Raw genomic sequence first — 57,671 nt, forward strand, 5'->3', positions numbered from 1 at the left:
ATTTCTTATATGAGAGAGAAGGATTTGTTTTTAAAGAGATGAAGACTTCTTTAAAACAAAAGTGAAGGAGTAAAGAGATTAGAGATTAGAGATTAGAGAGTAAAGAGAGTGAGAGATTAAATCAAGAGTGAAAGATTTAAACCTTAAGGTTTAGAGTTATGAGGTTGAATGCATAGGGTTTGATGATGCTTCCTTTTTAGGGAAGCATCATAGAGCCTTATTATCTTGATTATTTCCTTCAAGATAGTTTACTGTTTTTTTCATTAAGCGTCTCCTTTAAGTCTTAATAGACTATTCTCTCCCCCTAGAGAATAGTCGGGGCTCTATTGTTTATATGATGAGAAGAAAGCTTGAGATATCTTTTTATAATTCCTTATGCTACTATTACAAAGTTTTAATTGGAGAATATAATGTTTTATCGATTTATTTTTTTATTATTTCCATTAGTATTTTGGGCACAAAACTACCAAGATTTACTTAATGAAATTGTTTTATTAAATATGAAAAATCAAAATCTCTCCTCAACACAAGAAATACTTAAAGTTTCTCAAAAAAAGGAGAGGATCTATCAAGAAATTATTTCATCCATTGCAACACAAAAACCCCAAGATTCTTCTAATTTACAAAATGCTATTGAAAATCTTCAACTCTCTTTAAATGCTTCAACTCTCTCTCCTGAACTTTTGGCATATAACACCCTAAAACTCAATAGCCTTCTTAGCCAAAAAGCAATGCAAGATCTTGCTATTTCTATTTATACCAAAAACTCATTTTTCACAACAAAATCTCAAATCCAAAATCTTATTGAAAAAACCCTAAAACATCTTAAAAGCTATACACTCATTCCAACTAAAGGACTAGATCAAATCCAAAAACAAAAACTCCAAGAGCAAATGACAGTATTTGAAATTACAACAGAAAGCTATATTGAAATTTTAAATTTTCTAGCTCATAATGTAAAATCTCTCACCCCTCAAAGTATATGGAGCAATATTAATCTTCCCTCACTCTTAGAATGGATTGAGAAAATCTTACCCGATAATATTTCCTCACCCATACTTGCTAAAAGTATCGTATCTTTAAGTGTGTTTATTACTCTTTTCTTTTTTCGCCATATTATTGCCCATTTAATCATTAGGGTTTTAAGCTATTTTTCAAAATTCCTTAAAAATAAAGAAGTACAAGATAAGATTAAAAATGATATTTCTAAACCTATCTTATACTTTTTGATTATTAGTAGTTTTTCTATTTCTCTTGGAGTTCTTACATTCCCTAAACCTGTATCTCCCAATTTTGCAATGTGGGTAAATGCTTCTTATATCATCACTCTCTCTTGGTTTACAATTCTACTTTTCAAGGGTTATGGAATTGCGATTTTAGGAAGTATTGCTGAAAAAAACAATACCTTCAGACGCGAAGTGATTAATCTGCTTCTTAAAATTATTTATTTTCTGATTATTCTTGTTGCTATTCTTATATTGCTTAAAAACTTTGGATTTAATATCTCAGCTCTTATTGCTTCTCTTGGAATTGGGGGCTTAGCAGTAGCATTTGCAGTTAAGGATATGTTGGCAAACTTCTTTGCTTCTGTAGTCTTGCTCTTTGATAATTCCTTTAATCAGGGGGATTGGATTGTATGTGGGGATATTGAAGGAACAGTAGTTGAGATGGGGCTAAGACGCACTACAATTAGAACTTTTGATAATGCAATGCTCTTTGTGCCAAACTCGCTTCTAGCTAATAGCTCTGTAAGAAATTGGAATCGAAGAAAAAGAGGAAGAAGAATCAGGATGCAAATTGGCATAACCTATGATTCTACCCCTGAGCAAATCCGCTCTTGCATTAAAGATATAAAAACAATGCTCATTAACCACCCCATGATTGCAAAAGACAATGATGAACGCCCACCACTGAGTCATTATGAATTAGATTTAAAACAAAATATCGTTTCTCTTGATGATTTGCTTGGATACAAAAGCAATCTCTTTGTTGTGCTTGATGAGTTTGCAGATAGTTCAATCAATATTTTGGTATATTGCTTCTCAACAACCGTAGTTTGGGGAGAATGGTTGGATGTACGCCAAGATGTAATGCTTAAGATCATGGATATTCTCGCAACTCATAATCTCAGCTTTGCATTCCCAAGCCAAAGCCTCTATATTGAAGAGATACCTAAAGTGTCTCTTGCCCAATCTTAAGATAGCGTTCATAATAAAATTTTACAAATTCTTTTGTCTGTGTTTGAAGTGGGAGATAAATCCCCTCTTCTTTACTTAAAAATTGATATAAAAATTCTCCTGCCTCTCTCTTTTGCAAATAATGACTTGCCAATTGAATGTAAATCCTTCTCATCCACTCCCAATATTGCGCACTTTTATTCTCAAAAATTTCTAGCTTCCCTGCTTTAAAACACAATACTCCACACTCAAAGGCTCCACTCAGATGAAACAATGCTTCACAATAATAGGGTAAAACCTCAAGATTATCTCTATATGCAAGCAATCCTACACTGCGTTTAATATGCTCTCTTAATAACCCCTCACTCAAACTCTTTTCTTTACTCATAAAATAAGCGACAAGTCCTCCGCAAGTTGCTTTAAATTCTTCAATATTTTTAAACTCCCCCCTTTTATTCATTATCCTCTCACTGCTCTCATCAACCCATAGAATATGCCCATATTCATGACCATTTGTAGAAATATCATAAATACTCTTCCAGAGCTCTTCATTGCCCAAATCTGCATAATATTGACTAAGAAAATATTCAGGAAAGATCTCTTGTTCAAGACGTGTTTTTGGTTTAGATTTAAGTGAATACCAAATTCTTGAAGTATAGGCAAAAATCTTTTTATTCATCCCTTCATCATTAGGAATAACCTGTGCAGAGAAAAGCCCGTTATTAAGCGATCCATAAAAAGCCAAAGGTAAGCTATCAAAAAATTGCGTTTGCTCCAACCTCTGCAAGACTTCAAGTTTAAGAGTCTCTGATGCATTCAGTTGATCAGAGAGAGTTTGAAACATTTCTTTGACACGTATTTTGGTTTGTTTTTGTGATTGTTCTTGCGGATTCTTAAGACGAATATCCCACTCAGGGGCAACACTATGGCGGTAAATGTCCTCATAATATTCAAAAGGATGCACAACTTGCAAAGGTGCTTTAATCATAAGCCAAGCCAAATCTGTTTGTCTCCAAGATTGTATGAGATTTTCTTTTGCATTTAAAGAGGCGATAAGTTTTTTAAAATAATGAAGATACTGCTCTTTTTGAGGGTGAGAATGGGGAGAGAGAGCAAGAAGAAGATTTTGGAGAGCATGGGTAATTTTTTGGATTTGTGGAGCAAAGCAAAGTGCATAAGGTATGACCTCCACTTTACCTTGAGTGATTTGAGCAATGGAATAGCTTTTCTCTCCGCTCACCTCTCCTTGAGCTTTATCTGTGCTTGCCCTTAACATGTCCTGCTCTACTTGGGTAAATTTTTGTGCATTAATTCCCTCAATTAAGACATCATTCCACTCAATAAACCACTCATTAAACCCAAGTCCCACTTGATGCACCCCTTTAATCAGTTCATATTCAAACTCACTTAAAATCCCTTTTGCAAACGCTATCATTTTCTCAAACCTTCTAGCATACAATACACTCACATACTCAATCATTTCTCGCTTTTCTTTTCTTAGATCCCCTCTTCCTTCCTGCTTTAAAATCTGCAATATTGGGGCAACTCTGAGATTAATAATTCTCTCACAAAGTGCAAAATCTACCTTTGCATCTCTTTTCAATCCTAATTTCTCCCTCAAACCCCTCAACTCTTCCCTATCCTCACCCTTGATTGCCTCATAAAGCTCATTTAATTTATTTTGCTCTCTCAGAGCATATTCCCATAATCTTTGCATTATTCCTCCTTATAAGGTTTGCACTCTAATAAAAGTTTTTGGATAAATTGTCCTTCTTGCCCTATCCAATAAGCATAATCACATACCAAGACAAGCTTTTTTCTCATTCTTGAGATGGCAACATTAAGGGCATAAAGGGCTTGAATATTTTTGCTATCTGTTAAAAAATAAGAAAGGGTAACTGGAGAGAAAATAATCCCATCAAATTCTTGGCCTTGAGAACCGTGGATTGTAAAAACTTTATCATAAGGAAGCCCATTGCGTATAAGAAGCTTTCTTTGATTGACAAAGGGGGTAATCACGGCCCAATCATATCTTGAGTTATAAATTTGCTTCACTCCTGCCACTTCTGAAAGATTGATATTTTTCTCTTCTTGATGCTTAAGGGTATGGGTGGGTAAGTTTGCAACATCTAAAAAATATAATTCACTCTCTTGGGGCATTCCTTTAAGACCATTTTTATAGATATAGGCATCCAAAATCAAAGCAAGATTATTGCCATAGCGATGAGTTTGTTTGAGCACGGAGGCCTTGGTGTATTTAAAATCCATACAATCACTGAATAATCTATCTGTAAAAATATGTTCAAGATAAATTCCAGAATATCCCCATATTGCAAGTTCTTTATCTTTAAGTTTCTCACTCTCCTCAATCTCACAAACAGGTTGAAGCTGTTTGTGATCTCCAAGCAATGTCAAGGGGGCATTGCAAGCACACAAAGTGCATACTTTAGGCAGTGGGGCAAAGGCACACTCATCTAAGAAAATATGATCAAACTCCACCTCTAAACTTCCATAGCGAGAAATAAACCCATCTAAAGTCATTGCCAATACATTGGCATCTTTAATCCTCTCTTTGGGATTGAGATTAAAAAGATTGCTCTCTTTATTTGTTTTCTCACAAATCTCAGGATACTTCAAAGAAAATTCTAATGTTGGGATCCCTAGACGCAAAACACTCTCTCTTGCAATTGCATGTTCATCAAATTTTTGAATCAATGTTTTTATAGCTTGTTCAAGTGCATTATTGGTTGGAGCAATGAGTGCGATTTTTTTATCTGCATTAATGAGTTTTTCTATTGCCTCAAAAAGCACTCTTTGGGTTTTTCCACTTCCTGGAGCTCCCCAAATATACACAAGAGGATGAGAAAAGATTCTCTTAAGGGCTCTTTTTTGCTCTTCACTTAAATCTGAAAGCAAGGAATTAAATTTGGGTGAAATGGGGAGTTTGGAAGGTAGGGAGACAGTTTGAGAATTAAAAAATTGCTCAACATTCTTAACTAAAAATTTCAAATCACTCTTGAGCATAAAAGAATCTTTATAATACTCTGGAGTATTAAACTTAAGTGTTAGAGTGAGTAAAGCTTCATCATATGCAACAACTTCAATATCTCCACTATTTTCAATCTGATAATCTTTCCCATCAATTTCTAAGAAAATATTCTCTAGACTAAAAAGTTTTTGCTTAAGTGTAATGGTTAAAATGGGTGTTTTAAACTCTGAGTGAAAATGAGGAATCTTCTCCACTCCTTTATGATTTTGCAATAAATAATCATAAAATTTTTTTGCACAAGAGGCTAGGAGTAGCTCTACCAAAGCAGAAGTTTATACCCTATAGAAATTTGAGAACCGCTATAAACTTGATGTAAAGTAATATTTCCATCCTTTTGTGCAGGCACTGCAAGTGGAGAAATTGCCATTTTATAAGTGAGTTCAAAACGATGAATATTGCCTAAAACTACACTTGCCCCCACTCTCCAATATGCTCCATAAGTATCACTTTTAAGATCATAGCCTCTAAGAGTTTTATTTGAAACAAGGAATCTCATTCCATATTCAAACCCCCCAAAGATTCCCAGACTCATTGCATTTTCTTTATAAAAATCAATCAATAAATCAAGAGCCCCAAGCAATGAGAAAGCTCCCTCTATTTCTCCCCCAATATTTGCTCCCCCCATTCCAAACTCACCCAAAATCCTTCCCCCAACATATTCTTCGGCATCCCAAAACTGCTGAACTCCCCCACTTAAAGAAAGCATATAACTCTTTCCATCTGCTTTAATTGCTAATAGAGAGTTTCCCTGCTCTCTTTGAGTGATCTCAAAATTTGAAGATCCAAAATCTAATGCAGCCCCAAAAAAATATTTTGGATCATTTGCAAAAAGAAAAAATGGCGTAAAAAAAAATATTAGCTTTTTCAACACTCACTCCTTAGTTGCTAAAAACAATGTTGAGAGCTTAGCACTATAGCTTTTACTCCATACATTACTAAATCCTACTTTACTTAGCTCATCTTTAAGCTCTTGAGTGGAAGCAAAAGCTTCAATAGAATGAGGCAAATACTGATAAGCTTTAAGATTTTTAGAAATCAGTCCCCCAATAAGAGGCAGAATCTTTTGAGTATAAAACTTTGCACCTTTTTGCAAAAGAGTGGGTGAGGGGTTGTGAGTAAATTCTAAAATCAAAAGCACTCCTCCTTTTTTAAGAATGCGATGAAATTCTTTAAGTGCTTCTTGATAGCCACACACATTTCTTAATCCATAAGCAATGGATACAATATCTACACTCTCATTTTCTAGAGGGATCTCTTGGGCCTGGGCTTGAATAAAGCTTGCGTTATACACCTTTTTTTTAGCCACCTCAAGCATTGCAGATGAGGGGTCAATTCCTAAAAGCTCACAATCCTCTTGAAGATATTTTTGCCAATGAATTAACATATCGCCTGTCCCGCAAGCCAAATCTGCTACTTTTAACCCATTACTTTTACCCATTCGCTCAAGGGTTTTTATACATCCCTCTTTTCTCCATTTTACATCCACTCCAAAACTCAACACTCGATTAGCCAAGTCATAGCTTGGAGCAATATCATCAAACATTTCTACAATTTGTTTTTGTCTATCCATTTCTTGCCTCACATAGCCATGCATGAAGTGCATCAATTTGATATTGTGTTTGCTTAGTTGAAGTGCCTCCAAAAGAGTTTCTAGCATTCATTGAGGCTCTTAAGTCTAGCACACTCTTTACCCCCTCTTTAATTCTACTATCCACCTCTCTTATCTCACTCTCCTCTAGCTCACTAATGTCTACCCCCCTACTCTCTGCATAGGCTACAACTTTTCCAGTAATATGATGAGCTTCACGAAAGGGAATGGAGCATTTTTGCACTAAAAAGTCTGCTAAATCTGTTGCAGTGAGATGCCCAATTTTTGCCATTTTCTCCATTTTGTGAGGATGAATACTGAGAGTTTGGAGTGCTTTATTTAAAATTTCAAGACTCATCAACACAGTTTTAACACTATCAAAAACCCCCTCTTTATCTTCTTGGGTATCTTTATTGTAGGCAAGAGGCAAACCCTTCATCACCACTAAAAGTGAAATAAGATTCCCATAAACTCTCCCACTCTTTCCCCTTAAAAGCTCTGCAACATCAGGATTTTTTTTCTGGGGCATAATAGAGCTTCCCGTAGAATACTCATCACTAAAGCTAATATAGCCAAATTCATAACTGCTCCACAAAATCAGCTCTTCTGCCATTCGTGAAATATGCATCATAATCATAGAAATTTCATAAAGTAAATCAAGAGCAAAATCCCTCTCACTCACTGAATCCATAGCATTAAGTGTTGGAGCACTAAAACCTAATATTTCTGAGGTGAAATCTCTATCCGTAGGATAAGGCACACCCGCAAGCGCCCCACTTCCTAGTGGGCAAAAATTATTTCGCTTATAGCTCTCTTTGAGGCGCTCATAATCTCTTTTAAGATTCATTACCCACGCCACAAGATGAAATCCAAGATTAATAGGCTGAGCGTGTTGGAGATGTGTCATTCCTGCTAAGAGTGTTTGAGTATTTTTTGAGGCAAGATCAAGAAGAGTGTCAATCAAATCTAAAAGCAAAAAACGGATTTGAATATTACTTTTTAAAGTATAAAGTTTAAAATCAAGAGCAACCTGATCATTTCGACTTCTGGCTGTATGAAGTTTTTTCCCTACTTCACCAATTTTTTCTATTAATGCCCCCTCAATACTCATATGAATATCCTCATCACTCAGTCGAAAAACAAATTCCCCTCTTGCAATCTCTTCTGCAATCTGTTCTAGGCCCTTAATAATGCTTTCATACTCTTGAGAATCTAAAATGCCACAAGAGCAAAGCATTTGAGCATGAGCCTTTGAGCCTTGTATATCTTGTTCCCAAAGCTCTTTATCAAACATAATGGATGCATTAAATTCATCTAAAAGCGCATTGCTATCCTTGCTGAATCTCCCTGCCCAAAGCTTTGCCATTTACTTCACCCATAAATTTGGCTGAAGCACTACTAAAATCAAGATCAAAATCAAGATCAATGTTGGCACTTCATTAAACACTCTAAAGAATTTTCCACTTCGCTTACAAGTGCCTCTCTCAAAGCTCTTCATATAATGACCGCACAAAAGGTGATATCCCACAAGGAGAATAATTAATGTTAGCTTAAGATGAAGCCAAGCAGCAATTTTCATATATTCCCCGCCCCCAAGCACAATAATTAGACCCACACCACTGCCTAAAGTCACAATCATTGCAGGCCAACCAATAAAGTAATACAACTTATTCTCTTGGATTTTAACAACCTCTACAAAGCCTTGATTAGCAATATGTTCTGCATGATAAACAAATAATCTAGGGATATAAAACAACATTGCCATCCAAGAAACAAATGCCAAAATATGCAAAACCTTAAGCCACTCATACACTGCCATTCTCTACCTCCAAAAAACAAAATTTTAACACAGGAAAATTGCTTCATTTGCACAAAGATTCTCAAACTCTTCTTTACTTGCAAGATTTGAAGATAGGGTGATTTTCACCCCTTGCATTAAAAACTCTTTCTCAATTACCTCAACTTCAGAGCTTTGAGCCAAATAAATAATTTGATTAAGCAAAGAGTAGGAAACCTCAATTTTCCATTGAAGTTTTTTTTCATAAGGAATAAGAAGGTTTTGGGTTTTTGCATTTTTAATCGCACTTTGCACAGCCTGAGTATATGCTCTCACTAAACCCCCTACACCTAAAAGCGTTCCTCCAAAATATCGCACAGTAATCACCCCCACATTGACTAAATTTTCCCCTCTGAGCACATTGAGTGTAGGCATGCCTGAACTTCCCTTAGGCTCTCCATCATCACTAAAACTCTCAACTAATTGCTCTTGTAAGATTCTACTAGCAGTCACAAAATGCACAGCTTTGGAATGCTGAGTTTTAAGAGAGGCAAGAGTAGAGACAAACTCAATATCTAACACAAGATAGCTTAAAAATTTTGAGCCTTTGATTTCATAAAATCCTTGACTACTCTGTTTTAATTGCAGTGTCTTTAAATTCACCACCTTCTCCAATAGGTGCATTTAAAGGTTCAAGATTAATCAATAATGTTTCTTTTTTGAGAATTAAATTTTCTTTATCTTCAATCACTTCAAACTCACCATCAAAATCTTCCATTAATTTTTGCTCAAACTTCATAGCCTCAGATGAAGCACACATTTTTCGCGTCATCCCTGAATTTCTCATCTCAATCACATTTTCTTTGTCTTTGACCCAAACATAATTTGCAAAAAATGTATTGCATCCTGTATTACCATAGACCTTTAGCTCACTCGTATCAAATCTTAGCGAGGGGATTTGCTCAAAATCCTTTGCTTGATATAGCTCTCCACCCAAATTAAAGGAAGCAATCCTCCAATTATGTTTAGCCAAATTGATCGAAGGTCCAAAATCAAACATATTGATAAAAAAACATCCTCCAAACATTAAAGGCAAAAGTAAGATTATAGAAGATAAGAAAAATCGTCTAAACATAATAACTTCCTAAACATACCAATCTCAAAAATCAAATAAACGAAATTTTTAGTGATATAAAAGTATAAAATTGCGAATAGGAATAATACAAAAGGATAGTTTATGGAATGCTTATTTGAGATTAAAAAAGCACAAAAAATTAAAAATAGAAAAATTATCTTAGGCTATGCCCCCCATTTAATTGATGAAAACTCTCTTGTTTTTTCTCCTCTTGGGGTTGCTTGTGATTATCAAATTAATTATGAGGTCGGAAGCGAAGAAGGGGTAGCCATGCTTCTAGCTCATACACTCTCTCCTGGAATCTTTAATAATCTTAAAGATTTTGATATGGGATACTTAAGTGCTGAGAGCAATGTGGGGGAAGAAGAGCTTGAAGAAGTCTTAAATTTTATTGCTAATGAGAGTTTTTGCGTTATTCTCACTCAAGATTTTCTTGCCCATCCTCTAGGATACAAGATTCTCAGCCTGCTTTCTACCTCATCTCTTCTAGCCCATTACCCTCTCTTCCTCCAAGATCAGCCTCTCTCTTATTGCCAACCCTTAGGAGAGAGCAATGGAATGATTGCAAGAATCACTCAAGCACAAAGTTGTGAACTTAGAGGTTCTAGCCAATTTGCCCTTTTCTCAAAGCTACAACATCTTGAGAAAATCACTCTTAAAGCTCAAGATTTGCAAACCCAAACTACTTTTATTCTTGATGAAAGCATGAAGGGTGTGATTGCACTTCTAAAAATTTCCACCCCCTATCCACACTATCCCTATCAAAAAATTCAAATCCTTAAATAAGGAATTAAATTTGCTAGTTTGGGGTGAAAAAGGATTTAAGGGTCAAACTTGCGTATTGTTTTTGGAATAATTTTTAGTGTTGTTTTATGCTTTGCTTTAGAGGTTAAAGTCAATTTTGGAAAAGAGAATAATCAAGATTTTTCAGTCTTAAACCTCAATGCAGAAGAGCCTTTTGAATGCCAAGAAAATTACAGTGTGTATGGAGATATTACCTCAATCACTTGTCAAGTCAATCAAACTCCTGTGAATAATTTTGTGCCTACAAATACGGTATTTTTCAATTTTGCTACAAAAATCAATAATCAGCATTTCTACTTTATCATTACCCCCAAATTCAAAGCCAAACTTTTCTCTACATTCATTGATCTTAAAACCCCAACTCCTATCCCCAAAGAGCGTCCAAAAAAATCTAAACATTGGCAAATTATTGGCTATGTCGATCGCATTCCTTTTCTCTCAGAAGAAAAAACAAGTGGTCTTAATTTTCCTATCAACATTCCTAGTGTGGAAAATCTCTATATTCACCAACTTGATATTAATCTAAGACCTCTAAAATATCAAGAAGGACTAGACTTTGATAAGCTCAAGGAAATCAGAATCCTCTTTACACAACAAAAATATGCTGATGTGCTTAGCGATTCAAACAAAGCACTCAAAGCCTTTCCCTCCAGTATCTTTAAAAAAGACTTTATGCTCTATAAAATCAAAGCTCTTACACACTTCCCTACAAAGGATAATCTCAACACAATTATTGCTCTAGCACTTGAGTGGATCAAGACCTATCCCTCTGATACAGCAATTCCTGAAGTTTTATATATTCTTGCAAATACTTATGCACAAATTTATCTTAATGATGAAGCCTATTATTACTATCAAAGGATTATCAATGAGTATAAAGATACTGACTGGATGGCATTAGCAAAAATGCAACTTGCAAAAAACTTTGCCTCTGAAGGGTTGTATAAAATCACGCCAAGCTATTTTATTGATGCATACAAAAGTGCAAAAAATAAGCAAACTGCAAATCAAATTGCAGTAGAGTGGGCAATTTTTAGTCTTGATCATAATGAAAAAGAAAAGGCTAAAGAACTTCTAGAATTCATCTTAAAGAGCAATCCCTCTTATCTCTTGGAAAATTCTGCGCAAAGCATTTCTGTTGCTAAAGCTCTTGCGAATTATGAACTTTACGCAAATGCAGCAGATATTGGATCTTATCTTATCGATCACCTCAGTCCTAAAGATGAGCAATTAGAAAATTTGATTGATCTTGTCGCACAGTGGTATCAAAAGGCAGGAATGCTCGATAAAGCAAGAGCCTACAATCTTGAGTTTCTTGCACGTTACCCCAATTCAAAAAAATATCAAAGTGTGGTCCTTAGAAATGATCGCTTACTGTTTGATCTTAATGGGGATGATAGCCCTGAGAATAGAATTAAAGCAATGGATGAAATTATCAAAAAATATCCCCATAGCAAAGAGGCCCAAACCGCTTATATGCTTAAAGCACAAGCACTCTTTGAACTTAAAAAATACCAAGATGTGCTTGATCTTAAAGAACATATTCAGGGATCGCCTCTCATTGCAAAAAGTAAAAATGCCATTATCTTAGATTTTCTTAAAGATGGGCAATGCAAAAAGATTCCACCCTATCTAGAAGGAAGTGATATTAATGTATTTGGGAGTGAAACAAAGCTAGAACTCTTTGATTGTCTCTACTCTATTTCCCACTATCAAGATGCAAAAACCCTGCTTGATAGTGTCTCTTTGGAAAATCAAGATGCACAACAAAAGCTTCCTTGGACTTATCGATTGACAAAAGTTTTATATGAATTAGGAGATTTTGCTCAATCAAGATTAGCAGGTGATGATACCTCAGCAATTGCTCATGCACTCAAGCTTAAAGAATATTATGATGTGGATTTTTATCTCTTTCATGATTTAGCCCAGCTCAAACTCTATGATAAGGCCCAAAAAGTTTCTGCCTTACTTAATGAAGATTTCAAAGATGATGCAAGAATGCTTAAAGTATGGAGAATACTTATGGATTGGGCAAAGGCTAAGGGAGATAATAATGCGACTGAGATATATGCAAAAGATATTTTAGCCCTTCAGGATAAGGTCAAAAACTATGATGATACCCCCTATGTCAATCTAGTTTTAATTGAAGTTCTCAATAAAATGGGAAGATTTACAGAAAGCAAAGAAGAGATTAAAACTTTACTTGAGGGCAAACTCACCCCTGCTGAACGCCAAAAGATTCTCTACATCCAAGGAACACTCCTTAAAGCGCTTGGAGAAGATGCTAAAAACTCATTTACTGAGTGTGCACAGATTAATATTCTCTCAAGTTGGAAAGATTTGTGTCAAAAGAGCTTGGATCTTGAAAAGTAGGTTCGCTCTCTACCACAATCTTCTCTCCCTCAAATTCAAATTCTATTCTTGATGCATGCAGTGCCAATCGCTCCATTCCAAAATACTCTTTTCTTTTCTGCATGCAGAGAGCAGTATCTAAAAACTCTCTACTATAAACATCATCACAACCATAGAGTGGATCTCCTAAAATAGGCATTCCTAAATATGCAAGATGGAGGCGGATTTGGTGTGTGCGTCCTGTAAGAGGATAGGCCTCAATCAAACTCACTCCATTGTTTATACAAAGAGGGCGGATTAAAGTTTGAGCGGATTTTCCCTTAGGAGAAATCATTGAGCGAATCTTTAAATCTATAAACTTTCCTTCTGCCTTAGGGGAGAGAATGGGCGCATCAATGAGTATTTCTTCTTTCAACTCTCCTTTAATTAGGGCTTGATAAGTCTTTTTAACTTCTCCTCTTTCAAATAACCCCTTAAGATTTCCCTCTTTTTTCTTATTAATACTGCACACCAAAATTCCACTTGTTAGAGCATCAAGTCGATGAGCAGGATTAGCCTCTCTGCCAAATTCACTCTTGAGCTCATCACACACACTTAGCCCTCCTTGAGTGTTTCTAGGATGGGTAAGAAGTTCTGGGGGTTTGTCATAAACAACAAAGCTAGGGGTGAGTAGGAGTTTTTTTAAAAAAAGTCGTTGAGGAACAAAATGCAATAATTCTACCTCTGCACAAATACACTCAGCCTTTGTAACTCCTCTTCCCCTTTGGCTAAGCCAACCCTTATCTAAAATCTTTTGCGCTTCTTTTTGAGAATATCCAAAGGTCCTCATCAGCCATAAAAAAGCCTTTTGTTCCTTTTGAACTAAGAAAGTTTGGGTAATGAATGGCATAAAGTATAATTTTGGATATGCAAAATGGGTTGTTGGGTGAATAAATCTTTTTTAAGATAGAAATTCACATTATAAATCACTTCCACCTCTTCAATGTCTTTAAAAAAAGCCACGGCCTTAATAGGTCGCCCAAAAGCCCTGCATTTAAGAGAGGTATGCTCTTTTTCTTTTCCAATTTTTTTACTCTCAATAATTTGAAGCTCTCTGATACTAAAAATAGGCTCAGGATTACCCTCTCCATAAGGTGCAAAAGATTCAATCACTCTTAACATCTCATTTCCCAATATCCCCTCTCCAATCTCTCCTAAAACCTCCTTATTTTCTTGCTCTTCTTCATAATAAGCTTTAAACATTGAGACAAAGTCTTGAATATACTCTGCTGAGATACAAATCCCCATAGCCTTACTGTGTCCTCCAAACTCACAAACACCTCTAGGGAGCTGTTCTACACTTTTAAGTAGATTGACCCCATTTGCACTGCGCGCACTGCCTTGATATTTTCCATTTTTTGCACTTAAGACAAAGGCAGGTTTTCCAAATTTTCCTGCCAATCTTCCTGCCAAAATCCCTAAGATCCCCTCATGCCAATCCTCTCCATAAGCAATCACACACTCCTGCGTTTCAATAGCTTGCTGAAGTGCAATTTGCTCAAGTGAAGCTTGGATTTGTTTGCGTTGAGCATTAAGCTTTTGGAGGGATTTATAATATTTTTGTGCTTCTTGCAAAGTCTCACTGAGTATAAATTTTAATGCTACATCGGCCTCTCCCATTCTTCCTGAAGCATTCAGAAGCGGGGAAATATAATAAGAAATACACTCTCCATCAATTTCCTTATAAACCTTTTTTAAAACTTGAAAACAAGGATAGGGGGAGGTTGGATATTTTTTAATTGCAAATTTAAGCAAGGAACGATTCATTTCAACCAAAGGCATCACATCAGAAACAATAGCAATCCCTACAAACTCAATTAAAGAGGATAGATCAAATTCCACTCCAAGCACTTGCTTAATCCCTGCACAAAAATACCAAGCAACCAAACATCCACAAATCTCCTCTTGCACAAAGCCACTCACTCTTGGATTAATGATGAGTGCATCAGGAAGTTGATCTTTGGGCATATGATGATCGGTGATAATGAGAGTTTGCCCCCGTTTTTTGCACTCCTCTGCCACCTCAAGTGCTGTAATTCCATTATCTACTGTAATGATTAAATCTGCTCTCTCCTCTTTAGCTAAAACCCCTTCACTGATACCATATCCATCACTAAAGCGATTAGGAATGACATAAGAGAAGTTTTTCACTCCAATGGCTTGAAAAAATCTCACCATTACAGCGGTGGAGAGGATTCCATCTGCATCATAATCCCCAACAATTAAAATCCTTTTATTTTCTAAAAGGGCATTTTTAACTAGCTCAGAACCTTCTTTGACATTTTTAAGGCAAAAGGGTGGGGGAAGAGATTTGAGATTTGCAATTTTTTGATTCTCAAATCTCAAAGAAAGAAGAGAGTGAATTTGGGATAAATCAAGCATCAGTGCTTTAAAGATTGCTTCACAAATTCTAAAATGACTGGGTTTGGACTTTGCAGACGTGAAGTAAATTCTGGATGAAACTGCACAGCCACAAACCAAGGATGATCTGCAAGCTCTAGAGTTTCTATAAGTCCGCAACTCTCTCCACTGATAATCAAACCCTTTTCTTCTAATTGATGGCGGTATTTTGGATTTGCTTCATAGCGATGGCGATGACGCTCTTTAATGCTCTTTGCATTGGCATAAGCTTTTTGGATACGTGTTCCTTCTTTAAGCACACTCTCATATTCTCCTAATCGCATTGTGCCTCCAAGGGGAGAGGTATGAGTGCGGATTTGTTTTTGCCCTTCTTGATCAATAAAGTCCTCAATCATATAAATAAAAGGATATTGCGTATTCGCATCAAATTCACTTGAAGTAGCCTCTTGAATGCCTAAAACATTGCGAGCAAACTCAATAATGCTCAGTTGCATTCCAAGACAAATCCCAAGAAAAGGGATTTTATTCTCTCTTGCATATTTAATTGCTGTGATTTTGCCCTCAATCCCTCTTTCTCCAAAACCACCAGGAATCAAAATTCCATCAAGATCTTCAAGTTCATTTAAATTATTCTCTTGGAGCTTTTCACTATCAATCCACTTGATATTTACCCTAGCATCAAGATTTGCTCCTGCATGCACAAGGGCCTCAGTGAGGGATTTATAAGATTCTTTAAGACTAAGATATTTTCCAACAAAACCAATATTCACACTCTGTTTTGGAGAGATGATTTTTTTGACAAGCAAATCCCACTCTTGCATATTGGGTTTAAAGGGAGGGAGGGAGAAGTTTCTAGCAATGGGGGTAAGAATATCTTCTTGTAAGAAGTTAAGAGGCACTTGATAAATACTTTTTGCATCTTGGGCCACAATCACACTATCATCAGCCACATCACAACTCAAGGCAATCTTTCTCTTAAGTTCTTTGCTTAAGGGTTTCTCACTTCGTGCAACAATGATTTGAGGATTAATCCCAATGCGTCGTAATTCTTGCACAGAGTGTTGAGTGGGCTTGGTTTTAAGCTCTTCAGCAGTTTTAATATAAGGCACTAAAGTGACATGAATGCTTAACACTTGCTCATTCCCTAGCTCGTGCTTCATCTCTCTGATTGCCTCAAGATAAGGCATTCCCTCCATATCCCCTACAGTTCCTCCAAGCTCTACGACTAAAAAATCACTCCCCTCTCCTACACAGCGGATTCTATGTTTGATTTCATCCACAATATGGGGCACGATTTGGATTGTTTTACCTAGATACTCCCCTCTTCGCTCTTTTTCAATCACAGAGAGATACACCTGCCCTGTTGTGAAATTATTCTTTTTTTCTAAACTTTTATTTAAAAATCTCTCATAATGTCCAATATCAAGATCTGTTTCTGCTCCATCTTGAGTCACAAAAACCTCTCCATGCTCAAGGGGACTCATTGTTCCTGGATCAAGATTGATATAAGGGTCAATTTTAAGAATAGAGACCTCAAATCCAGAATGTTTTAAAAGTGTAGCAATTGAAGAAGAGGTGATTCCCTTGCCCAGTGAGCTTAGCACCCCCCCTGTCACAAAGATATATTTTGTTTGCATACAAATCCTTAGAAATCAAAAAATACAAGTGTCAATTATAGCAAGTAAGGTGGGAGATAGTGAATGTTTCCACTTTATCTTATTGTTTATCCAAAGACTTTTTGATAACTATAGGCTAAATCCTGTATTTTGCTTGTTTTAAATCTCTGAAACTATATAAAATAACAATAGCAGAATGATTAAGCTTTCTGAAAAGAGTGTAGATTTGATTGAGGGAATTAGTGAGAAGGGGTTTGAATGAATAAGAATATTTAAAAAAATTTTAAAACTTTTGGAAAAAAGTAAGGAGCGGGCTTCGCTTATTGAAAAGAAATTTTGGGAAAAGAGATGAATAAGTAATTATTTAAGGTTTGGCAGTTCAATCTCTTCAGAGAGAAAATTGGCAAAGAGATCGGGGGGAGTTTTTTGGATTGATCAATACACTTTTTCTTTACCACTGAAACATTCATTTGAGAATCAAAAAATTAAGCTCCCACAACATAACTTAATCAAATTCTTTCTTAGAATAAATGAGGGGGTAACCTTTCTATATAAACAACCCCTTCTCTCCAAAATTTGATCTTCTCAAGCTCTAAAGGCTAGAACATCTCTTTTATATTCTCATTCACCCCACACACCCAAAATTTTAAAAATCATCTTTAAAAAATTACCCGTGATAATTTGGAGCTTCTTTAGTGATCACCACATCATGCACATGAGATTCTCTAAGTCCTGCAGAGGTGATTTCCACAAACTCTGCCTTCTGCCAAAGTGTGGGGATATCCGCACTCCCAAGATAGCCCATAGAGCTTCTTAGCCCACCTACAAGTTGATGGATTACATCTGCAATTTTTCCTCTATAAGGCACTCTTCCCTCAATCCCCTCAGGGACAAGTTTATCTTGTGCAGTCCCCTCTTGAAAATAGCGATCAGAGCTTCCTTTTGTCATCGCACCAATACTTCCCATTCCTCGATAACTCTTATATTGGCGTCCTTGGTAAAGAAGCAAATCCCCTGGACTCTCCTCTGTGCCTGCAAGTAAACTTCCCACCATTACACTTGATGCTCCTACAGCCAAAGCTTTGGCGATATCCCCTGAGTATTTAATCCCCCCATCAGCAATAATTGGCACTCCTGCTTTTTGTCCCACTTCTGCACATCCCGCTACAGCAGAGATTTGAGGCATCCCCACTCCTGCGACAATTCGAGTTGTGCAGATACTTCCTGGTCCTATCCCTACTTTGATTGCATCAGCTCCAGCATTAATAAGATCCTGTGTAGCTTCAGGTGTAACAACATTTCCTACAACCACATCAATATCCATATCACGCTTAATGGATTCTAAGGTTTTAATAATATTTTTACTATGACCATGCGCACTATCAAGCACAAGCACATCAGCTCCTGCCTCCCACAATGCCCTTGCCCGATCAAGCTGTCCCACCCCAATCGCTCCCCCTACTCTTAATCTTCCCAAATCATCAATATTTGCATTGGGATATTCAATCTTTTTTTGAATATCCTTAATAGTAATTAAACCTTTGAGCACATTGTCTTTATCTACAATGGGGAGCTTCTCAATTCTATGCTTGTGCATAATCTCTTTGGCCTCCTCAAGACTTGTGCCCTCTTTTGCCGTAATAAGAGGCGTTTTTGTCATCACATCACCAATTTTTTTACTCATATCCGTTTCAAATCTCATATCACGATTTGTAAGAATTCCAATTAAAATCCCATACTCATCCACTACAGGAACTCCTGAGATTTTGTAATTATCAGTGATTTTCTTTGCATCAAGTAAAGTAGCATCTGCTTTTAAAGATACAGGATCATTAATAATGCCACTTTCACTTTTTTTCACCTTGCGGATTTGTTCAACTTGAGAGGGAATGTCCATATTCTTATGCACAATCCCAATCCCTCCAAGTCTTGCCATAGCAATGGCTGTGCGATATTCTGTAACTGTGTCCATCGCCGCTGAAACAAAGGGAATATTAAGCGTGATTCTTTTGCTCAAATAAGTCTTAAGACTCACTTCCTTAGGCAATACTTCTGAATAAGCTGGGATCAGTAATACATCCTCAAATGTCAATGCTTTTTCTCTAATCTTCATTCTTTTTCCTTAAAAAATTTTTCCTAATTTCTTCTCTAGTCCATATCCTGCATCTAACACACTTTGCTCATCAAATTTCTTGCCAATAAATTGCATTCCAATGGACATTCCCTCTTCATTTACCCCAACTGGCAAAGAAAGTGCAGGAAGTCCAGCAAGATTAACAGAGATTGTATAAATATCGCTGAGATACATTTGTAGCGGTGAGCTTGTGCTGCCAAATTTTGGAGCTACACTTGGAGCAATTGGGCAAAAAATCACATCTGCATCTTCAAAAATCTCATCAAATTGCGCACAAATCATCTCTCTTACTTTTTGAGCTTTGAGATAATAAGCATCATAAAATCCACTACTAAGAACAAAACTTCCTAGCATAATCCTTCTTTTAACTTCCTCACCAAAACCCTCTGAACGCGTTTTAAGATAAAGCTCAGTAAGATTTGTAATTCCCTCAGGACGATTCCCATATCTCACTCCATCAAATCGTGCAAGATTTGAGCTCGCTTCAGCAGTGCAGATAATATAGTAGGCAGAAATATGATAACTTGTATCAAGCATTTGTTTCTCAATGATTGTATGCCCCATTGCTTGGAGTGTAGAGATGGTTTTTTCATAAGCATCTTGGATTTCTCTAGTTGCATCTTTAAGAAAGTCTCTCAAAACTGCAATTTTAAATTTTTTATCTGCATTAAGATTTGTATGAGTTTGAGTGGGTTGGATTGCCGCACTTGTAGAATCTCTCTTGTCATTTCCACTGATTGCATCAAAGAGAATTGAGGCATCTTCTACATTTTGTGTAATGGGTCCAATTTGATCTAAACTTGAGCTATATGCTACAAGTCCATATCGGCTCACACTTCCATAAGTAGGTTTCAACCCTACACAGCCACAAAATCCTGCTGGCTGACGAATAGATCCCCCTGTATCACTTCCCAAACTTGCAATTGCAAGCCCACCCACAACAGCAGCTGCTCCACCCCCACTACTTCCTCCAGGAACCCTTGAAGAATCTCTTGGATGAAGTGTTGGCCCATAAGCACTGCTTGCGGTTGTGCTTCCCATTGCAAACTCATCCATGTTGGCTCTTCCAAATCCACACATATTGTGATTATGGAGCCTATCAATTACTGTGGCATTATAAGGAGCAATATAACCTTTAAGAATCTTACTTGCACAAGTAATTTCCCAGCCCTTAACATTAATATTGTCTTTGATTAAAATTGGCACTCCCCCCTCTTTGCTTGTTTGCACATCGCCAATATAAGCATTAAGATTGCTTTGCTTTACTTTTTGTGTTATTTCTTTTTTGAGCTCTTTTAATGCACTTTCATCAAGGCTCAATGCTTCTTTTAATGTAACCATTTCTCCACTCCAAAAAAATTTTTAAATTATAAGAGAAATTAACTAAAAAACCTCTTAGTTTGCCCAAAAAGAAGCAAATAGAAAGGATTTTTTATTGTTATAGTGGATTTTCCCTCCCTTAGGAGGAAAAATAAAGGATTAGAATGTAGGTTTAGGAGTTTTATCTGAATTTACAGGAAGAATAGGATAGACAATTTGAGGTTTTGTTCCTGTAAGAGATTGAAGGAAGGTTTGAATTTTTTCTGCTTCTTCGTCACTGATATCAATTCCAAGCTGAATTGATCCCATTTCTTTGATTGCATCTTTAAGATCCCAGAATTGTCCATTATGGAAATATGGCATTGTCTCAGCAATATTTCTTAATGTTGGAACCTTGACAAGTCCATCCTTATCTCCTTTAAATCCACCAATATTTGCAAATTTATAAGGCTGTGCCACACCAAAGGGTTGCATTCCACCACCAAGATTTACTCCACTATGACAGCTTACACAACCTTTGTCTAAGAAAAGCTTAAATCCTTCTTGCTCTTTAGCATTTAATGCTTTAAGGTTTCCATTCATAAACTCATCATAGCGACTTGGGGTATTGAGTGTGCTTTCAAAAATTGCAATTGTATCTGTAATGAGCTTAAAATCAATCTTTACATCTTTTCCATAAGCCTTTTTAAATGCATCAACATACCCAGGAATTGAAGTGATTTTCTCTACTACAAGTGCTGGAGGCGCTGACATTTCAACATCGCTTTGAATTGGACCTTGAGCTTGTTCTCCTAAATTGTGTGCTCTACCATCCCAAAATTGAACATCATTAAAAAGAGAATTATATGTTGTTGGGGAATTAAGTGCACTTGGATTGGCTCGCCATCGATGACCAATTGCTGTTGGAACTAAATCTGCTCCACCAAGAGCAAGATTATGGCATGTATTACAAGAAATAAGATTTGAAGAAGAAATTCTAGGATCAAAATAAAGCATTTTTCCTAATTCAATCTGATCTTTTGTAAGGAGTTTTTCTGCTTTTACACCCATATCTTTAATTTTTGTAATTTGCAAAGATTTTAACTGTTTTCCTTGAGGCATTGCGCTCAAACCTGCATCCTTTGCTTCTTTAAGCAAATCATTTGAATTTATTCCTGCTAATGCTAGAGAAGCACTGAATGCGACCATTGACAAAACTTTCATATTTTTCTCCTTGTGTTTAAAAATTTTAATAGAAATTGTATCACAAAAATTTGCTTTTAATAATTTTTATTGACAAATCTTATATTACCCCCTTTTTTTCTCCATTATTTTGGAGGAAGAAGATCAGGAGTTAGAAGGGGACGTCTTCTTGAGGTATTTGCAGGTGCATAATTTTTAGTTAAATAATCCAAAATTACTTTTTCAGTCTCAGGATCAAATTGCCACAAACCTTGAGTTTCCTGCATCCATCTGATTGCAGTTATCCAATCTTGACGCGTTCCTGTTGTCATTGTAAACATTTTTGCAGAGTGGCAAACAGTGCAATTGTCTCGCACAGTTTCCCAACCCTCAGCAATTTTTATCCCTGTATCTGGGTCAATCTTCTCTGCCGCAAAACCTAAACTCACAAGAAGTAAGAGTGAAGCTAGCTTTTTCATTAATCACCTCGCTTAAACAACACGCACTGCAATTCTATGGCAAGAATTACTCAAATATCCACGTGGATTCCATCCTGGAAGCACCATAGGCTGAGAAACACCTTTGTCATCTACTGCTCTTGCCCATACTTCATAATATCCGCCTTCTGGAAATTTAACATTTGCACTCCATTCTTGCCATGCAAAACGATTGAGTGGTTTTTTAACACTTGCTTTCTGCCAAGTTGCTCCAAAATCAATACTCACCCACATTTCTTTAACACTTCTATCTCCTGCCCACGCCTTACCACGCACTTCAAGAGTCTTATTCAGAGGGCTTTTAGTTCCTGAGAGAGGATGAGTAATAATAGATTTAACCACCATTCCTTCAAGCACACACATATCTTTATCAGGAACTTGCTCTCCTGGTGCAACAGGTTTACAAGGCATGCGATAGCTTTGTCCATTCATTTTTTCACCATCGTGAACCTTATCTCTTATCACAATCTTCTTAAGCCATTTTCCAGAAACACTTGCGCTCCATCCACCAATCACAAGTCTAAGTGGGAATCCATTCATATAGGGAATAGGAGCTCCTTCATAATCCCAAGCAATTAAATTTTCCTCTTCAAGCGCTTTCTTAATAGGCACACCTCTTGAAATTGTTTCCTTGCTTGCATCCCCATCAAGTCGAGTATCAGATCCATAGTATCCAATATAAACCGCATCTTTTTTAATTCCACAATATTCAAGAACATCTTTTAGCCTTACACCTGTCCATCTTCCACAAGCCACAGCTCCAATTTTCCATTGATTTCCTTTAGTGGCTGGAACAATTTCTGCTCTTGAATTACCAGCACATTCAACAGTAAGGGCATAGGTATAGGTTTTAAATTTCTTTTTCAAATCCTCAATTGTAAATTTCGAGGATTTTTACAAGACTCTCCAGCAATCTCTAGTGTCCATTTTTTAGGATCTAAAGTATCCTCTTGAGGTGCATTCCCATTATTTCTTATAAAAAAATGTTGGGGTGCAGTAAAAGGTGCATCTAAAAATTGCAATGGAGTTTCTGCAGTAATGGGTTTATCATTAAGATAAGTTAGTCCGTCTTTACCAGCAACGCTAAAAGGAGTATCACTATTTGCAAAAAGTGCTGGTATGATACCTGCTGGCATATTTTTTGCAAAAGGAATATTTGACCCAATAATTGATGCCATTGCTAGAAGTGAAGATTTTCGTAAAAACCCCCTTCTCCCATCACTTTCTCGTCCGAAAACCTCAAGATCTGCTTTTATGGGGTCTTGTGCATATGTTTCATGAATTCCTTTTTGGAGTTCTTTTGCATCTTTTTTCATATTTTTCTCCTTGATTTTTCAAAATTAAAAGGTGATCAAAAGTATATTTTGGTAAAAAAATACTTTAATGAATGAAATTTTATTCTAAAAATTATTTATCTTATGTTTATTTAATTTTTGATGTGAAGTAGAATTTTCTCTCCCAATTTTTGGTTTTTTTTTATAAAATTTGCACTTATATACTCCACTGTATATTGCTACAATAGAAGCTTACAAAGATATAAAATATTTATAAAAGAGGCCAATTTATGAATACTAAAAAATTACGTGAAATTACTCTAGTTGGCGTATTGCTTGGAATGTTTATTACAGTAATTTTTACAACTGCGAATGTTTATCTTGGATTAAAGGTGGGTTTGACTTTTGCCTCTTCTATTCCTGCAGCAGTATTTTCAATGGCTTTTTTTAAGCTATTTGGAAAAAACAATATCTTAGAAAATAATATTGTTCAAACACAAGTTTCAGCAGCTGGAACACTTTCTGCCGTAGTATTTATCATTCCTGCACTTTTTTTTGTAGGCTATTGGAGTGGATTTGATTTTTGGCATACATTTGCAATTTGTGCTGGGGGTGGAATTCTGGGTGTTATTTTTACCGTTCCACTAAGAATTGAGCTTGTAGAAAAAAATAAACTCCCCTACCCTGAAGGTATTGCTGCAGCGGAGGTTTTACAACTTGGAGAGAAAAAAGAAAATAAAAATATTGGGATAAAAGAAATGCTCTTAGGAACTTCTTTAGCTGGAAGTTCAATTTTCCTCTCTCAAGGGTTGAAAGTAATGAGTGATGGAATAGCATGGTTTTTCAATATAGGAAAAGCAATTTTTCAGATTCCCTTTGGATTTTCACTTGCACTCATTGGAGCAGGCTGGCTCGTAGGGATTAGTGTTGGGGTGGCGATCTTTGCAGGAATCATCCTTACATGGTGTATACTTGTCCCTATAATCACTGCACTCAATCCTCTTGAAGGTAATATTGCAGATATTGCGATGAGTGTTTGGAAAAATCAGGTCCGTTTTATTGGTGTAGGAATGATTGGAATTTCAGCACTTTGGACCTTTGTTAAAATGCTAAAACCTACCTTCTCTGGACTCTCTCAATCATTTAAATTCTCAACCAGTGCACAAAAAGATATCCCTGTAAAATGGCTTTTAATAGGATTTATAGGAATTATTCTTGTGCTTATTGGTGTGTTTTATGATTTTGTATCAAGTGCCTCTTTTTCTCCCCTTGTTACTTGGACTTTTGTATTTGTTTGTAGTCTTGCAGCAATAATTATTGGATTCCTTATTTCTGCAACTTGTGGATATATGGCAGGACTTGTTGGTTCTTCATCTAGCCCCATTTCTAGCATTGGAATTATAGGAGTAGTATTGCTTTCACTTTGTATCTTGGGCGTAAGTAAAATTTTTGCACTAGAACTCAGTGATGGAAACAAGCATTTCCTTATCGCTCTTAGCCTTTTTTCTACCTCTATTGTTCTTGCTGTTGCAACAATTGCCAATGACAATCTCCAAGATCTTAAAACAGGAATGCTTGTAGGTGCAACACCTTGGAAACAAGAGGTTATTTTGATGCTTGGATGTATTGTAGGAGCCTCAGTTATTGCTCCTGTACTTAATCTTCTCTATGAAGCCTATGGTTTTGTAGGACATTTACCGCGGGAGGGAATGAGTGATACAAATGCACTGAATGCTCCACAGGCAATTTTAATGAGTGCTATCGCTGAGGGAATCTTTAAAAGCACTTTGAATTGGGGTTCTATTGGAGTAGGAATTTTACTGGGCATAATATTTATTCTTATTGATATTTTTTATGAGAAAAAAGCCTTTTCCCTCCCTCCTTTAGCAGTAGGGATGGGGGTATATCTTCCACCAATTGTAACTATTCCTATTTTCTTTGGTGCCCTTCTTTCATTTTTTGCACAAAAACAAGTTAAAAAACACTCGATCTTGCACAATAAGGATATTCAAGAAGCCCAAGAAACATTTAAACGAAGGGCAATGCTTTTAGCATCAGGTTTAATTGTGGGTGAGAGTTTAATGGGAATCTTACTTGCAGGAAGTATTGTAATTAGCATAAGTGCTGGTGGCAATGGGGATATTTTTGAAATCTCTGGAATTTCACCTTTTCTAATACATCTTTTTGGTTTTGGCTTTTTTACCCTTAGCCTCATTTTTATTTATACCTATCTTGTTAAAAGGAATTAAATGCAAGAATTTGATGCCATTCAAGAAGCTTTCTCAAGCTTCTTATTTTATCACTCTTTTTTTTCGGCATTTTTGGCACTTCCCTTTATTATGAATCTCATTACGCTTTTTACTTACAAGAGTTTTGCTTCTTTGAATAAAAAAATTTGGTATGTGATGCCCTTGCTTTTTTTTCTTCTTGCCATCTCTGCATTCAGTGGACTCAATCTCTCTGCAATGGGACATAACTTTAGCTCACTTTGGGTTTTATTAATGTTTGCTTATGTTCTTTTTGTTCTGATTGCAGAAATTTATAGAATTAAACTCCTTAAAGTTGCAAGGCGCACCAATGAAGAAGCAATGCTGCAATATGTCAAAAAAGCAAAAATACTCTATCTGCTTGATTTGCTAGGCTTTATCTTTATCTTTTTTGGAAGCAAAGGTGCAATTTAGCTATCACCCTAAGGCGGGGGAAAAAATTCTTATTATTGATGGGGAACTTTATATTCATTTATATAAATCACGTCGAACAAGGAATGTCCAAACTCTTGCTTTTAGAAATTTAGAAGATGAAAAACTCTATCTTTACTCCCAAGAGAGTATCAATCGCAAACAGGCCACCCTCAAACTTCAAGAAACCCACCATACTCCTCTACTCTCAGGAAGTAAAGCTCATTTGATCTTGGCCATTATTGAGAATAAGACTCTTCAAAAACTCCTGCCCTTTCTTAATGAGCTTGGAGTAGAAAAGCTCACTCTTTTTTACTCAGATTACTCACAACGTAATGAAAAAATTGATTTAGAAAAATTTAAACGTATTTTAATTAATTCCTCCCAGCAGTGTGGAAGGAGCAATATTCTCAAAGTTGAAGTGTTAAACACTCTCACAGAAGTTTTATCTCATTATCCTCGGGTAGGAGTTTTTGATTTTGGGGGAGAGAGGTTGCATAAGACTTCTATACCCATTTTAATAGGGGCTGAGGGTGGATTTAGCCCTACTGAAAGAGAAGTGCTTAAAAACTTTCCAAAATATTCAACACAAGAGAATTTGATTTTAAAAAGCGAAAGCGCTTGCGTATATGTAGCAAGTCTACTTTTATAATTTGACTTTAAAGCTTATGGCGTCCTGTTTTGCTCATAAACATTATTCCCCTCACTATCGATCGCAACAATGCAGGGGAAATTTTCTACCTCAACTCTTGCAATAGCTTCAGCTCCTAAATCCTCATAAGCCAACACTTCATATTTTTTAATTCTTTCAGAGAGTAAAGCTCCTGCACCACCAATGCATACAAAATATACTGCACCATTTTTAATCATACTCTCAATCACAGCCTTACTCCGATAACCTTTCCCTATCATTGCTTTAAGCCCATAATTAAGTAAAGTTGGAGTATAAAAATCCATTCTTCCGCTTGTTGTTGGTCCTGCTGAACCAATAATCTCATTAGGTTTTGCCGGGCTTGGTCCCATATAATAAATACATTCTCCTTGCAAAGAAATAGGGGGTTGTTCTCCATTTTGAATGCATTCATACAATCTCTTATGTCCAGCATCACGACAAACTAAAAAATTTCCATTAATCAAAATACTCTCTCCTGCCCTTAGAGTTAAAAGCTCTCTAGGATCAAAAGGGGCTTGTAAAGTTTTCATATCTTCCTCCCTAAAGAACAATGCTTTTATGTCTAATTGCATTGCAATTAATATTAATTGCGACTGGAAGTCCCGCAATATGAGTGGGATACCACTCAATATTAACTCCAAAAGCGCTCACACTTCCCCCAAGTCCCTGAGGACCAATTCCCAATGCATTTGCCATTTCCAAAAGTTCATCCTCTAGCTAAGCATATTTAGGGTGAGAATTATGAGAGCCAATCTCTCTAATAGCTGCTTTTTTTGCCAAAATTGCACACTTCTCCATACTTCCACCAATTCCAATTCCTACTAAAAGTGGGGGACAAGAATTGGGTCCTGCATTTTGAAGTGTTTGGATAAAAAGCTCCTTTAACCCATCAACTCCTTGTGCAGGAGTAAGCATAGCCAAGGAGGATTTATTCTCACTTCCAAACCCTTTTGGGGCTAGAGTAATTTTAAGTCTATCACCCTCAGTAATATCATAATGTATCACCGCTGGAGTATTATCTTGAGTATTTTTTCTCTCAAAAAGTGGATCGCTTACTATGGATTTTCGTAAATAGCCTTGTGTATAGCCTTGAGCTACACCTTTTTGAATCGCTTCGCTCAAAAGCCCACCCTTAATATGGATCTCTTGTCCAATTTCCACAAAAACAACGCACAAACCCGTATCTTGACAGATGGGAATTTTTTTTCTTTGAGCAATTTGTGAATTTTCTATAAGCTGAGAGATAATGCTTTTCCCAAGCATTGAAGTCTCTTGAACATAAGCTTTTGAGAATGCATTTTTTACATCCTCTGAAAGCTCTTGGGCAGCACTAATACAAAGTTTTGCAACATTGTGAATAATTTCTTGAGTGTGTATTTCTCTCATTGCATCTCCTTTATAGAGATTCGGATTTTAAGACACTTAATAATATAAAATCCTGCATCAATAAAGTTCTATAAATTCTCTTTACATTTTTTACAAATTCCATAAATAGAAACACTCATAGCATTGATTTGAAAATCATTTGGAATCTCTTTGAGTTCAATCATTTTAGCGGTATTAATTTCCACATCTTGTAAAGAGCCGCAAATTTGGCAAATCAAATGGGAGTGTGGGGTATGATTAATTTCATAACGTTGCTTTTGGAGCGGGGGTTTAATTTCATTAATAATTCCCGCTTCACACATAGAAATAAGATTTTTGTAAATTGTTGCAAGGGAAATGGAGGGATAAATTTGAAGAATCCTCTCATAAATTTCTTCAACCGTAGCATGTCCAACTTTTTCAATTTCTTGCAAAATTGTAATTCTTTGAGGAGTAATCTTTAATCCACTATTTTTTAAATTTTGTTCAAAATTCATAATTGTTTTTCCTTTAATAAAAATTATTTTTTAGGGGATAATACACTATCAATCGTAAAAACTTATATAAAAACAAGCAAAAACAAAGCAACTTTTTTCTAAAATGCTCTTTATTTTTTATCGAAAGGTTAAAAATGTTCAATGTTTTTACTGATAGTTTTCGCTCCATTGCCAATAAAATCCGCTTTAGTGATGATGAAAAAGCACTAGATAAGGCTCTTGATGAACTTAAAAAAGTTTTGCTCAAAAATGATGTTTATCATAAAGCCACAAAAGAACTTCTTTCTAACATTCAAATCCAAACTAAAGCCCAAGGAATTGGAAAACAAAGTTTTATGAAAGCTTTGCAAGACTCTCTTACAAAACTCTTAAGTATTGGAGGCAATCAAGGTTTCACTTTTGCCTCCAAACCTCCAACAAATATCTTAATGGTTGGATTGCAAGGAAGTGGAAAAACCACAACAACAGCTAAACTTGCTTACTATCTCAAAGGTAAAAATAAAAAGGTTCTTCTTGTGCCCTGTGATTTACAAAGAATGGCCGCAATAGAGCAGTTACGCCAACTTGCCCTACAAATTGAAGTAGATTTTTTTGAATGCGCCAAAACTTCTCCACAAGAAGTTGCCAAAGAAGCTCTAAATTATGCACAAAATAAATTCTATGATGTTATTTTATTTGATACGGCAGGACGCCTGGCAATTGATGAAGGATTAATGCAAGAGCTCAAGGAAGTCAAAGACATTATAAATCCTCATGAAACTTTCTATGTTGCTGACAGTTTAAGTGGTCAAGAGGGGGTAAAAAATGCTGAAGCCTTCAATCAAAAAATAGGAATTGATGGAGTAATTTTAAGTAAATTTGATAGTGATAGCAAGGGAGGAATTGCACTCTCTATTGCCTATCAGCTTGGAATTTCTTTACGATTTATTGGCAGTGGTGAGAAAGTTGCAGATTTAGATATTTTTATGCCTGATCGTATTGTTTCACGTCTTATGGGGGCTGGGGATATTATTTCTTTAGCTGAAAAAACTGCTGGGGTATTTTCTGAGAAAGACACTAAAGATATTGCTAAAAAAATCAAAAAAGGGCAATTTGGATTTGAGGATTTTCTCAACCAAATTGAAAATGTCAAAAAGCTTGGAAATCTTGGAAATCTTGCAAGTATGATCCCTGGTCTTGGAGGGGTAGCAGGAGCACTTAAAAATGTAGATTTGGATAATTCTACTGAGATTAAAAATATTCGTGCGATGGTGAATTCGATGACCAAAAAAGAAAGAGAAAATCCAGAAATCCTTAATGGCTCAAGACGAAAAAGAATTGCAATGGGATGTGGATTGGAGGTTGCAGATATTAATCGCATCATCAAACAATTTGATAATGCTTCTAAAATGGCCAAAAAATTAAGTTCAAAGGGAGGAATTCAGGATTTAATGGGAATGATGCAACAAATGAGAGGAAAGGGATTTCCTAGATAGTTTAAGCCATTTTCTTCAATTAAAAAAGGAATGAATTTTGTCTAATTTACTTTTTTTTGTAAAATAAAACACATCTCAATTTCAAGGAAATGTAATGAAACTGGATTTTTATGCAACCTTAACGTCAATGGTTGCAGTTTTACTCATCGGTCGCTTTATTCTTAAGAGGGTAAAATTCTTACGAGATTACAATATTCCTGAACCTGTTGTGGGAGGCTTATTGATTGCAATTTGCATTACCATTGCCTACAAAGGATTTGATTTTCATATTGAATTTGATCGCTCTTTACAAGGACCTTTGATGTTGGCATTCTTTACTTCAATTGGTTTAAATGCTGATTTTGCATCCTTGAAAAAAGGAGGGAGTGCTTTAATTAAATTTTTGGCTGTTGTTGGAGCTTTTTTAATCCTACAAAATCTTATTGGAATTGGACTTGCTTCAGGTCTTGGACAAAATCCACTTCTAGGTCTTCTTGGAGGATCTATCACAATGAGTGGGGGGCATGGGACAGGTGCAGCATGGGCTGAAACATTTAAGGAAGCTCCTTATTTACTTGAGAATGGCTTAGAACTTGCAGTAGCATGTGCAACTTTTGGATTAATTCTTGGTGGGCTTGTTGGAGGACCTGTTGCAAGGTTTTTGATCAATACTCATAACCTTACTCCAAAACATCAAGAAGAGCATCTCAGCGGTTTTGAATCTCCTGCAAAACAAAGATTAATCACAGCTTCAAGCTTTGTAGAATCTTTAGCTTTAATTGCAATTGCACTTTTTATAGGAACAAAGATTGCAGATCTTTTTAAAGGGACTCCTTTAAACCTTCCAACCTTTGTGTGGTGTCTTTTTGTCGGTGTAATTTTACGAAATACTCTCTCAATGTTTAAGGTTCATCAAGTTTTTGAAAGAGAAGTTTCTGTAATTGGAAATGTGAGCCTCTCACTCTTCCTTGCTTCTGCTCTTATGTCATTGAAACTCTGGGAACTTGCAAATCTTGCACTGCCGCTTTTAATCTTGCTGATCGCCCAAACCATTGCTATGGTGCTTTATGCAATCTTTGTTACCTTTAGAGCAATGGGGGGAGATTATGATGCAGCGGTTTTGGCAGCAGGGCATTGTGGATTTGGTCTTGGGGCAACTCCAACAGCAATTGTGAATATGCAAACTATTACCCAGCATTATGGTCCAAGCCATATGGCATTTATCGTTGTTCCTATGGTTGGAGCATTCTTTATTGATATTCTCAATGCATTTATCATTAAAGTTTTCCTCATGCTCCCTATTTTTGGATGAAACCATTCATTGCAATTAGTGGGGGTGGCACTGGGGGTCATTTAGCCATTGCTCAAGCCCTTATGCAAGAGTGCCAAAAAGCTAATATCTCCTGCATTTACATTGGTTCAACCCTTGGACAAGATAAGGCTTGGTTTGAGAATGAAGAGGGTTTTTCTCATCGCTATTTTCTCTGCACGCAAGGTGTGGTTGATAAAAAAGGTTTGGCAAAAATAAAATCTCTTTTTTCTCAACTTAAGGCTATATTTAAAGCCTACAAAATCCTCAAGCAGCACAAAATTACTCATCTTATTAGTGTAGGGGGATACAGTTCAGCTCCAGCATCTTTTGCAAGTCTTATCATTAGGATTCCACTCTATATCCATGAGCAAAATGCAATCAAAGGCACACTCAATAAACTCCTTACCCCTTTTGCAAAAAAAATTTTTGGAAGCTTTCATGATGAAGCGAAAAATTTCTCTCCTACCTCCTATCCCGTAAGAGAAGAGTTTTTTACCCTTGCTAGAAGAAGACAAGAGTTAAAGACAATTTTATTTCTTGGAGGTTCTCAAGGAGCAGTGGCAATTAATAATTTTGCTCTCAGTATTGCTCCCATACTCCACCAAAAAGGCATTCATATCATTCATCAAAGTGGACAGAAGGATTATGAAAGACTTAAAGAGCAATATGCTCAACTCAATATTCCCGTTGAGCTTTTTGCTTTCAGTTCAAATTTGGTAGAAAAAATGACACAGGCAGATTTTTGCATCTCTAGAGCCGGAGCTTCAAGTGTATGGGAAATGTGTGCTAATGCCCTCCCTGCACTTTATATTCCCTACCCATATGCTGCAGGCAATCACCAATACTATAACGCACTCTTTTTCTCCCAAAAACATCTTGGACTTTTATGTCTGCAAGATTCATTAAATCCTAAAATCCTAGATAAAATCCTCTCTCTTCCCCTTGAAAGTATTTCTGCCTCTCTTCCCTCATATATCCACACTAATGGAGCAAAGGAAATTTTAGATTTGATTCTTCAAAATCCCCATATTGCTTCCTCTACTCCTTCAAACTCTTAAAAGAATACAAACTTTCCTCCAAACTGGACATAAACCTTATGAGAAATAAACTCTGTGTCTTCAAACTCTCTTAAGATTTTATACAATTGATTGTTACTTTGCAGGATTGATCTTTTCAATTCTCTAAAATATTTTTATTCCATCCAATAAATCATAGATAATTAATTTTCTATTTATTCCCTGATTAGTGTTGTTCTCTAAGAATACAGAGAAGAGAGTTTTTACATTTAATCTCTTTTATATTAATTTAAAAATTAACTATTACACTTATATTAAAAATAATTCTTACTTGCATTTTAATATAACTTTAATTTATAATAAAGAATTAAAAATATTTATTACTTTTTTGGAGGTTATTTTGTATTTACCCCTTCTTTCGCCCCTATGTGTGATTGTCTGTATTTTTTTCTTTCGCAATGTCTTTCTCTCCCTTATACTTGGTCTTCTGAGTGGAGCTATAATTTTTAATCTTTCTCATCTGCAAGATATTCCTCTGTATCTTGCTTATAAATTTAGAGATATATTCTATTCAAACTCTCAGATACATTGGGACAAACTTTATGTCATGGGATTTCTGCTTTTTTTAGGTGTATTTGGCGAAATTATCACAAAGAATGGAGGGGTTGAAGCTTTTGGAATTTGGATAAAGAAACATATCAAAAAAGCCAAAAGTGCAGAACTTGCACTCTTTGGAACAGGGCTTATACTTTTTATTGACGGATGCTTTAATGCTGTTGTTTTAGGTGCTATTGCAAAGCCACTTCATAAAATTTACTCTATCAGTAAAAAAAGATTAGCCTATATTGTAGATTCCACCTCTTCTCCTGTATGTGTGATTGTACCATTTTCTAGTTGGGGGGCCTATATTGTTGGAATACTCCAAAGTAATTTAGAAAAAGGAGAGAATGCATTTCTCATCTTTCTTCAAAGTATTGCATTTAATTTCTATGCTTGGCTAACTTTAATTTGTGTTTTGGCGATCATTTTATTCTCTAAAAATACGCCAAACTCCACTTCTCACACCTCATCAAACACTCCTAGTTCACCTCTTTTGCTTATAGTGCCTTTTTTCTCTTTACTTCTATGTATTCTTGCACTTATAGTTTATGATGGTTTTAGAAAAACTCACACTCTCTCTGTGATGCATATCCTAGGATCTGCAGATATTGGAAGAGCACTTTTTCAGGGAGGGGGAATTGCCCTCATCCTCTCATCTCTCATTTCTCTCCCTTCGCTCTCTATCTCTGGTTTATTGAGTGCTATAAAAGTGGGGATAAAAAATATGCTTCCAGTCATTGCAATCTTACTTCTTGCCTGGGTGCTTGGACCTGTACTCAAACAAGATTTACAAATTGCCTCCCTACTCTCTTCTCTCTTTTTTGAAAATTTTTCACTTCAATACTCTTTCTTGCTTCCTGCTTTTTTATTTTTACTCTCCATGCTCATTTCCTTTAGCACCGGAACAAGCTGGGGATGCTTTGCAATTATGCTTCCTATTGGGATAGATTTAAGTTTGCAAAGTGGTGGAAATATAGCCTTAGCAATTGCAAGTGTATTAAGTGGCTCAGTTTATGGTGATCATACCTCTGCAATTTCAGATACAACCATTCTCTCTGCTTCAAGCACAGGTTGCTCGCTTGATGCTCATTTTAAAAATCAAATCTTTTATGCTGGACTATGTGCCATTGCTTCTTTAGGAGCATTTTTAAGCTTTTCTTGGAACTCTAGTCTCATTTTGAGCTATATCATTGGGCTATTTCTTTTGCTCCCCATCCTTTTTTTAAGAAGAAAAAGGATGGCTTAAGAATATATCTCTGGATATTTTGCTTTAAATCTTTTATGAAACCAAAGCCAACTTGAAGGATGTTGTTCAATAATCTCTTGAGTGATGCTTGCTTGCTTTTGTGTAGCCTGAAATAAATCTTCTTCCATATTATGAGTATTGGCACAATAAAAGGGATCAATAAAGCGCACAATAAAGCGTGTATAATCTTCATTAAAATCAACAAAAACAGGTAAAATAGGAATTTCAAAGCGTCTTGAAAGAATAGAAGCTACAGGAGTGTGTGTCACATCTTTTCCAAAAAACTTCACCCATACTGCCTCACTCTCACTCATATTTTGATCAACTAAGATTCCTGCAATTTGTTGGGGCTTTGAATAAATTTTAAGCAATTGTTTAAAAGCTCCTTTTTTATTAATGAGCTTCACCCCATAATTCTCTCTTGAACGAATAATGAGCTCATTGATGGCTTGAAATTGCGTCAATCTTCCTAGAGAATATGTTCCATAATGTGGCAAAAAATGAGGAGTTGAATTTGCAATTGCCTCCCAATAGCCAAAATGTGCAGAAATAAGCACCGCACTCTTGTTGTGCTCCACAAGATTGGTAAGGACTTCAAGATTTTCATACTCAAATCGCTCTAGGAGTTTTTGAGGCTTCATATATAATGCTCTTGCACTCTCAAGTAAAATAAAGGCAAAATTACGATAACAGCGTTTAATAATAGCCTGCTTTTCTTTTAAAGTCTTGCTCTGAGCATATACAAAATCAAGATTACTCATCGCATCTTTATAACGTCGTCTATCTGCAAGTTGCAAAATTCCACATAAGAGATCAACACAGAACAAAAAAACTCTATGAGGAAGAAGATTTAAAAAATATGCAAAAGCACAAAACCCCCACACAAAAACCTTTCCTAATATTTTTTTCATTTTAACATCTCCCTCATTGTGTAGCAAATTTCTTGTGGTGTAATTTTGGCAATTGAGAAATCATTTTTTTTATACTGAGCATTAGGATTTTTAGAGAGTGAGAAGTTTTTCTCCCCACAAAGCTCAAATCTTTTAAGTGGTGTATTGCCATAGAGCGTAATGGAAGGTCTTTGCATTGCCCACGCAAGATGCACAATTCCTGTATCTCCTCCCACAACCCCATCAACCCTAGAAACCAAAGCCTTAACTTCATCAAGACTAAGCAAAGGTAAAAGCTTGGCTCTCCCCTCTTTTGCAAGGATTTGAGCTTCAGCAGGATAAGAGTGGAAAAGAATTAAAAATTCAACCTCTTCTTTCATCGCCTTACATACTTCAATCCATTGAGCCAAGGGATACATTTTTTCTTTTTTGGAAGCTTCAAAAACAATGAGAACTTTTTTCTTCTCTCCATAAAATAGAGGGAGAACTTTTTGAAGTGATTGGGGCAAAAATCCAAAGGCTTTTTGGGGTTGAAACACTTCTACACCTAAAAGTGCACCATTGCGTTTAAGAATATTTTCTTGATAAGGAATTTTTACTCTTTGATTATAAAAAAATGAAGCGATAGGCTCTTTAATTGAATCCCAGGCAAAACCCTTATAAATTTTTGCAGGAATCATTTTTCCAAGAATGGAAGATTTAAGCAAACCCTGCATATCAAAAAGAATATCATAGGCTCTAAGAGAGTTTAATTTTTTTTTAATCCCCCCTATTCCTTTAAAATCTTTTTGAGAAAATAGACGTTTAAGAGGAATACAATACACTGTATGCACCAAAGGAGAATTTTGCAATATGCCCTCAAATCGCTCATCAACAAACCAATCAATCTCGCAATCATATTTCTCTTTGAGTGCATAAAGAAAACTCATTGCAACAACAATATCACCAAGTGCGGAAAGCTTAATAATCCCTATTCTCAAAAAGCTATCCTATGAGGAAATTCAAGAAAACCTTCTTTTTTTCCTCCAAAAATAATTTCAAAATCAAAATGCTTAAGGATTTTATTAATCTGCTCCCTTGCCAAATATCCAGCCCCTTCAATCTGCAACACCCCTTCAGCAGGTGAGCTGTATTGTACTCTTGGATAATAAGAAAGGATTTTAGCAAGAGCAAGAAAGCTAGTTAAAAATCTTAAATCTCTAAAAGAATAAGACTTAAGACGAGATTCTTTGGGAATTTTTTTATTGCTGTATTCAATCAAGGCTTTAATTAAACTCCGCTCATTAAATGAAAATCCATATTCCAATCCATTAAAAACCAAGTAAGCACTATGGGCGGATTGGGAATGACAGCCCAACCGCTCTCCTAGAAGAGAAAGTCTAGAGGCTATGGATAAAGAATTTTTAAGTTTATTACTCATTTTATGCCAAGAACTGAGTGCATCAAAGATTTGTAAGGTTTGTTTTTTTATCTCTTTTGCCCTTGAATTCTTTTGTTCAAAGCGATCAAGTAATGATTTAAACGAAGGATTAAAATCTTTGGGGAATCTTCCTCCACTCCCACGAAGTAAATCAGCTAAAAATACCCCTTCTCTTACCCCAACACCACTTGTAATCACTTTTTTGCATCCAAAATGCTCTAAAAATGCACAAAAAATAAGTGCACCACTTTTGATACTGTCAATACGATCTTCACTAAAACCCATTTCCCTAAGCACTTCATTTTGACTTTGACAGATTTGATAAGCAAAGTCAATATAGCACTCTGCCTCTACTTCTAGTCCATGTAAAAAATTTACCCCTCGCTCTTTTGCGATAATTTTACTCAATGCTCTAATACTTCCACCAATTCCTAAAACATACTTATGTGAATATTCCTTGGAAAGCTTATTGAGCTCTTTTTTAATAAACTCTTTTGCCCCACTAATATCATTTCTTCCATCAAAAAATAGTTCTTTAATGCGAATGGCTCCAATATCTAAGGAGCTCATTGAAAGGATTTTTCCCTCTTCAAGTAATGCACACTCACTTGATCCTCCTCCAACATCAATTGTAATACCACTTTTTTGATGAGAAAGATTCACGCAGGCCAAAGCTCCATAATAAGCTTCCTTTTCTCCCTCAATGATTTTAATTTGTATCCCACATTCTTTTCTAGCTCGCTGTAAAAAATCCCTTGAATTGGGTGCATCTCTTAGCGCACTAGTTGCGACACAGAAAATTTTTCTTGCTCCCCTTTGATGGGCTCTTTGCATAAATTCTTTAAGAGCACTCAGAGTTCTTTGCATTGGATATTCTTGAAGATAACCCCCATTTTCATAACTTCCCTCCGAGATTCTTACTCTAGATTTGCATTCTTCTAAAAGAAAGAACCCTAAACGGCTAGTTCTCTCAAAGATCGCCATTCGTGCAGAATTTGAGCCAATATCAATAACTGCAACGATCTTTGCCATCTATTCACCCTGCTGAAGTTGCTCGTATTTATATCTTAACTCCTCCATGGATTCGATATTATCAGGATCTGAAATAATTGCATCAACAGGGCATACTGCAATACAGCTAGGCTCATCATAATACCCCACACACTCTGTACAACGATCTGGATCAATACAATAAATTGGATCCCCCTCTTCAATCGCCTCGTTGGGACATTCTTCTCTACATGCATCACACGCAATACATTCTTCTCTAATTAAAACTGACATATTTTCTCCTTAATAGATTTTGCTTCTTGTAGCCAAATTTTTCTTAATGAGGAATAAAATTTTATTATTTTAGCGACTTTTACAATTTAAAAGAGTCTTTTGATGCTCTTTTAGCTCATTTAATTCCAAAATTTTTGCTTCGGGTATCCCTGAAAAAATTTCATTAGCCTTTTGGCAATCCCCAAGTTTATAATATCCCCATGCCAAAGAATCTAAAAATTCATAAGAATTTGGAACATGCTTTAGAGCTTCTTTAACATACTCTATTCCCTCCTTAACTCCTAAATCATAATCAATCATTACATATCCTAAAAAATTGAGATATTCAGGAAAGGATTGAGAAGTTTTTTTTTCTTTTTTAAATTTAGAAATTCCTTTTTTAAGATTTGCAACCACTACTTCAAGATCTTTTTTACTTGCAGTTTTTTCAATGAGTTCAAAGTGATAAATTTCAGAGAGAATAAGCATTTCTGGATTTTTACTCTCATCATAAATCAGTCTTGCTTGTTTTGATGCCTCTGCAAAGTCCTCTTTTCCTACATATAATTCAAGTAAAATATTGCGATTCAGAGGGTATTTTTTAGCAATTTCAATGGCTTGATCATATTTCTTATTGTAGGCATAAACTGCAATGAGATTTGTAGCATTTTGAATTGTTGGGGATTGTTCCTCAATTCTTTTTAACAATTGTTCTACACGACTAATTTGCTTAGTTTTAACATAAAATTCAATGCTTCTTTTACACAGATCTTGAGAGCAACCATACTTTTCTAAGTGAGCATTAAGCAAATCTCCTATTCGCTCATTATTTTGTACATTGGAATAAATAGAAATAAGCTTTTGCAAACTCCTCTCACTATGATTTCCATCATAGGCTTTATTCAACTCTTCTAAAGCATCTTCTGTACGATTGCTTTGGTAATACAAACTTCCTAAAATTTCATGGACTAGAGGGGAACTTTCTTTTGTTTTGATCTTTTCAATCGTAATAATTGAATTTTTAACATCGCCTAATTTCAGATAAGAATCTGCCAAAACTTTTTCAATCTCTAAATCATAGTCTTTATTTTTTTTATGGAACGAAAGAACAAGATTAATTGTGCCTTGAGGATCATTAAGGAGCGAAGAGACTAAAATACTCTCTCTTAAATATTCAATTTTCCCACTCTCCTCATAGAGTAAAAGATAAATATCCCTCGCCTCTGCATATTGCTTAAGCTCAATAGCATTAAGTGCATCATTGACCATATCATCTTCATTGATTTCACCCCATAAACAAAGCATAAACAATAAGATGACCCCTATACTCTTCATTCTCTCTCCTCCTTAAATCTAATCCCTGGGCATTCTTTTTTAAGATATTGCAACTGTTCTTTTTCCAAAAATATTTTCCAAAATGGAAAATCCCTACACTGCTTAGGTCTAACTTCATAAATCTGACAACATTTTTGATTTTCATCAAAAAATATACATGCAAAGCCATCATTATAAGTTTTTTCTATAAAGGAAAATTTATAGCCCACTTTTTTGACATATTTTGCAAGAAACTCACAGAAATCTAAATTCAAAAATTTTGCCACCTCTTCAAGCTCTTTGAGTGTAGCAAAAATATATCCACTCTCCCCAATACAACACTTTCCTCCGCACTCCCTACATGCCCGATTATCAAACTCAAAGCAAAAACCCTCTTCTCTCATATCCTGTCTTTTTGCAAAAAGATAAGAATAAGCAAACATCCCATACCTAGGCAAATCACTTCTCCAAAAGAACTCAATGCTCTAGTGTTACTCAATAAAAAGAATCCAAATGAAAAAAGTGTTGTAAGAGTGGAAAATAAAATTGCACTTCTTGCCCCAAGTGTCCCGCTCTCTTTTGTGTGATAAATCCCATAATCCACACTAACCACTACAACAATAAGTAGTGCAAAAAGATGCATGATATTTATAGGTGTTGTTAAGGATAAATAACACATTACACAGGCAAAAGGAAAGAGGATAAAAGAGAGAGCATTTAAAAAATCCCCTCTTGTGCTTATTGCAAGCAAAACCACCATAGCCATAAATGCCAATCCCAAAATACTTACCATTGGAGCATAAATCCCTCCCGTAATCTTAGTAATCAAATCTTGAGTTTGGGAAATATTTACATCCAAGAGATGCTCTAACTTTTGCAAATCCAGTGTATAACCTTGAGCATAATATTGATCCTGCTGCTTAACAATCCTAAAACCCATCACACTTAGCTCATCAAAGTTGAGCTCATCTTGAAATTTTGGAATATTTCTATAGGCATAAGAGAGTGTTTGGGCAAGATGAGGATCGCTCTTACTGATTTGATAGAGTGCATCATCATAGCGCTTCATAAAATCATAAAAAGACATAGATTTATAATAACGTTCACGCTTTTTAATTTCTGCTTTTGTGGGCAAAATCGCTAAAGCAAGAGGAGCAGAGAGAGTTTGGCTAATCTCTTTTGCTTTAGCAATAAGGCCATTAATATTGGATGCATAAAACAGATAGGGCTTTTGGTTCTCTTGCAACTGAGCAAAAAATTCTTTTTGCTCATTCATTGCAGTATTTTGATAATCAAGCTTAGAGAGATCAAAATCTGCACTTATTTTAAAAGACATAATCCCTATAAGCACAACACTTAAGAGTAAAAAATAAAATGGAGAAATATAATTAAAAGAAATTGTTTCAAGCTTTTGATACATCTTAGGAGAAGCAAAGCCGATCTTCTGATACAAAAAGCCAAAACATAGATATGCTACGCCAAGGTTAATCATTGCATACAATGCAAGCTGATTAAGGAGAGGAAAAGGAATAAATAAACACACAAAAAATCCAACAAGCGTGGTGATAAATCCATAAAATACAGGTGAGTTAAATCTAATTTTGCCTTGTGTATAAAATCCTAAAAAATGATGATGCATCAAATAATCAATACAAATATTACTGATCCCTATCCCAAAGCTCAAAGACATAATGCTTACACTTGGATAAATCAGCAAAAGAGTATAAACAGCTATAAGATTGGAGAATAAAATGGTTGCAATCATATTAAATGTCAAAAATGGCATTCTTAAAATCACAAAATATAAAAGCAAGAAAAATCCTGCAGAAAAAATCATTAAGACATTGACTTCATCCATAATCAATTGAGGATTTTCTACACTCATAAATAAGGGTGAAAAATAATGCTTAATCCCATATTTTTTTGCCATAGGAGCAAATTCTTCATAAAGAAGGTGCACCTTTGTTGCATCTGAACTCTTCATTTCAATGATGACATAAGGCTCACCTTTATACATAAAATCTTGAGTAATATTTGGAATCTCAATGATGCCAAGGGGATCAAGAGGATTAAATTTTACACTTGAGGCAGACTCTATTAGGGCCTGTGCCATTTGGCTTCCTTCCATTGTATTAGGCTTAAGAGTTCCTACATAAAAGTAATTTTTATTTAAAAAATCTTGAAAAAATGTATTGGGTTTTAAATCCTGATGTACCACTGCGACATTGGGCAAGAGGGCAACTTCTTTAATAAACTCTTCAAAATGAGTAGAATTTTTTTTAGAGACATAGATCAGCTTTGAATCGCTAAATTTGCGTTGCAAATCCACCCATTCCCTCTCTGTCCCATTGGGAAACAAATCCAAAACATCAAGAGTAATTTTTTTACTCCACTGCTCTGGAGAAGAAAAAAATATACCAAGAGTAAGCCCCCCAATAATCAGTAATAAAATAAAATTTAAACTCTTTCTCAATTTATTCTCTTTCGCTTTGTAAAATCAAGCAAAAATTATAATATACATTTCAATAAACTATATTTATCTCAAGGGAGATAATATGAAAACACTATTAAACTTTGAAGAACTTGTTGAGCTTTCAAAAAAATCACTTGATGAACTCAGCCATCAAAATCTCTCTCTCAAAGAGAGTTTAGAAATTTACAAACAAGGTCTTGCCTATCTCAATGAGGCTCAAAGACTCTTAGAAGAGGCAAAGCTTGAATATCAAGAAATCTCAAACCCCCAAGAAACAGGGGATTTGAAAAAGGTTTAAAAATTTTAGATATAATCCATTAGTTTTAAAGCAAAAAAATTTGCGCCCCTATAACTTCACATTCAAAGGTTTTTTCTAAGATGGAAAATGAAACTCAGCAAATTCAAAAAACAAAAAAAGATCCAATCAAAGAATTAGAATTACTTTTTAGCGAAGAAGAAACCCCTTATATTTCTTATGAAAAAATTGCCCAAACCTTGCAAAAAGCGCCCAATGCAACACAGGTAAAAAAAGTTAAAGAACTTGCTAAAAAATATACAAAACAATTAATGAGCTCTTCAGAGGTAGCAAAACTCCTCAATATCCAAGATAAAACAAAGCTTATAGAAGAAAAGAAAAAAGTTCTTGATGGTGAACTAGAAGATGAATTTGATTTTATGAAAGAAAGAGAGCTTTTAGAGTGGAGCAGGAGTGATAGTCCTGTTAGAATGTATTTACGTGAAATGGGCCAGATTCCTCTTCTTACAAAAGAAGAGGAAGTCATCTTAAGCAAACAAATTGAGCTTGGGGAAGATACGATTTTGGATGCGATTTGCTCCGTTCCTTATTTAATTGATTTTATTCATGATTATCGAGATGCACTCATTAATCGAGAGCGAAGAGTAAAAGAGCTATTTAGAAATTTTGATGATGATAGAGAGGATGAGGGGGGAGAAGATGAGGGCATTGAGGAAGAAAGCGAAGAAGTAAATAGACCTATGAGCAAAAAGGATCAAAAACGCATTGACAATGTTCTTGCAAGTTTTAAAAATCTTGAAAAAGCCAAAAAAGATTGGCTTAAAGTCTTAGAATCCAAACCAAATCCAGAAGATGATGAGCTAGGACATATTCTTCTTCTTGCCCACAAAAAGCACATTCTTAAAGAAAGCCTCTTGGAGCTAGGACCAACAAGTAAGCTTATTAGTGAACTTGTTAAGGCTATGGAAAATACTCTTAAGAGTGGAGGTGGATTTGAAAAAGAGCTTAAACGTCTTGAATATAAACTCCCCTTGTTTAATGACACAATGGTTGCAAATCATAAAAAAATTCTTGAGAATATTACAAATATGTCTAGAGAGGAGATTTTAGAGGTTGTGCCAGAGAGTACAATGGTTGGTGTATACATGGAACTTAAAAAGCTCTTTCAAACCAAAGAAGCAAGTGAAGGGGGATTTGATCTAGATCCTGAGAAACTTAAAGAAATCCTAGAGCAAATCAAAAGAGGAAAAAATATCTCTGATAAAGCAAAAGGGAAAATGGCACGCTCTAACCTTAGGCTTGTAGTTTCCATTGCTAAGCGCTACACTAATAGGGGGCTCCCCTTTCTTGACCTCATCCAAGAAGGAAATATTGGTCTCATGAAAGCTGTAGATAAGTTTGAATACAAAAAAGGATTTAAATTCTCAACATATGCAACTTGGTGGATTCGACAAGCTATCTCACGTGCTATTGCCGATCAAGCAAGAACAATTAGAATCCCCATCCATATGATTGAAACCATCAATAGAATTCATAAAATTATGCGTAAACATATCCAAGAATATGGAAAAGAGCCTGATGTTGAATTTATTGCACAAGAAGTAGGATTGAGTGTTGATAAGGTTAAAAATGTAATTAAGATCACAAAAGAACCCATCAGTCTTGAAGCTCCAATTGGAAGCGATGAGGATGGAAAATTTGGAGATTTTGTTGAGGATAAAAATGCTATTGGTCCAATGGATCATATCCTTAAAGAAGATTTAAGAGGGCAAATTGAGCTGATCTTAGATCAACTCAATGATAGGGAACAAGCAGTCATTCGCATGAGATTTGGTCTACTTGATGATGAGAGTGATAGAACTCTAGAGGAAATTGGTAAAGAGCTTAATGTTACAAGAGAGCGTGTGAGACAAATCGAATCTAGTGCAATTAAAAAACTTAAACACCCTAAAGTAGGCCGCCAACTCAAAAATTATATGGAAGAGTAAATTTTCACTCAAAGAAAGTTATGAGAGGTTTTTCTTATCATTTTTTAATTTTAATGACTTCTTGCTTTATTGTGAGTGTATTTAATCAAACCTTTTTTTCTTCTCTTTCTGCCTTCTTCCCTGCTTATAAAATAGCCTATATTTGGGTTTTTATGCTTTTTATGATAAGTTTGTGTTTTGAACTACTTTGCTATGGGAAGTTAAGCAAAGTAGTTTTAATCTTATTTCTACTCTTTTGCTGTATAAGTGCATTTTTTATTGACACTCTTCATATTGGAATCACGCCTGATATTATTCAAAGTCTTTTTAATACCCATTTTTCTGAAGTCAAAGGGTTTTTAAACCTTAATCTTTTCTCTACTATTTTTCTTTATGCAATCCTTCCCTCAATTTTTATATATTTCTATCCCATAAAATATACTCCGCTGTTTTGGGGAAGTATATGTAAAATCTTCTTTATCAGTCTTTATGCATTGACTTCACTTTCTTTATGGTCTTTTGTGATTGGAAAAGATTTAATCTATCTTTTAACCACACAGCATCGTTTCCAATATACCATTGTCCCCATTTCTCCTATCCGCTCAACCATTATGATGCTTCATGATCAAAAACAAAAACTTTCTATGCCTTATAAACAAATCGCTCTTGATGCCACAATGAACAATATCAAAAGAAAAAAAATTTTAGTCCTTGTCATTGGAGAAAGTCTCAGAAGCTCTCAACTTCATCAATATCCAAGAGAGCTTATGCCCAAAACTAAGTCTCACTCCCAGCTTGTCAATTTTTCTAATTTTAGCTCTTGTGGTGTTATTACGGCAATTTCAGTGCCTTGTATGCTCACACATTACACTCATGAAACCTACACTAATCGTTATCTCTCAAATTTTACAGATAATATTTTAGATATTACTCAAAGAGTGGGAGTTAAAACTTATTGGCTAGATAGCAATAGTGGAAGTGCACAAAATTGTATTGGGGGAGTATGCAATAGAATGAGTAATGTCTATTATTTTGATGATTTAGATGAAGTAATGTTTAACACATTCAATACTCTAACCCAAAATCTCAATACTCATGAAAATTACTTTTTTCTTCTCCATACTCTTGGGAGTCACGGTCCAGATTATTTTAGACGCTATCCCCAAGAATTTGAAATCTTTCAGCCCATTTGCAAAGAAAAAAATCCCAATCTCTGTACTTCTGAAGAACTGATTAATGCATATGATAATAGCGTGCTTTATACAGATTCTTTACTCCATTTAGCTATTTCAAGGTTAGAGCAACTTCAGGGGGAGTTTGACGTCTCTTTATGGTATATAAGCGATCATGGAAAAAGTTTGGGAGAGCTGGGAAATTATATGCATGGTGGACTTCCCTATGCTCTTGCTCCTAAAAATCAAACCCAGGTTGTGGCTTTAGCATGGTTTGGAAAAAATTTAAGAGATGAATATAAAAACTTTAAGATCAAAGAAAACTCTCCACTCTCACAAGATTATATCTTTCATAGTGTTTTGGGATTTTTTAAAATCAAAACAAATATTTATCAAAAATCTCTTGATCTCACAGCCTTTTAATATCTTTAACTCTTTTTATTCAGGCAACTTCTCTATTATAATCATAGAAGTAAGGAGAAGTCATTAGGGCATTTAAAAAACTCTATTAAGAATTTTGTTGTTTAACCATTTTTCTTAAAGTCACATAAAATCTCATCCATTCGTCAAGCTCCATAAGTGGATGTCCGCCCCATTTAGTGTAAGGTGGAAGATTCTTTCCCACTGCACCACGACCAGCAACCTGCGTAAAATCTCCAATATGAATATGTCCTCCACTCCCTGCCTGTCCTCCCATAACAACATTTCGCCCAGTTGTTGTTGATCCAGCAAGTCCAACTTGAGAAACCAAAATTGTATGCTCTCCAATAATGCAGTTATGTCCAATTTGTACAAGATTATCAATCTTGCTTCCTTTTTTGATACGAGTTTCTCCAAATACAGCACGATCAAGAGTGCAATTTGCTCCAATTTCTACATCATCTTCGATAATTACACATCCATTATGATGGATTTTTATATGCACTCCATCCTGTGTATGAGCATATCCAAAGCCATCACTTCCTACAACTGTTCCTGCATGAATACTCACCCTATCTTTTAAAACCGTATCTGCATAAAGCACAACATTAGGGAAAAGTTTACAACCATTGCCAATCTTTACTCTATCCCCAATGACAACCCCAGACATAATGATACAATCTTCCCCAATCTCTACATCTCTGCCTAAATATACCCCATTCATAATTTTTGAACTAGACGCTACTTTTGCCTCTACTCCTTCTTCTTCAAACATCTCTTTTACAAAAAAACTTGAAAGATATGCAAAGGCTAAATGTGGATTTTGCACAATGATTGCCTGAATATGATCAGGAATGCGTGAAGCATTTTTTTGATTAACCAATACTGCACCCGCCCTACAAGAGGAGAGTTCATTAAGATATTTATCTTGATCAATATAAATTAAATCACTCTGTGTAGCTTCTTGAGGACTGCTCAGGGCTTTAACTTCAAAATCCTTAAGATTCTTTGTATCAACACCCAGATATTTCATCATTTCAAATAAACGCATCATTTTTCCTTACTCAATATTTTATAAGAATTTTATAATACTTTATTTAAAAAGGAGTTTTGTAATGCTACTTGGAGTAAATATTGATCATATTGCCACCTTACGTGAAGCTAGAAAAATTAACGAACCCAATCCTTTGGAGGCGATTTTTATTCTTAAAAATGCAGGAGCTTCACAAGTAACGCTCCATCTTAGGGAAGATCGTCGCCATATCCATGATGAAGATTTTAAAGCCATTATTTCTCAGAGTTTTTTACCCATCAACCTTGAATGCGCAAGCTCAATGGTTGATACAATCATTCCCTACTCTCCCCATCGTGTTACTTTGGTTCCAGAAAAAAGAGAAGAAGTTACTACTGAGGGGGGCTTGAATCTTCGGCAAGAACAAGTAGTTTATGCGATTAAAAAGCTATATAAGCATTCTATTCCTACTTCACTTTTTATTGATCCAAAAATAGAAAATATAAAACTTGCCAAAGAGCTAGGAGTGCAAAGCATTGAGCTTCATACAGGAGAGTGGGCAAATCTCTTTTTAATGGCTTATACCAACTTCAAATACACCCACAACGCCATTACTTCACTTCACCTGCCTCTAAAAATCCTAGAAGAAAAAATGCAACAATGCCTCCATGAAATTAAAGAGTGTTCAAAACTTGCCAAAGAGTTAGGATTGGAAGTATTTGCAGGACATGGATTAAACTATCAAAATGTCAGACCTATTGTTTTAATCCCTGAAATTACCGAGCTTAATATCGGTCATTCAATCATTGCTCGCTCAATTTTTGTAGGACTTTTTCAAGCAATCAAAGAAATGAAGGAGCTGATTGAAAAATGAAACAAATAGCCATTAGTTGTGGAGATATTAATGGGGTGGGATTAGAAATTTTACTCAAGGCTCATGAGAGTATTATTCAAACTGTTACCCCCATTTATTGCGTCCATTATGAACTCTTAGAGCTTGCCTCTTCTCTTCTCTCTCTCCCATTCCCTCCCTCTCTTACTCCTTCAATGTGCCAACCTCCTAAACTTCAAATTCCAAAAATTGAACCAAAAGTTTTGAGCAAAGAGAGTGGAAGATATAGCTATGAGAGTTTTATACTCGGTTGCAAGCTTTCTGAAGAGAAAAAAACAGATGCACTTGTAACCCTCCCTATCCATAAACAAGCTTGGCTTCAAGCAGGAATCAAAGCTATTGGTCATACCCAAGCCCTAGCTCTTCGCTATAACAAAGAGGCTATTATGATGCTAGGGTGGGAAAAAATGTTTATTGCTTTATACACCGATCACATTCCGCTAAGAGAAGTATCTAGCCATATCAAAAGTCAAAAGCTCTTTGACTTTTTCAAAGCACTCTATGCTTCACATCCTCAAGAGAAGTATTGCGTAATGGGTTTTAACCCTCATGCAGGAGATGGGGGAATGCTAGGCAATGAAGAAAAAGAGATTCAAAAAGCTATAGAGAGAATCAATCTTACCTTGGGTAAAGAAGTTTTTAAAGGTGTCTATCCTCCTGATTGTTCCTTTATCCCTGCAAGACAAAAAGAATTTCGCACTTGGATTGCAATGTATCATGATATTGGACTAGCAACGCTTAAGGCATTATATTTTAATGAAAGCATTAATGTGAGCTTAAATATCCCTATCCTTAGGGCCTCTGTAGACCATGGGGTAGCATTTGATATAGCATATAATGGGAAGGCGAGTATAAAAAGTTATCTTAATGCCATTGCTTATGTTGCATCAAGATAAAAGAGCTTATTTTCTAAGCTCTTTAATTCTTGCAGACTTACCTTTTCTATCTCTAAGATAATAAAGTTTTGCTCTTCTTACACGACCGATTCGAAGAACTTCAATTCTCTGAAGTGACTCACTGTAAAGTGGGAATATTTTTTCAACACCTATATTATTTGCACCCATTTTTCTTACTGTGAATGTTCTATCTACACCATTTCCACGAATAGCAATACAAATTCCTTCAAAATTTTGGATTCTGCTCTTATCTCCCTCTTGAATCTTAATTCCAAGCCTAAGAGTATCTCCTGCCTTAAAAGCAGGAATTTCTTTTTTGGCAATCTGCGTTTTCTCAAAGCTCTCAATATATCGATTTTTCATTTCCTGTCCTTATGATTTTTCCATTTCTGATACAAATCGGGTCTGTAATATTTTGTCCTCAATGCAGAAAGGTCAAGTTTTAAATCCGAGATTTTACTATGATTTCCCTTGAAAAATTCTAAAGGTGGTGAGATTTTTTCAATTTTTTCATCTTTTTTAATTGTTTTTGCAAAAATTGGTGGCTCCAAGAGATGATTTTCAAAAGATTCTCCGCATAAGGACTGAGAATTTCCAAGAACCCCTTTAATCTGTCTGGAGATACTATCACATAAACAAAGTGCAGGAAGCTCTCCACCTGTGAGGATGAAATCCCCAATACAAAATACCTCATCAGCCCATAACTCTATAACTCTTTCATCAAATCCCTCATAACGTCCACAAACAAAAATAATATGCTCTTTTTCTCTTGCAAGTCTTATGCTATCACTCTGCGTAAATTGTGGAGCTGATGGGGTAAGAAAGATAATATGAGAGTTATTTTTTGCAATGGCTTGCAATGCCCTATCTAGCACATCAGCACAAATCACCTGCCCCGCTCCACCTCCAATCTGTGGTTCATCAACTTTGCCATAACGATTAAATGCAAAATCTCTAAAATTACAATAATCAATTTTGATTTTTCCACTCTCAATAGCCCTAGAAAGGATGGAATCACAAAAATAAGAGTGTAAAATATGAGGAAAAAGAGTAAGAAAAGTAAATCTCATCTAACTTGCAAACCAAATCTCTCTGGCACCCTGTGTATAAATCTTTTTGTCTCTTGCTTCCAAAATATAGCGTTGAATATAGGGGAGCATAAATCGCTTAGGAAGATTTTGAGTCACCACAGCTTCAATCAATAAATAATCCACTTCGCCTATACGCTCAATCTCAATAACCTCTCCCAACTTCTCTCCATCTTCAATAATCTCACTCCCAATGACATCAAACCAAAACATCTCCCCCTCTCTAAGCTCACAATACTTTCGCGTATCTTCAAGAGAGGCATAAAGAGTAAAATTCACAAGTGTCTTAATGCTTTCTTTACTCTCATAACTCTCAAAAATTACAATACCCTCATGATAGGATTTGATTTTTAGACTAAGAGTTTGGGGATTTAGACCAGGAGATTTAGCGGTATAAATAATATCTTCTTTAAAAATTTCTGGAAAATCTGTGAGGATATGGAGCTTTGCTCCCCCATAAACCCCTACACTTTTACCAATCTTTGCAACCTGTATCATAGAGATTGGACAACGATTTTATAATTTTGACCATTTTTAACTTTACAGCCTGAGAGAATATTTTTAAGAGAATGAATCATTTTTCCATTCTTGCCAATGAATTTTCCCATATCTTCTTGAGAAGAAAAAAGTATGATTTCTATTCCTTCTTCACACTCTTGTGTTTGGACACGAATTTGCTCAGGATGTAGAGCAATTTTCTTGGCATATTCTAAAATAAAGTGTTCAACCATAGTTTCAGAATTATTTTGAAGCTAGTTTAGCAACTCTTTCGCTCATTTTCGCCCCAACACCCTTCCAATAAGCTAATCGCTCTTGATTAATTTTTATATAGGCTGGCTCTACAAGAGGATTATAAATCCCGATAGATTCAATCCACCCACCATCTCTTCTTTTTCTGCTGTCTGTTACAACTACTCTATAAAAAGGTTTTTTCTTTCGACCCATTCTTGTCAATCGAATCACTGTTGCCATCGATATGTTTCTCCTTAAGATTATTTCAAAAGTTTCTATTATAAAGTTTTTTGCTTAAAACGCAATAAGTTTTTTCCCCATTCGTGGCAAAATCATAAAAAAATTTAATTAAAACAAGGAAAAGTATGACCCTTTTTACAGCAGGCCCAGCCCAACTCTCTCCTCAAATTGCCTCTGTCCTCTCTCTCCCCACACTTCATCATCGCTCAAAAGAATTCCAAGAAATTTTTGATTTTTGCCACAATCACCTTCTTCAAATTTGCCCAATGCAAGAAGTATTTTTTCTATGTTGCAGTGGAAGCGGAGCAATGGAGAGTGCAATTTGTAGTTTCTCTCCTAGGCATTTGCTTATTTTAGAGAATGGAAAATTCTCTAGTCGCTGGGGTGAGATTGCAAAAAATTTTTCCATTTCTACCACTATACTTTCTTGTCCATGGGATCGCTCTCATACTCTAGAGGAAGTCAAAAAAGCATTAAAAGAAAATCCCAATATTGATGGCGTGTGCTTGTGTGGAGTAGAAAGCTCTGGGGGTGTGAGAGAAAAATATGAAGAGATTTGCAAAGCCATCAAAGAGCATGATCCCTCTATTCTCACTTTTCTTGATGCTATTGCACTTTTTGGCAGTGAGCATATTGAAATTGAAAATATTGATGTTTTAGTGGCTTCAAGTCAAAAAGTTCTAGGGCTTCCTGTAGGGCTTGGAATGGTTTTTGTAAGCTCTAGGGCTTTAGAGATTCTCCACTTAAGATCCCCGCTCTCTTATTATTTGGCTCTGCAGAACTATCTTACTCACCCCATTGCTTTCTCTCTACCCTCACATCTTTTTCTTGCTTTAAAGTTTGTGCTCAAACACATTGACTTGATGCGCAACTCCATACTTATTAAAAAGCGATTTGAAGAAACAAGAGAGCTCCTAGCCTCTAAAGGAGTGGCCCTATACTCTAAGAATCCCTCATTTTCCATTATTGCCTTTGATGATCCTCAAAATTCTATTAAAACGGCTCTAGCAAAGCAAAATATCCTTATCTCTAGCGGAGGAGGTTATCTTAAAAACAGCATTTCTAGGATTGGAAATTTTGGAGGATTTCAGGAGTATCAAATCTTACTTAAGGCATTGCAGAGAATTTAAAAACTCCTAAAATCTTAATGATTTAAGAGATCTTCTCATTCTCTTAGTGTTTAAACTTTTCTGCAACTTCTAACAATTTATCCCTATATAAATATAAATCTTGTAATTTTTTCATTTTTACTTACTTTATAAAAAATAGCCCTTATCTTTATCTATTTAATTCACATCTTTCCAAAAACATAGATCAAACTAATGCCTCTTTTAACACTTCCTCAATTCGCCTAACAGCAATAATTTCTAATCCCTCCTTAACCTCATCTGGAATTTCATCTAAATCTCTTTGATAGTTTTTTATAGGAATGAGGACTTTTTTAATCCCTGCCTTATGTGCGGCAATAAGTTTTTCTTTTAATCCACCAATGGGTAAAATTTTTCCACTAAGAGTGAGTTCACCTGTCATTGCAATCTCTCCCTTTACTTTTTGACCACTTAGGATTGAAGCAATTGCAGTTGCCATTGTAATTCCTGCGCTTGGACCATCTTTGGGTGTTGCACCTTCTGGAACATGCAAATGCAAATCATAAATATCATAGATTGGCTTTTGAGATTGCTTATCTTTACTCTTAGGGAGTTTAAGAGTGCTCTTGAGCTTGCCTTCATTCAAAAGCACTTTAACTACAGAATGAGCAATGCGTGCAGATTCTTTCATCACATCTCCTAAGCTCCCTGTAAGAGTTAAGGCTCCCTTACCCTCAATCCTTACAGCCTCAATTTTAAGCACATCTCCCCCCACACTTGTCCAAGCAAGGCCATTAACTACTCCAACCTGATCAACCTTATCCGCAGGATCAATCTCAAAAATAATCTTATCTAGATATTCATTCAAATTTTTTTGTGTGATAGAAATTTTATTTTTCTCTCCATTAATGCTATCAATCAATACCTTTTGAGCAACTTTTCGCATAATTGTTGCAATTTGACGGCGCAAATTTCTCACACCCGATTCTCTTGTATATTTTTCTACAATCTCCCTAAGGGCTAAAGGGGTAATATTCACCTCATAAGATTTTAATCCATGTTTTTTCATCTCTTGAGGAATAAGATATTTTTTTGCAATCTGCTCTTTTTCTTGAGGTGTATAGCTAGAAATATGAATAAATTCCATTCTATCTCTTAGAGGTGCAGGGATTTGGGAAATATCATTAGCTGTAGCAATAAAAACAATATTGGACAAATCAAGATTAAAATTTGTGTAATAATCCCTAAACTCTTTATTTTGTTCAGGGTCTAAGATTTCTAATAATACACTTGTAGGATCTCCCCTAAAACTTCTCCCCACCTTATCAATCTCATCAAGCACCATCACAGGATCCATTTCTTTTGCATCAATCAGTCCCTGTGTAATTCTCCCTGGCATTGCACCTAAATAAGTGCGTCGATGTCCCCGTAATTCATTAACATCTTCAAGTCCTCCAAGGGCCAATCTTACAAGAGGTCTCCCCATTGCTTTAGCAATAGAGTTTGCCAAAGAAGTCTTTCCTACTCCAGGAGGACCATAGAAACAAAGGATTGTTCCTTTGGAATCTTTTTCTTCTTTTCCTCGGAGTGCAAGCAACTCCTTAACAGCAAAAAACTCAACAATACGTTTTTTAGGTTTTTCAAGTGAGTAATGATCTTCATTGAGTTGTTTTTCTACACTCTCAATAGAAAGTTTTTGTTTGCTAAATTTTCCGAAAGGAATTTCAAGTACCCATTCAATATAATTTTGCACAATACTTGCATCACCACTTTCTTGATTCATCTTGCTTAATCTATCAATTTGGCGCTTGATCTCTTTATGGATTTCTACCGAGATAAAAGGTTTAATCAAAGCCAATTTTTCTCTATAGCGGTCCATCTCCTCTTCTTTTTGCCCCTCTAATCCAAGCTCCTTATGGATTTGACGAATTTGTTCTTTAAGGAAATATTCTTTATTAATCTTGTCCATCTTGTTTTGGACACGAGATTTAATCTCTTTTTGGAGTTTTTGATTTTCAATATCTGCAACAATATATTCAATCAACAAAACCATTCTCTCTTGGATATCATCCTTTGCAAAAAGCTCAAATGCTTGAGTTTTTGGGAGTTTTAAACCAGATGCAATAAGGTCAATTGTACGATTAAGATTACTACTCTCCTCCACAGCCTTAATTAATTCTGCAGTTATATTGCTATTAACATTTGCAAGATAACCAAGCTGTTCTTTAAGAACCTCAAATGTTGCTTTAAGTTTTTCAGAAAATCCACCTGTATAAGCATGCATGGACACTTCACCTAAAAGAGGTGAACTTGTAATAACCTCATCTATAATCCCTCTTCCAATCCCCCTAAACAGTATCTTTACCCTTCCATCAGGTAGAGCTACCTTTCTCATAATCTCCCCCACAACTCCAATTTTATAAAATTCTTCCTCACTCCCTTCTTTAAAGAAAGCAATAAAGATTTTTTTATCCGCTTTAAATGCCTCCTCAATCGCTTGAATATTGCGTTGAGAGCTTACAAAAATAGGAACAATCATAAATGGATAAACAGAGAATTCCTCTTCTACAATAATATGCATATTCATCTACACTCTCCTCTTTCTTACCAATCAAAAATCATCACATACCAAGGCACATAAGAAGGAATAATATAATCAATTTGCTTAAGCTCAATTGCATCCATCACATACCAGGGTAATCCATTTGTAATAGTCCTAAAACTTGTTTGCAATACACTATCACTGCGCTTAAGATACAGATTTGCAGCATATTCTTTGTTTTGTTTGCGATAAACATTGGCTATAGCTTGATTAAGCTCAATTTGACCAAGCTTAAACTTTGTATAGATATAGCCTACAAAAGGCGTATAAATCTCATTCGGATAGGCATCAAGATAATTTTTAATCTCTATTGCAGATTCATTCATAAACTCTTGATCCTTGCTTTGATTTTTAAAAGAATAAAAACGTGCCAAAATTTTTAAATAATTAATATAGCTGTAATTTTCTCTATTGGAAAAACGCTTAAGATATTCATCAAAATAAAATTCTGCAAGCAAAAACTCATCTTGTTCCATATGCGCATGACCCAAGGCCAACATTGCTTCAGGGATCAAAGGAGAATTAACATGCTCACTTTGTAAAGAAGCAAATTTAGTATCTGCACTTTCAAGATTGTTGTAACGAATTTCTTTAAAAATCTCTTCATACCAATGCATTGCGGGTTTATCAAACTCTTCAACCTTATTTGAACAAGCAGTAAAAAAATATGCAAAAAGCATAAAAAAATAAAGACTAATATTTTTTTTCATTTTTAAAACTTTAAAGACTTTAATAAAAAATTTCCTTTATTTGATTTATTTTGAATTATATCTAACCATAAAAGTTTAAGGGTTTATTTTTAATATTTTTGCCAAAAAATATAAAATCTAGGATAGAATTTACTGATTAAAGCGTGTTTAAATAAATTTTCAAGGAGCATTTAAGCTATGGTTTTTGAGGTAAAGTCGCCAATTCTTGGCTTTGAAGATGTTAATAAAATGAGGCTTGAAAAAATTGATGATTTGTTTATGAAACTCTCTAACGATGAAGATTCTTCACCGATTTTTACTCTCATCAACCCTTTTGCTTTACGTGAATATAATTTTGAAATCCCAACTGCATTACAGCTTTTACTTGAAATAGAAAGCCAGGAAGATATTTTAGTGGGCAATATTATGGTTTTGCAAACTCCTATTGAAAACTCCACAATTAATTTCCTTGCTCCTGTTATTTTTAATGTCAAAAACCAAACAATGGCTCAAGTTGTTCTTGATAGTGCAAGATATCCACAATATGGACTTTCAGAATCAATTGATACCTATTATCAAGACCAAATTAAATCTTAATGCAATCTTTACTTATCATTGGCTATGGAAATCTTGCTCATGCTATAGTCAAAGGTATTTCTCCCAATATTTATAAGCTCTTTGTTCTAGGAAGAGATTTTTATAAATCTCAAGCTTTCTGCAAAGATTTTCCCAATCATTCTATCACCCCTATCAGCAATATCCAAGAATTAAAAAATCAATTCCCTATTATTCTTATATGCATTAAGCCTAAGGGATTGCAATCTTTCTCTTGTGATTTTGCTACTCCTTTAGTTTATTCTGTTATGGCTGGGGTAAAAGTACAATCTCTAATCTCTCAATTCCCTCAAGCACACTCTTATATACGCTCAATGCCAAATGTTGGAGCATTTGTCAAAAAATCTGCTACAACTCTTTATGCCTACAGTCCTAATCCCTCTGCCCTTGCAGAAGCTAAGCAACAAGCACAAACCCTTAGTCTTGCTTTTGGAAATGCAGTATGGGTGGAGAGCGAAGACCTTATTGATGCCTCCATTGCTACAAGTGGAAGCTCTCCGGCTTTTCTTGCCCTAGTTGCACAAGCACTCATTGATGCAGGGGTGCGAGAGGGATTAACCATCACCCAGAGTACAGAACTTGTCAGAGCAACATTTCAAGGGTTTGCAAAGCTTTTAAACCACTCTAGCCCCTTAGAAATCAAAACTCTTGTAACAAGCCCAGCAGGGACAACTGCAGAAGGGTTGGTTTATTTAGAAGAAAAAGGGTTTAAGGGAATCTTAGAGCAAGGGGCTCATCAAAGCGTTTTAAAGGCTAGGGGTAAAATCTAGCCTGTGGTGAGACTCATTGCAATTTTAGGGGGAAGTGGGAGTGGAAAAAGTCAACTTGGTTTAGAACTTGCCCAAAAACTAAATTGTGAAATCTTCTCACTTGACTCGCTTTCAATCTATAAAGAAATTGATATTGCCTCAGCAAAACCTACAAAAGAAGAGCTTGCAAAAATATATCACTATGGGGTAGATGTTCTCTCTCCTACACAGCACAATAATGCTACACTCTTTTATAATCTTCTTCAAGAAGCTATTGCCTTAACCCAAAATAAGGGTAAGGATACCTTACTCATTATTGGGGGATCAAGTTTTTATCTCAAAAGCATCATTGATGGCCTCTCACCTCTACCCCAACTTGAACAAGCAACTCTTGAGGAAATTAAAGAAAGAATTCAAAAGCTTTCTTCTCCTTTAGAATTTTTATTAAGTATTGAACCCTCTCTCCCATTTTCTCATCAAGATAGTTACAGAATCAATAAATTTTTGGAAATCTACTTTGCTACAGGACTTGCGCCCTCACTTTATTTCAGGCAAAATCCCAAAATCCCCTTTCCCCATAAAATTGAAAAATATATCTTGAGTTTAGAGAGAGAGCTTTTAAGAAAGCGTATTGCCTTAAGAAGTAAAAAAATGCTAGAAATGGGTATTTTGGATGAAGCAAGAATTTTAATGGAAAAATATGGAGATCAGATTGGACCCTTTAAATCTATTGGACTCAAAGAGTGCAAAGAGTATTTTAATAAAAAAATTACCTCTAAAGAAGAACTTCTCTATCTTATCAATACGCATACCGCTCAGCTAGCTAAACGCCAGAATACCTTCAATCGCACGCAATTTGGTCCTCCCTGTTTGCTTAATGAAGTGAGCAATACCAAAGATTATGCCCTTAGACATATTGTCCAAGGGGATTATCAAGGATTGCTCAATATCATTTAGGAGTTATACTCCTCTATATTTAAACTTCCCATCTCCTTATCTGTTGCTATGCTAGCAATCATTGCACCACTGACATTGCTCATTGTTCTAGCCATATCCATAATAGGATCAATTCCCAAAATAATAGCCAAAATCCCAAAATATTCCCCCATGCCAAGACCTGTGAGTACAATTGATGCAGCCATTGTTGCAGTACCTGGAATGCCCGCCACACCAATAGAAGCAAACACAGAAAGAATAACAATCATAATCCCTTCAATCACTCCTACTGGCATTCCTATTGCATGGAGTGCAAAAACTCCTACAAGCCCACCAAAATATCCTGCGCAACCATTTGCCCCAATTGAAGTTCCCAAAGTCGCAATAAATGGAGCACTTGCCTCGCTCACTCCTAGTTTATTTCTAAGTGTGCTAATGGTAACAGGCAGAGTTGCAATACTTGATCTTGAAGTAAAAGCCATAAGTAATGCAGGAATTGCTTTTTTACAAAACTTCCAAGGATTAAGTCCATGCAAGGCCAAAATAATAAGATAAACAATAAACATGCACAATGCACATACATAGATAAGAGCAATGAAAAGCAAGGCGGGTTTAAGCACATTAAAGCCAAATTTTAAAAAAATACTTGCCATCATCACAACAACTGCATAAGGCATAAAAGTAATAATTCCTAAAGCAAATTTATAAACTACAGCATGTAAGAATTCAATAAATTTTACAAATGATTGATAGATTGGATATTTCTCTCCCACACTCTTTGCACTTAGAGCAAAAACAAGTGCAAAAATCACAACCCCTATTACACGATTAT

General features: G+C 35.5%; 52 protein-coding genes and 2 pseudogenes (1 of these 54 running past the window's edge). 19 read left to right on the forward strand and 35 right to left on the reverse strand.

Annotated features, from left to right (window positions below; translation table 11 throughout):
* The first annotated feature begins 410 nt into the window (after positions 1 to 410).
* Positions 411 to 2,198 (forward strand): mechanosensitive ion channel family protein, encoded by a 1,788-nt coding sequence (locus tag CQA62_RS04010; protein ID WP_104724649.1) that lies wholly within the window; start codon positions 411 to 413, stop codon positions 2,196 to 2,198.
* Here CQA62_RS04010 and ciaB read toward each other — a convergent pair.
* The 8 genes from ciaB to CQA62_RS04050 are packed head-to-tail and all read right to left on the reverse strand — an operon-like array spanning position 2,173 to position 9,726.
* Positions 2,173 to 3,894, reverse strand: a complete 1,722-nt coding sequence (ciaB, locus tag CQA62_RS04015; protein WP_104724650.1) for an invasion protein CiaB — start codon at positions 3,892 to 3,894, stop codon at positions 2,173 to 2,175. The genes CQA62_RS04010 and ciaB overlap by 26 nt on opposite strands.
* Entirely contained in the window at positions 3,894 to 5,489 is a 1,596-nt protein-coding gene (locus CQA62_RS04020; protein ID WP_104724651.1) for an AAA domain-containing protein, read from the reverse strand. Before CQA62_RS04020 ends, ciaB begins: the two co-directional genes overlap by 1 nt.
* Positions 5,483 to 6,094 (reverse strand): outer membrane beta-barrel protein, encoded by a 612-nt coding sequence (locus CQA62_RS04025; RefSeq protein ID WP_126498350.1) that lies wholly within the window; start codon positions 6,092 to 6,094, stop codon positions 5,483 to 5,485. Before CQA62_RS04025 ends, CQA62_RS04020 begins: the two co-directional genes overlap by 7 nt.
* 3 nt (positions 6,095 to 6,097) lie before the next feature.
* A complete protein-coding gene (gene ubiE, locus CQA62_RS04030) occupies positions 6,098 to 6,796 on the reverse strand; it encodes a bifunctional demethylmenaquinone methyltransferase/2-methoxy-6-polyprenyl-1,4-benzoquinol methylase UbiE (protein ID WP_104724653.1) in 699 nt (232 codons plus the stop codon).
* Positions 6,789 to 8,180: an argininosuccinate lyase gene (gene argH / locus CQA62_RS04035; RefSeq protein WP_104724654.1), complete on the reverse strand. Its 1,392-nt coding sequence runs from the start codon at positions 8,178 to 8,180 to the stop codon at positions 6,789 to 6,791. Before argH ends, ubiE begins: the two co-directional genes overlap by 8 nt.
* Complete coding sequence (gene hemJ / locus CQA62_RS04040; protein WP_104724655.1) at positions 8,181 to 8,633, reverse strand: protoporphyrinogen oxidase HemJ; 453 nt, start codon at positions 8,631 to 8,633, stop codon at positions 8,181 to 8,183. It lies immediately after the preceding gene.
* Between the two features lie 24 nt (positions 8,634 to 8,657).
* Complete coding sequence (locus tag CQA62_RS04045) at positions 8,658 to 9,254, reverse strand: YigZ family protein (protein ID WP_232006720.1); 597 nt, start codon at positions 9,252 to 9,254, stop codon at positions 8,658 to 8,660.
* On the reverse strand, positions 9,220 to 9,726 hold the full coding sequence (locus CQA62_RS04050) for an META domain-containing protein (protein WP_104724657.1): 507 nt from the start codon (positions 9,724 to 9,726) through the stop codon (positions 9,220 to 9,222). Before CQA62_RS04050 ends, CQA62_RS04045 begins: the two co-directional genes overlap by 35 nt.
* A gap of 102 nt (positions 9,727 to 9,828) precedes the next feature.
* On the opposite strand from CQA62_RS04050, the gene CQA62_RS04055 reads away from it, so the two are divergent.
* Together CQA62_RS04055 and CQA62_RS04060 are read left to right on the forward strand one after the other, a co-directional pair.
* Positions 9,829 to 10,512, forward strand: coding sequence for a hypothetical protein (locus CQA62_RS04055; protein ID WP_104724658.1), 684 nt, complete (start codon positions 9,829 to 9,831; stop codon positions 10,510 to 10,512).
* Positions 10,513 to 10,560: 48 nt separating this feature from the next.
* Positions 10,561 to 12,903, forward strand: coding sequence for a tetratricopeptide repeat protein (locus CQA62_RS04060; RefSeq protein WP_104724659.1), 2,343 nt, complete (start codon positions 10,561 to 10,563; stop codon positions 12,901 to 12,903).
* Here the strand turns inward: CQA62_RS04060 and CQA62_RS04065 are convergent.
* From CQA62_RS04065 to CQA62_RS04110, 8 genes and pseudogenes are all read right to left on the reverse strand, one after another.
* The gene (locus CQA62_RS04065; RefSeq protein ID WP_158653692.1) at positions 12,845 to 13,711 is read right to left on the reverse strand and encodes an RluA family pseudouridine synthase; all 867 of its coding nucleotides are present in this window, start codon (positions 13,709 to 13,711) and stop codon (positions 12,845 to 12,847) included. The two genes, CQA62_RS04060 and CQA62_RS04065, sit on opposite strands and share 59 nt — an antisense overlap.
* Before the next feature lie 32 nt (positions 13,712 to 13,743).
* Positions 13,744 to 15,303: a single-stranded-DNA-specific exonuclease RecJ gene (recJ, locus tag CQA62_RS07035; protein WP_104724661.1), complete on the reverse strand. Its 1,560-nt coding sequence runs from the start codon at positions 15,301 to 15,303 to the stop codon at positions 13,744 to 13,746.
* Positions 15,303 to 16,919 (reverse strand): glutamine hydrolyzing CTP synthase, encoded by a 1,617-nt coding sequence (gene pyrG, locus CQA62_RS04075; protein WP_104724662.1) that lies wholly within the window; start codon positions 16,917 to 16,919, stop codon positions 15,303 to 15,305. The genes recJ and pyrG overlap by 1 nt, the downstream gene beginning before the upstream one ends.
* 646 nt (positions 16,920 to 17,565) lie before the next feature.
* Positions 17,566 to 19,011 carry an IMP dehydrogenase gene (gene guaB / locus CQA62_RS04090; protein ID WP_104724664.1) on the reverse strand — a complete coding sequence of 482 codons (1,446 nt, stop codon included), beginning with the start codon at positions 19,009 to 19,011 and terminating at the stop codon, positions 17,566 to 17,568.
* Between the two features lie 9 nt (positions 19,012 to 19,020).
* Complete coding sequence (gene gatA, locus CQA62_RS04095; protein WP_104724665.1) at positions 19,021 to 20,373, reverse strand: Asp-tRNA(Asn)/Glu-tRNA(Gln) amidotransferase subunit GatA; 1,353 nt, start codon at positions 20,371 to 20,373, stop codon at positions 19,021 to 19,023.
* Between the two features lie 138 nt (positions 20,374 to 20,511).
* Positions 20,512 to 21,555, reverse strand: a complete 1,044-nt coding sequence (locus tag CQA62_RS04100; RefSeq protein ID WP_104724666.1) for a cytochrome-c peroxidase — start codon at positions 21,553 to 21,555, stop codon at positions 20,512 to 20,514.
* Between the two features lie 104 nt (positions 21,556 to 21,659).
* Complete coding sequence (locus CQA62_RS04105; RefSeq protein WP_104724667.1) at positions 21,660 to 21,992, reverse strand: hypothetical protein; 333 nt, start codon at positions 21,990 to 21,992, stop codon at positions 21,660 to 21,662.
* A gap of 12 nt (positions 21,993 to 22,004) precedes the next feature.
* Positions 22,005 to 23,266: pseudogene (locus CQA62_RS04110) on the reverse strand (sulfite oxidase).
* A 308-nt stretch (positions 23,267 to 23,574) separates the two neighbouring features.
* On the opposite strand from CQA62_RS04110, the gene CQA62_RS04115 reads away from it, so the two are divergent.
* The 3 genes from CQA62_RS04115 to CQA62_RS04125 are packed head-to-tail and all read left to right on the forward strand — an operon-like array spanning position 23,575 to position 26,614.
* Positions 23,575 to 25,533 carry an OPT family oligopeptide transporter gene (locus tag CQA62_RS04115; protein WP_104724668.1) on the forward strand — a complete coding sequence of 653 codons (1,959 nt, stop codon included), beginning with the start codon at positions 23,575 to 23,577 and terminating at the stop codon, positions 25,531 to 25,533.
* Positions 25,534 to 25,965 (forward strand): hypothetical protein, encoded by a 432-nt coding sequence (locus tag CQA62_RS04120; RefSeq protein WP_104724669.1) that lies wholly within the window; start codon positions 25,534 to 25,536, stop codon positions 25,963 to 25,965.
* A complete protein-coding gene (locus tag CQA62_RS04125) occupies positions 25,955 to 26,614 on the forward strand; it encodes a 16S rRNA (uracil(1498)-N(3))-methyltransferase (protein ID WP_104724670.1) in 660 nt (219 codons plus the stop codon). Before CQA62_RS04120 ends, CQA62_RS04125 begins: the two co-directional genes overlap by 11 nt.
* A 14-nt stretch (positions 26,615 to 26,628) precedes the next feature.
* On the opposite strand, the gene CQA62_RS04130 is transcribed toward CQA62_RS04125, so the two are convergent.
* The 3 genes and pseudogenes from CQA62_RS04130 to CQA62_RS04140 form a co-directional block, all read right to left on the reverse strand.
* Positions 26,629 to 27,165, reverse strand: a complete 537-nt coding sequence (locus CQA62_RS04130; protein WP_104724671.1) for a Fe-S-containing hydro-lyase — start codon at positions 27,163 to 27,165, stop codon at positions 26,629 to 26,631.
* 10 nt (positions 27,166 to 27,175) lie between these two features.
* Positions 27,176 to 28,021, reverse strand: a pseudogene (locus CQA62_RS04135) (fumarate hydratase).
* A gap of 68 nt (positions 28,022 to 28,089) precedes the next feature.
* On the reverse strand, positions 28,090 to 28,497 hold the full coding sequence (locus CQA62_RS04140; RefSeq protein ID WP_104724672.1) for a Fur family transcriptional regulator: 408 nt from the start codon (positions 28,495 to 28,497) through the stop codon (positions 28,090 to 28,092).
* Between the two features lie 134 nt (positions 28,498 to 28,631).
* Here CQA62_RS04140 and ffh point away from each other — a divergent pair, with 134 nt between their 5' ends.
* From ffh to CQA62_RS04160, 4 genes are all read left to right on the forward strand, one after another.
* Complete coding sequence (gene ffh, locus CQA62_RS04145) at positions 28,632 to 29,972, forward strand: signal recognition particle protein (RefSeq protein ID WP_104724673.1); 1,341 nt, start codon at positions 28,632 to 28,634, stop codon at positions 29,970 to 29,972.
* A 94-nt stretch (positions 29,973 to 30,066) separates the two neighbouring features.
* The gene (gene gltS / locus CQA62_RS04150) at positions 30,067 to 31,263 is read left to right on the forward strand and encodes a sodium/glutamate symporter (RefSeq protein ID WP_104724674.1); all 1,197 of its coding nucleotides are present in this window, start codon (positions 30,067 to 30,069) and stop codon (positions 31,261 to 31,263) included.
* Positions 31,260 to 32,321 (forward strand): undecaprenyldiphospho-muramoylpentapeptide beta-N-acetylglucosaminyltransferase, encoded by a 1,062-nt coding sequence (gene murG, locus CQA62_RS04155; protein ID WP_104724675.1) that lies wholly within the window; start codon positions 31,260 to 31,262, stop codon positions 32,319 to 32,321. Before gltS ends, murG begins: the two co-directional genes overlap by 4 nt.
* Before the next feature lie 358 nt (positions 32,322 to 32,679).
* Complete coding sequence (locus CQA62_RS04160; protein WP_104724676.1) at positions 32,680 to 34,125, forward strand: Na+/H+ antiporter NhaC family protein; 1,446 nt, start codon at positions 32,680 to 32,682, stop codon at positions 34,123 to 34,125.
* Here CQA62_RS04160 and CQA62_RS04165 read toward each other — a convergent pair.
* The 7 genes from CQA62_RS04165 to CQA62_RS04195 form a co-directional block, all read right to left on the reverse strand.
* On the reverse strand, positions 34,122 to 35,036 hold the full coding sequence (locus tag CQA62_RS04165) for a lipid A biosynthesis lauroyl acyltransferase (RefSeq protein WP_104724677.1): 915 nt from the start codon (positions 35,034 to 35,036) through the stop codon (positions 34,122 to 34,124). The genes CQA62_RS04160 and CQA62_RS04165 overlap by 4 nt on opposite strands.
* Entirely contained in the window at positions 35,033 to 35,995 is a 963-nt protein-coding gene (waaC, locus tag CQA62_RS04170; protein ID WP_104724678.1) for a lipopolysaccharide heptosyltransferase I, read from the reverse strand. Before waaC ends, CQA62_RS04165 begins: the two co-directional genes overlap by 4 nt.
* Positions 35,992 to 37,467 carry a Ppx/GppA phosphatase family protein gene (locus CQA62_RS04175; RefSeq protein ID WP_104724679.1) on the reverse strand — a complete coding sequence of 492 codons (1,476 nt, stop codon included), beginning with the start codon at positions 37,465 to 37,467 and terminating at the stop codon, positions 35,992 to 35,994. The genes waaC and CQA62_RS04175 overlap by 4 nt, the downstream gene beginning before the upstream one ends.
* A complete protein-coding gene (locus tag CQA62_RS04180; protein WP_104724680.1) occupies positions 37,468 to 37,719 on the reverse strand; it encodes a YfhL family 4Fe-4S dicluster ferredoxin in 252 nt (83 codons plus the stop codon).
* Between the two features lie 69 nt (positions 37,720 to 37,788).
* Positions 37,789 to 39,033 carry a tetratricopeptide repeat protein gene (locus CQA62_RS04185; protein WP_104724681.1) on the reverse strand — a complete coding sequence of 415 codons (1,245 nt, stop codon included), beginning with the start codon at positions 39,031 to 39,033 and terminating at the stop codon, positions 37,789 to 37,791.
* Positions 39,030 to 39,416 carry a YkgJ family cysteine cluster protein gene (locus CQA62_RS04190; RefSeq protein ID WP_104724752.1) on the reverse strand — a complete coding sequence of 129 codons (387 nt, stop codon included), beginning with the start codon at positions 39,414 to 39,416 and terminating at the stop codon, positions 39,030 to 39,032. The genes CQA62_RS04185 and CQA62_RS04190 overlap by 4 nt, the downstream gene beginning before the upstream one ends.
* On the reverse strand, positions 39,413 to 41,485 hold the full coding sequence (locus tag CQA62_RS04195; RefSeq protein ID WP_104724682.1) for an MMPL family transporter: 2,073 nt from the start codon (positions 41,483 to 41,485) through the stop codon (positions 39,413 to 39,415). The genes CQA62_RS04190 and CQA62_RS04195 overlap by 4 nt, the downstream gene beginning before the upstream one ends.
* An 82-nt stretch (positions 41,486 to 41,567) precedes the next feature.
* Here CQA62_RS04195 and CQA62_RS04200 point away from each other — a divergent pair, with 82 nt between their 5' ends.
* The 3 genes from CQA62_RS04200 to CQA62_RS04210 all read left to right on the forward strand — a co-directional run bounded on the left by CQA62_RS04200 (position 41,568) and on the right by CQA62_RS04210 (position 45,303).
* Entirely contained in the window at positions 41,568 to 41,783 is a 216-nt protein-coding gene (locus CQA62_RS04200; RefSeq protein WP_104724683.1) for an exodeoxyribonuclease VII small subunit, read from the forward strand.
* Between the two features lie 80 nt (positions 41,784 to 41,863).
* Positions 41,864 to 43,729 carry an RNA polymerase sigma factor RpoD gene (gene rpoD / locus CQA62_RS04205; RefSeq protein WP_104724684.1) on the forward strand — a complete coding sequence of 622 codons (1,866 nt, stop codon included), beginning with the start codon at positions 41,864 to 41,866 and terminating at the stop codon, positions 43,727 to 43,729.
* 20 nt (positions 43,730 to 43,749) lie between these two features.
* On the forward strand, positions 43,750 to 45,303 hold the full coding sequence (locus CQA62_RS04210) for a phosphoethanolamine transferase (RefSeq protein ID WP_115585119.1): 1,554 nt from the start codon (positions 43,750 to 43,752) through the stop codon (positions 45,301 to 45,303).
* An 85-nt stretch (positions 45,304 to 45,388) separates the two neighbouring features.
* On the opposite strand, the gene lpxD is transcribed toward CQA62_RS04210, so the two are convergent.
* Positions 45,389 to 46,351 carry a UDP-3-O-(3-hydroxymyristoyl)glucosamine N-acyltransferase gene (lpxD, locus tag CQA62_RS04215; protein WP_104724686.1) on the reverse strand — a complete coding sequence of 321 codons (963 nt, stop codon included), beginning with the start codon at positions 46,349 to 46,351 and terminating at the stop codon, positions 45,389 to 45,391.
* 64 nt (positions 46,352 to 46,415) lie between these two features.
* On the opposite strand from lpxD, the gene CQA62_RS04220 reads away from it, so the two are divergent.
* A complete protein-coding gene (locus CQA62_RS04220; protein ID WP_104724687.1) occupies positions 46,416 to 47,186 on the forward strand; it encodes a pyridoxine 5'-phosphate synthase in 771 nt (256 codons plus the stop codon).
* A complete protein-coding gene (pdxA, locus tag CQA62_RS04225; protein WP_104724688.1) occupies positions 47,183 to 48,100 on the forward strand; it encodes a 4-hydroxythreonine-4-phosphate dehydrogenase in 918 nt (305 codons plus the stop codon). The genes CQA62_RS04220 and pdxA overlap by 4 nt, the downstream gene beginning before the upstream one ends.
* Before the next feature lie 6 nt (positions 48,101 to 48,106).
* On the opposite strand, the gene rplS is transcribed toward pdxA, so the two are convergent.
* Genes rplS through rpsP form a run of 5 tightly spaced genes read right to left on the reverse strand, consistent with a single transcriptional unit; the run spans position 48,107 to position 50,160 of the window.
* Positions 48,107 to 48,463, reverse strand: a complete 357-nt coding sequence (rplS, locus tag CQA62_RS04230) for a 50S ribosomal protein L19 (protein WP_104724689.1) — start codon at positions 48,461 to 48,463, stop codon at positions 48,107 to 48,109.
* Positions 48,460 to 49,170 carry a tRNA (guanosine(37)-N1)-methyltransferase TrmD gene (trmD, locus tag CQA62_RS04235; RefSeq protein ID WP_104724690.1) on the reverse strand — a complete coding sequence of 237 codons (711 nt, stop codon included), beginning with the start codon at positions 49,168 to 49,170 and terminating at the stop codon, positions 48,460 to 48,462. The genes rplS and trmD overlap by 4 nt, the downstream gene beginning before the upstream one ends.
* Complete coding sequence (gene rimM / locus CQA62_RS04240; RefSeq protein ID WP_104724691.1) at positions 49,171 to 49,686, reverse strand: ribosome maturation factor RimM; 516 nt, start codon at positions 49,684 to 49,686, stop codon at positions 49,171 to 49,173.
* Complete coding sequence (locus tag CQA62_RS04245; RefSeq protein WP_104724692.1) at positions 49,683 to 49,919, reverse strand: KH domain-containing protein; 237 nt, start codon at positions 49,917 to 49,919, stop codon at positions 49,683 to 49,685. Before CQA62_RS04245 ends, rimM begins: the two co-directional genes overlap by 4 nt.
* Positions 49,920 to 49,929: 10 nt before the next feature.
* The gene (rpsP, locus tag CQA62_RS04250; RefSeq protein WP_104724693.1) at positions 49,930 to 50,160 is read right to left on the reverse strand and encodes a 30S ribosomal protein S16; all 231 of its coding nucleotides are present in this window, start codon (positions 50,158 to 50,160) and stop codon (positions 49,930 to 49,932) included.
* Between the two features lie 125 nt (positions 50,161 to 50,285).
* Between rpsP and CQA62_RS04255 the strand changes: the two genes are divergently transcribed.
* A complete protein-coding gene (locus CQA62_RS04255) occupies positions 50,286 to 51,290 on the forward strand; it encodes a pyridoxal-phosphate-dependent aminotransferase family protein (protein ID WP_104724694.1) in 1,005 nt (334 codons plus the stop codon).
* A 184-nt stretch (positions 51,291 to 51,474) separates the two neighbouring features.
* On the opposite strand, the gene lon is transcribed toward CQA62_RS04255, so the two are convergent.
* The gene (gene lon / locus CQA62_RS04260) at positions 51,475 to 53,835 is read right to left on the reverse strand and encodes an endopeptidase La (protein WP_104724695.1); all 2,361 of its coding nucleotides are present in this window, start codon (positions 53,833 to 53,835) and stop codon (positions 51,475 to 51,477) included.
* Between the two features lie 17 nt (positions 53,836 to 53,852).
* A complete protein-coding gene (gene bamD / locus CQA62_RS04265) occupies positions 53,853 to 54,560 on the reverse strand; it encodes an outer membrane protein assembly factor BamD (protein ID WP_197720394.1) in 708 nt (235 codons plus the stop codon).
* A gap of 177 nt (positions 54,561 to 54,737) precedes the next feature.
* Between bamD and fliW the strand changes: the two genes are divergently transcribed.
* From fliW to miaA, 3 genes are read left to right on the forward strand one after another with little or no spacing between them, the layout of a single operon-like run.
* The gene (gene fliW / locus CQA62_RS04270; protein ID WP_104724696.1) at positions 54,738 to 55,136 is read left to right on the forward strand and encodes a flagellar assembly protein FliW; all 399 of its coding nucleotides are present in this window, start codon (positions 54,738 to 54,740) and stop codon (positions 55,134 to 55,136) included.
* Positions 55,136 to 55,924: a pyrroline-5-carboxylate reductase gene (locus tag CQA62_RS04275; RefSeq protein ID WP_104724697.1), complete on the forward strand. Its 789-nt coding sequence runs from the start codon at positions 55,136 to 55,138 to the stop codon at positions 55,922 to 55,924. Before fliW ends, CQA62_RS04275 begins: the two co-directional genes overlap by 1 nt.
* Before the next feature lie 3 nt (positions 55,925 to 55,927).
* Positions 55,928 to 56,860 carry a tRNA (adenosine(37)-N6)-dimethylallyltransferase MiaA gene (gene miaA / locus CQA62_RS04280; RefSeq protein WP_232006725.1) on the forward strand — a complete coding sequence of 311 codons (933 nt, stop codon included), beginning with the start codon at positions 55,928 to 55,930 and terminating at the stop codon, positions 56,858 to 56,860.
* Here miaA and CQA62_RS04285 read toward each other — a convergent pair.
* A protein-coding gene (locus CQA62_RS04285) for a dicarboxylate/amino acid:cation symporter (protein ID WP_158653693.1) crosses the window boundary here: on the reverse strand, positions 56,857 to 57,671 show its 3' portion. 571 nt of this gene lie beyond the right edge of the window; 815 of the gene's 1,386 nt are visible here — the last part of the coding sequence; its start codon lies off the right edge, out of view — the gene reads right to left on this strand; its stop codon occupies positions 56,857 to 56,859. The two genes, miaA and CQA62_RS04285, sit on opposite strands and share 4 nt — an antisense overlap.

It is taken from the genome of Helicobacter cholecystus (assembly GCF_003364215.1).
Classification (GTDB): domain Bacteria; phylum Campylobacterota; class Campylobacteria; order Campylobacterales; family Helicobacteraceae; genus Helicobacter_G; species Helicobacter_G cholecystus.

Bases quoted from the DNA above. Each gene is read 5' to 3' on its own strand.
- CQA62_RS04010 (WP_104724649.1), top strand. From the start codon at position 411: ATGTTTTATCGATTTATTTTTTTATTATTTCCATTAGTATTTTGGGCA.
- ciaB (WP_104724650.1), bottom strand. From the start codon at position 3,894: ATGCAAAGATTATGGGAATATGCTCTGAGAGAGCAAAATAAATTAAAT.
- ubiE (WP_104724653.1), bottom strand. From the start codon at position 6,796: ATGGATAGACAAAAACAAATTGTAGAAATGTTTGATGATATTGCTCCA.
- argH (WP_104724654.1), bottom strand. From the start codon at position 8,180: ATGGCAAAGCTTTGGGCAGGGAGATTCAGCAAGGATAGCAATGCGCTT.
- hemJ (WP_104724655.1), bottom strand. From the start codon at position 8,633: ATGGCAGTGTATGAGTGGCTTAAGGTTTTGCATATTTTGGCATTTGTT.
- CQA62_RS04050 (WP_104724657.1), bottom strand. From the start codon at position 9,726: ATGTTTAGACGATTTTTCTTATCTTCTATAATCTTACTTTTGCCTTTA.
- CQA62_RS04055 (WP_104724658.1), top strand. From the start codon at position 9,829: ATGGAATGCTTATTTGAGATTAAAAAAGCACAAAAAATTAAAAATAGA.
- CQA62_RS04065 (WP_158653692.1), bottom strand. From the start codon at position 13,711: ATGAGGACCTTTGGATATTCTCAAAAAGAAGCGCAAAAGATTTTAGAT.
- recJ (WP_104724661.1), bottom strand. From the start codon at position 15,303: ATGCTTGATTTATCCCAAATTCACTCTCTTCTTTCTTTGAGATTTGAG.
- pyrG (WP_104724662.1), bottom strand. From the start codon at position 16,919: ATGCAAACAAAATATATCTTTGTGACAGGGGGGGTGCTAAGCTCACTG.
- guaB (WP_104724664.1), bottom strand. From the start codon at position 19,011: ATGAAGATTAGAGAAAAAGCATTGACATTTGAGGATGTATTACTGATC.
- gatA (WP_104724665.1), bottom strand. From the start codon at position 20,373: ATGGTTACATTAAAAGAAGCATTGAGCCTTGATGAAAGTGCATTAAAA.
- CQA62_RS04100 (WP_104724666.1), bottom strand. From the start codon at position 21,555: ATGAAAGTTTTGTCAATGGTCGCATTCAGTGCTTCTCTAGCATTAGCA.
- CQA62_RS04105 (WP_104724667.1), bottom strand. From the start codon at position 21,992: ATGAAAAAGCTAGCTTCACTCTTACTTCTTGTGAGTTTAGGTTTTGCG.
- CQA62_RS04115 (WP_104724668.1), top strand. From the start codon at position 23,575: ATGAATACTAAAAAATTACGTGAAATTACTCTAGTTGGCGTATTGCTT.
- CQA62_RS04120 (WP_104724669.1), top strand. From the start codon at position 25,534: ATGCAAGAATTTGATGCCATTCAAGAAGCTTTCTCAAGCTTCTTATTT.
- CQA62_RS04130 (WP_104724671.1), bottom strand. From the start codon at position 27,165: ATGAAAACTTTACAAGCCCCTTTTGATCCTAGAGAGCTTTTAACTCTA.
- CQA62_RS04140 (WP_104724672.1), bottom strand. From the start codon at position 28,497: ATGAATTTTGAACAAAATTTAAAAAATAGTGGATTAAAGATTACTCCT.
- ffh (WP_104724673.1), top strand. From the start codon at position 28,632: ATGTTCAATGTTTTTACTGATAGTTTTCGCTCCATTGCCAATAAAATC.
- gltS (WP_104724674.1), top strand. From the start codon at position 30,067: ATGAAACTGGATTTTTATGCAACCTTAACGTCAATGGTTGCAGTTTTA.
- murG (WP_104724675.1), top strand. From the start codon at position 31,260: ATGAAACCATTCATTGCAATTAGTGGGGGTGGCACTGGGGGTCATTTA.
- CQA62_RS04165 (WP_104724677.1), bottom strand. From the start codon at position 35,036: ATGAAAAAAATATTAGGAAAGGTTTTTGTGTGGGGGTTTTGTGCTTTT.
- CQA62_RS04175 (WP_104724679.1), bottom strand. From the start codon at position 37,467: ATGGCAAAGATCGTTGCAGTTATTGATATTGGCTCAAATTCTGCACGA.
- CQA62_RS04180 (WP_104724680.1), bottom strand. From the start codon at position 37,719: ATGTCAGTTTTAATTAGAGAAGAATGTATTGCGTGTGATGCATGTAGA.
- CQA62_RS04185 (WP_104724681.1), bottom strand. From the start codon at position 39,033: ATGAAGAGTATAGGGGTCATCTTATTGTTTATGCTTTGTTTATGGGGT.
- CQA62_RS04190 (WP_104724752.1), bottom strand. From the start codon at position 39,416: ATGAGAGAAGAGGGTTTTTGCTTTGAGTTTGATAATCGGGCATGTAGG.
- CQA62_RS04200 (WP_104724683.1), top strand. From the start codon at position 41,568: ATGAAAACACTATTAAACTTTGAAGAACTTGTTGAGCTTTCAAAAAAA.
- rpoD (WP_104724684.1), top strand. From the start codon at position 41,864: ATGGAAAATGAAACTCAGCAAATTCAAAAAACAAAAAAAGATCCAATC.
- CQA62_RS04210 (WP_115585119.1), top strand. From the start codon at position 43,750: ATGAGAGGTTTTTCTTATCATTTTTTAATTTTAATGACTTCTTGCTTT.
- lpxD (WP_104724686.1), bottom strand. From the start codon at position 46,351: ATGCGTTTATTTGAAATGATGAAATATCTGGGTGTTGATACAAAGAAT.
- CQA62_RS04220 (WP_104724687.1), top strand. From the start codon at position 46,416: ATGCTACTTGGAGTAAATATTGATCATATTGCCACCTTACGTGAAGCT.
- pdxA (WP_104724688.1), top strand. From the start codon at position 47,183: ATGAAACAAATAGCCATTAGTTGTGGAGATATTAATGGGGTGGGATTA.
- rplS (WP_104724689.1), bottom strand. From the start codon at position 48,463: ATGAAAAATCGATATATTGAGAGCTTTGAGAAAACGCAGATTGCCAAA.
- trmD (WP_104724690.1), bottom strand. From the start codon at position 49,170: ATGAGATTTACTTTTCTTACTCTTTTTCCTCATATTTTACACTCTTAT.
- rimM (WP_104724691.1), bottom strand. From the start codon at position 49,686: ATGATACAGGTTGCAAAGATTGGTAAAAGTGTAGGGGTTTATGGGGGA.
- CQA62_RS04245 (WP_104724692.1), bottom strand. From the start codon at position 49,919: ATGGTTGAACACTTTATTTTAGAATATGCCAAGAAAATTGCTCTACAT.
- rpsP (WP_104724693.1), bottom strand. From the start codon at position 50,160: ATGGCAACAGTGATTCGATTGACAAGAATGGGTCGAAAGAAAAAACCT.
- CQA62_RS04255 (WP_104724694.1), top strand. From the start codon at position 50,286: ATGACCCTTTTTACAGCAGGCCCAGCCCAACTCTCTCCTCAAATTGCC.
- lon (WP_104724695.1), bottom strand. From the start codon at position 53,835: ATGAATATGCATATTATTGTAGAAGAGGAATTCTCTGTTTATCCATTT.
- bamD (WP_197720394.1), bottom strand. From the start codon at position 54,560: ATGAAAAAAAATATTAGTCTTTATTTTTTTATGCTTTTTGCATATTTT.
- fliW (WP_104724696.1), top strand. From the start codon at position 54,738: ATGGTTTTTGAGGTAAAGTCGCCAATTCTTGGCTTTGAAGATGTTAAT.
- CQA62_RS04275 (WP_104724697.1), top strand. From the start codon at position 55,136: ATGCAATCTTTACTTATCATTGGCTATGGAAATCTTGCTCATGCTATA.